The organism is Caballeronia zhejiangensis (assembly GCF_000698575.1).
Classification (GTDB): Bacteria; Pseudomonadota; Gammaproteobacteria; order Burkholderiales; family Burkholderiaceae; genus Caballeronia; species Caballeronia zhejiangensis.
The window spans coordinates 229537-287207 of sequence record NZ_JFHD01000001.1; the positions used below are offsets into that span (position 1 = coordinate 229537).

50 protein-coding genes (2 of these 50 only partly in view) are annotated in these 57671 nt (G+C 60.0%); 23 read left to right on the forward strand and 27 right to left on the reverse strand.

All coding sequences use genetic code 11. From position 1 onward, the window contains the following. The 3 genes from glyA to BG60_RS01040 form a co-directional block, all read right to left on the reverse strand. On the reverse strand, positions 1-941 hold the 5' portion of the coding sequence (gene glyA / locus BG60_RS01030; RefSeq protein ID WP_008346246.1) for a serine hydroxymethyltransferase. Its footprint begins 307 nt before the window's first position; 941 of the gene's 1248 nt are visible here — the first part of the coding sequence; the start codon lies at positions 939-941; its stop codon lies beyond the left edge, outside the window. A gap of 144 nt (positions 942-1085) precedes the next feature. Next, positions 1086-1784, reverse strand: coding sequence for a GNAT family N-acetyltransferase (locus tag BG60_RS01035; RefSeq protein WP_008346248.1), 699 nt, complete (start codon positions 1782-1784; stop codon positions 1086-1088). A 113-nt stretch (positions 1785-1897) separates the two neighbouring features. Further along, positions 1898-2785 (reverse strand): SDR family oxidoreductase, encoded by an 888-nt coding sequence (locus BG60_RS01040; protein WP_008346249.1) that lies wholly within the window; start codon positions 2783-2785, stop codon positions 1898-1900. Between the two features lie 102 nt (positions 2786-2887). Between BG60_RS01040 and BG60_RS01045 the strand changes: the two genes are divergently transcribed. Further along, complete coding sequence (locus tag BG60_RS01045; protein ID WP_008346252.1) at positions 2888-3709, forward strand: helix-turn-helix transcriptional regulator; 822 nt, start codon at positions 2888-2890, stop codon at positions 3707-3709. A 4-nt stretch (positions 3710-3713) separates the two neighbouring features. Here the strand turns inward: BG60_RS01045 and BG60_RS01050 are convergent, their stop codons facing one another. Beyond that, positions 3714-4415 (reverse strand): SDR family NAD(P)-dependent oxidoreductase, encoded by a 702-nt coding sequence (locus BG60_RS01050; RefSeq protein WP_008346254.1) that lies wholly within the window; start codon positions 4413-4415, stop codon positions 3714-3716. Positions 4416-5456: 1041 nt separating this feature from the next. Here BG60_RS01050 and BG60_RS01055 point away from each other — a divergent pair. Next, a complete protein-coding gene (locus BG60_RS01055) occupies positions 5457-7229 on the forward strand; it encodes a ShlB/FhaC/HecB family hemolysin secretion/activation protein (RefSeq protein ID WP_008346256.1) in 1773 nt (590 codons plus the stop codon). 67 nt (positions 7230-7296) lie between these two features. Then, a complete protein-coding gene (locus BG60_RS01060) occupies positions 7297-8289 on the forward strand; it encodes a hypothetical protein (RefSeq protein WP_008346259.1) in 993 nt (330 codons plus the stop codon). A gap of 61 nt (positions 8290-8350) precedes the next feature. On the opposite strand, the gene BG60_RS01065 is transcribed toward BG60_RS01060, so the two are convergent. The 7 genes from BG60_RS01065 to BG60_RS01095 all read right to left on the reverse strand — a co-directional run bounded on the left by BG60_RS01065 (position 8351) and on the right by BG60_RS01095 (position 13054). Further along, positions 8351-8608 (reverse strand): hypothetical protein, encoded by a 258-nt coding sequence (locus tag BG60_RS01065; protein WP_008346261.1) that lies wholly within the window; start codon positions 8606-8608, stop codon positions 8351-8353. 38 nt (positions 8609-8646) lie between these two features. Beyond that, complete coding sequence (locus tag BG60_RS01070) at positions 8647-8904, reverse strand: hypothetical protein (RefSeq protein WP_008346263.1); 258 nt, start codon at positions 8902-8904, stop codon at positions 8647-8649. A gap of 43 nt (positions 8905-8947) precedes the next feature. Then, positions 8948-9205 carry a hypothetical protein gene (locus BG60_RS01075; RefSeq protein WP_008346270.1) on the reverse strand — a complete coding sequence of 86 codons (258 nt, stop codon included), beginning with the start codon at positions 9203-9205 and terminating at the stop codon, positions 8948-8950. A gap of 447 nt (positions 9206-9652) precedes the next feature. Further along, entirely contained in the window at positions 9653-9910 is a 258-nt protein-coding gene (locus BG60_RS01080) for a hypothetical protein (protein ID WP_008346266.1), read from the reverse strand. A 448-nt stretch (positions 9911-10358) separates the two neighbouring features. Continuing rightward, positions 10359-10616, reverse strand: a complete 258-nt coding sequence (locus BG60_RS01085) for a hypothetical protein (protein WP_008346268.1) — start codon at positions 10614-10616, stop codon at positions 10359-10361. A gap of 43 nt (positions 10617-10659) precedes the next feature. Continuing rightward, a complete protein-coding gene (locus tag BG60_RS01090; protein ID WP_008346270.1) occupies positions 10660-10917 on the reverse strand; it encodes a hypothetical protein in 258 nt (85 codons plus the stop codon). A 313-nt stretch (positions 10918-11230) separates the two neighbouring features. After that, positions 11231-13054: an alpha/beta fold hydrolase gene (locus tag BG60_RS01095; RefSeq protein ID WP_008346272.1), complete on the reverse strand. Its 1824-nt coding sequence runs from the start codon at positions 13052-13054 to the stop codon at positions 11231-11233. A 469-nt stretch (positions 13055-13523) separates the two neighbouring features. Between BG60_RS01095 and BG60_RS01100 the strand changes: the two genes are divergently transcribed. The 4 genes from BG60_RS01100 (at position 13524) to BG60_RS01115 (ending at position 17757) form a co-directional block, all read left to right on the forward strand. Beyond that, complete coding sequence (locus tag BG60_RS01100; RefSeq protein ID WP_033536051.1) at positions 13524-14597, forward strand: M4 family metallopeptidase; 1074 nt, start codon at positions 13524-13526, stop codon at positions 14595-14597. A 97-nt stretch (positions 14598-14694) separates the two neighbouring features. Next, positions 14695-14997: a protealysin inhibitor emfourin gene (locus BG60_RS01105; RefSeq protein ID WP_033536023.1), complete on the forward strand. Its 303-nt coding sequence runs from the start codon at positions 14695-14697 to the stop codon at positions 14995-14997. A 554-nt stretch (positions 14998-15551) separates the two neighbouring features. Further along, positions 15552-15992 carry a cupin domain-containing protein gene (locus BG60_RS01110; RefSeq protein ID WP_033536022.1) on the forward strand — a complete coding sequence of 147 codons (441 nt, stop codon included), beginning with the start codon at positions 15552-15554 and terminating at the stop codon, positions 15990-15992. Positions 15993-16665: 673 nt separating this feature from the next. Further along, complete coding sequence (locus BG60_RS01115) at positions 16666-17757, forward strand: GlxA family transcriptional regulator (RefSeq protein WP_235366191.1); 1092 nt, start codon at positions 16666-16668, stop codon at positions 17755-17757. A gap of 11 nt (positions 17758-17768) precedes the next feature. On the opposite strand, the gene BG60_RS01120 is transcribed toward BG60_RS01115, so the two are convergent. Genes BG60_RS01120 through BG60_RS01130 form a run of 3 tightly spaced genes read right to left on the reverse strand, consistent with a single transcriptional unit; the run spans position 17769 to position 21186 of the window. Continuing rightward, a complete protein-coding gene (locus BG60_RS01120) occupies positions 17769-19025 on the reverse strand; it encodes a glycosyltransferase WbuB (protein WP_008346280.1) in 1257 nt (418 codons plus the stop codon). Between the two features lie 55 nt (positions 19026-19080). Beyond that, positions 19081-19707 (reverse strand): DapH/DapD/GlmU-related protein, encoded by a 627-nt coding sequence (locus BG60_RS01125; protein WP_008346282.1) that lies wholly within the window; start codon positions 19705-19707, stop codon positions 19081-19083. A 60-nt stretch (positions 19708-19767) separates the two neighbouring features. Beyond that, positions 19768-21186 carry a glycosyltransferase family 4 protein gene (locus BG60_RS01130; RefSeq protein WP_235366190.1) on the reverse strand — a complete coding sequence of 473 codons (1419 nt, stop codon included), beginning with the start codon at positions 21184-21186 and terminating at the stop codon, positions 19768-19770. 316 nt (positions 21187-21502) lie between these two features. Here BG60_RS01130 and BG60_RS01135 point away from each other — a divergent pair, with 316 nt between their 5' ends. The 3 genes from BG60_RS01135 (at position 21503) to gmd (ending at position 24541) form a co-directional block, all read left to right on the forward strand. Next, positions 21503-22660: a glycosyltransferase gene (locus tag BG60_RS01135; RefSeq protein WP_008346286.1), complete on the forward strand. Its 1158-nt coding sequence runs from the start codon at positions 21503-21505 to the stop codon at positions 22658-22660. Between the two features lie 203 nt (positions 22661-22863). Then, positions 22864-23343, forward strand: coding sequence for a cupin domain-containing protein (locus tag BG60_RS39460; protein WP_008346288.1), 480 nt, complete (start codon positions 22864-22866; stop codon positions 23341-23343). 79 nt (positions 23344-23422) lie between these two features. Then, on the forward strand, positions 23423-24541 hold the full coding sequence (gene gmd, locus BG60_RS01145; RefSeq protein ID WP_008346291.1) for a GDP-mannose 4,6-dehydratase: 1119 nt from the start codon (positions 23423-23425) through the stop codon (positions 24539-24541). A 70-nt stretch (positions 24542-24611) separates the two neighbouring features. Here gmd and BG60_RS01150 read toward each other — a convergent pair whose 3' ends face one another. Continuing rightward, entirely contained in the window at positions 24612-25631 is a 1020-nt protein-coding gene (locus tag BG60_RS01150) for a phytanoyl-CoA dioxygenase family protein (RefSeq protein ID WP_008346293.1), read from the reverse strand. Positions 25632-26022: 391 nt separating this feature from the next. On the opposite strand from BG60_RS01150, the gene BG60_RS01155 reads away from it, so the two are divergent. The 4 genes from BG60_RS01155 (at position 26023) to BG60_RS01170 (ending at position 32971) form a co-directional block, all read left to right on the forward strand. Beyond that, the gene (locus BG60_RS01155) at positions 26023-27450 is read left to right on the forward strand and encodes a lipopolysaccharide biosynthesis protein (protein ID WP_008346295.1); all 1428 of its coding nucleotides are present in this window, start codon (positions 26023-26025) and stop codon (positions 27448-27450) included. 187 nt (positions 27451-27637) lie between these two features. Then, entirely contained in the window at positions 27638-29944 is a 2307-nt protein-coding gene (locus BG60_RS01160; protein ID WP_008346296.1) for a GNVR domain-containing protein, read from the forward strand. After that, positions 29941-31530 (forward strand): endo-1,3-alpha-glucanase family glycosylhydrolase, encoded by a 1590-nt coding sequence (locus BG60_RS36220; RefSeq protein ID WP_051996383.1) that lies wholly within the window; start codon positions 29941-29943, stop codon positions 31528-31530. The genes BG60_RS01160 and BG60_RS36220 overlap by 4 nt, the downstream gene beginning before the upstream one ends. 28 nt (positions 31531-31558) lie before the next feature. Further along, complete coding sequence (locus tag BG60_RS01170) at positions 31559-32971, forward strand: hypothetical protein (RefSeq protein WP_008346299.1); 1413 nt, start codon at positions 31559-31561, stop codon at positions 32969-32971. Between the two features lie 31 nt (positions 32972-33002). Here the strand turns inward: BG60_RS01170 and BG60_RS01175 are convergent, their stop codons facing one another. After that, a complete protein-coding gene (locus BG60_RS01175) occupies positions 33003-33968 on the reverse strand; it encodes an O-fucosyltransferase family protein (protein WP_008346301.1) in 966 nt (321 codons plus the stop codon). A gap of 39 nt (positions 33969-34007) precedes the next feature. After that, entirely contained in the window at positions 34008-34958 is a 951-nt protein-coding gene (locus tag BG60_RS01180) for a GDP-L-fucose synthase family protein (protein WP_033536020.1), read from the reverse strand. A gap of 362 nt (positions 34959-35320) precedes the next feature. Here BG60_RS01180 and BG60_RS01185 point away from each other — a divergent pair, with 362 nt between their 5' ends. The 3 genes from BG60_RS01185 to BG60_RS01195 all read left to right on the forward strand — a co-directional run bounded on the left by BG60_RS01185 (position 35321) and on the right by BG60_RS01195 (position 39459). Then, on the forward strand, positions 35321-36439 hold the full coding sequence (locus BG60_RS01185; protein ID WP_008346305.1) for a DegT/DnrJ/EryC1/StrS family aminotransferase: 1119 nt from the start codon (positions 35321-35323) through the stop codon (positions 36437-36439). A 105-nt stretch (positions 36440-36544) separates the two neighbouring features. Then, complete coding sequence (locus tag BG60_RS01190) at positions 36545-38047, forward strand: mannose-1-phosphate guanylyltransferase/mannose-6-phosphate isomerase (RefSeq protein ID WP_420912047.1); 1503 nt, start codon at positions 36545-36547, stop codon at positions 38045-38047. A 35-nt stretch (positions 38048-38082) separates the two neighbouring features. Then, the gene (locus BG60_RS01195; RefSeq protein ID WP_008346309.1) at positions 38083-39459 is read left to right on the forward strand and encodes an undecaprenyl-phosphate glucose phosphotransferase; all 1377 of its coding nucleotides are present in this window, start codon (positions 38083-38085) and stop codon (positions 39457-39459) included. 37 nt (positions 39460-39496) lie between these two features. Here BG60_RS01195 and BG60_RS01200 read toward each other — a convergent pair whose 3' ends face one another. Further along, complete coding sequence (locus BG60_RS01200; protein WP_008346312.1) at positions 39497-40264, reverse strand: class I SAM-dependent DNA methyltransferase; 768 nt, start codon at positions 40262-40264, stop codon at positions 39497-39499. 588 nt (positions 40265-40852) lie between these two features. Between BG60_RS01200 and BG60_RS01205 the strand changes: the two genes are divergently transcribed. After that, on the forward strand, positions 40853-41842 hold the full coding sequence (locus BG60_RS01205; protein ID WP_008346313.1) for a GlxA family transcriptional regulator: 990 nt from the start codon (positions 40853-40855) through the stop codon (positions 41840-41842). A gap of 109 nt (positions 41843-41951) precedes the next feature. Here the strand turns inward: BG60_RS01205 and BG60_RS01210 are convergent, their stop codons facing one another. The 7 genes from BG60_RS01210 to BG60_RS01240 are packed head-to-tail and all read right to left on the reverse strand — an operon-like array spanning position 41952 to position 49662. Beyond that, complete coding sequence (locus tag BG60_RS01210) at positions 41952-43337, reverse strand: isoxanthopterin deaminase (RefSeq protein WP_008346314.1); 1386 nt, start codon at positions 43335-43337, stop codon at positions 41952-41954. A gap of 24 nt (positions 43338-43361) precedes the next feature. Continuing rightward, a complete protein-coding gene (locus tag BG60_RS01215; protein ID WP_008346315.1) occupies positions 43362-44699 on the reverse strand; it encodes a nucleobase:cation symporter-2 family protein in 1338 nt (445 codons plus the stop codon). 40 nt (positions 44700-44739) lie between these two features. Beyond that, positions 44740-45768 carry a CobW family GTP-binding protein gene (locus BG60_RS01220; RefSeq protein ID WP_008346316.1) on the reverse strand — a complete coding sequence of 343 codons (1029 nt, stop codon included), beginning with the start codon at positions 45766-45768 and terminating at the stop codon, positions 44740-44742. A 17-nt stretch (positions 45769-45785) separates the two neighbouring features. Then, the gene (locus tag BG60_RS01225) at positions 45786-46361 is read right to left on the reverse strand and encodes a UbiX family flavin prenyltransferase (RefSeq protein ID WP_008346317.1); all 576 of its coding nucleotides are present in this window, start codon (positions 46359-46361) and stop codon (positions 45786-45788) included. Further along, on the reverse strand, positions 46358-47743 hold the full coding sequence (locus tag BG60_RS01230) for a UbiD family decarboxylase (protein ID WP_034470125.1): 1386 nt from the start codon (positions 47741-47743) through the stop codon (positions 46358-46360). Before BG60_RS01230 ends, BG60_RS01225 begins: the two co-directional genes overlap by 4 nt. 54 nt (positions 47744-47797) lie before the next feature. Then, a complete protein-coding gene (locus BG60_RS01235; RefSeq protein ID WP_008346319.1) occupies positions 47798-48730 on the reverse strand; it encodes an amidohydrolase family protein in 933 nt (310 codons plus the stop codon). After that, positions 48730-49662, reverse strand: coding sequence for an amidohydrolase family protein (locus BG60_RS01240; RefSeq protein WP_008346320.1), 933 nt, complete (start codon positions 49660-49662; stop codon positions 48730-48732). The genes BG60_RS01235 and BG60_RS01240 overlap by 1 nt, the downstream gene beginning before the upstream one ends. A gap of 241 nt (positions 49663-49903) precedes the next feature. On the opposite strand from BG60_RS01240, the gene BG60_RS01245 reads away from it, so the two are divergent. Further along, positions 49904-50797, forward strand: a complete 894-nt coding sequence (locus BG60_RS01245) for a LysR substrate-binding domain-containing protein (protein ID WP_034470127.1) — start codon at positions 49904-49906, stop codon at positions 50795-50797. Here BG60_RS01245 and BG60_RS01250 read toward each other — a convergent pair. After that, positions 50775-51680 carry a LysR substrate-binding domain-containing protein gene (locus BG60_RS01250; protein WP_034470129.1) on the reverse strand — a complete coding sequence of 302 codons (906 nt, stop codon included), beginning with the start codon at positions 51678-51680 and terminating at the stop codon, positions 50775-50777. The two genes, BG60_RS01245 and BG60_RS01250, sit on opposite strands and share 23 nt — an antisense overlap. Positions 51681-51786: 106 nt before the next feature. Between BG60_RS01250 and BG60_RS01255 the strand changes: the two genes are divergently transcribed. Together BG60_RS01255 and BG60_RS01260 are read left to right on the forward strand one after the other, a co-directional pair. Next, positions 51787-52242 carry a (2Fe-2S)-binding protein gene (locus BG60_RS01255; RefSeq protein WP_008346323.1) on the forward strand — a complete coding sequence of 152 codons (456 nt, stop codon included), beginning with the start codon at positions 51787-51789 and terminating at the stop codon, positions 52240-52242. Then, entirely contained in the window at positions 52243-54450 is a 2208-nt protein-coding gene (locus tag BG60_RS01260; protein ID WP_008346324.1) for a xanthine dehydrogenase family protein molybdopterin-binding subunit, read from the forward strand. A 12-nt stretch (positions 54451-54462) separates the two neighbouring features. Here BG60_RS01260 and BG60_RS01265 read toward each other — a convergent pair whose 3' ends face one another. Continuing rightward, entirely contained in the window at positions 54463-56379 is a 1917-nt protein-coding gene (locus BG60_RS01265) for an AAA family ATPase (protein ID WP_033536019.1), read from the reverse strand. 514 nt (positions 56380-56893) lie between these two features. Here BG60_RS01265 and BG60_RS36710 point away from each other — a divergent pair. Both BG60_RS36710 and BG60_RS01275 read left to right on the forward strand, forming a co-directional pair. Next, on the forward strand, positions 56894-57055 hold the full coding sequence (locus BG60_RS36710; protein WP_008346326.1) for a DUF1328 family protein: 162 nt from the start codon (positions 56894-56896) through the stop codon (positions 57053-57055). Between the two features lie 131 nt (positions 57056-57186). Next, positions 57187-57671, forward strand: the 5' portion of a protein-coding gene (locus tag BG60_RS01275; protein WP_008346327.1) for a GlxA family transcriptional regulator. Its footprint extends 481 nt past the window's final position; 485 of the gene's 966 nt are visible here — the first part of the coding sequence; the start codon lies at positions 57187-57189; its stop codon lies beyond the right edge, outside the window.

The following is a 57671-nucleotide window of genomic DNA, read 5'->3' on the forward strand; positions in this document are numbered from 1 at the left end:
CTTTCCGTGCGGCCCGAGACGATACGCAGACCGCGCTTCACGAGCGTTTCGGCCAGCACGCGCGCGTTGTCGACCACGCGCTGCTGATATTCCTTGAACTCCGGCGACAGCGCTTCCTTGAACGCGACGGCCTTCGCGGCGATCACATGCATCAGCGGACCGCCTTGAATGCCCGGGAAAATGGCCGAGTTGATCTGCTTCTCGAACTCGGCCTTCATCAGAATGACGCCGCCGCGCGGGCCGCGCAGGCTCTTGTGCGTGGTCGTCGTGACGAAATCGGCGTGCGGCACCGGATTGGGATACACGCCCGCCGCGATCAGGCCGGCATAGTGCGCCATGTCGACCATCAGATACGCGCCGACGCTCTTCGCGATCTTCGAAAGACGCTCGAAATCGATCTTCAGCGCAAACGCCGACGCGCCCGCGACGATCAGCTTCGGCTTGTGTTCGTTCGCGAGTTGCTCGGCCGCTTCGTAGTCGATGTCTTCGGCTTCGTTGAGACCGTAGCTCACGACGTTGAACCATTTGCCCGACATGTTGACCGGCGAGCCGTGCGTAAGGTGGCCGCCGTGCGCGAGGCTCAGGCCCATGATGGTGTCGCCGGGCTTGAGCATCGCGAAGAACACGCCCTGATTGGCCTGCGAGCCGGAATTCGGCTGCACGTTCGCGGCTTCGGCGCCGAAAAGCTCCTTCACGCGATCGATCGCGAGCTGCTCCACCACGTCGACATATTCGCAACCGCCGTAATAGCGCTTGCCCGGATAGCCTTCCGCGTACTTGTTGGTGAGCTGCGAGCCTTGCGCGGCCATCACGGCCGGGCTCGTGTAGTTCTCCGACGCGATCAGCTCAATGTGATCTTCCTGGCGTCGGTTTTCATTCGTGATGGCCGCCCAGAGTTCCGGATCGACGTTTTCAACGGTGCTGGCTGCGCGATTGAACATGATGGTACCCATGTAAGAGAGAAGCGGGTTGCTGCGGGAACGCGTGACTGTCCCGTATTCCATCGAAAGCCGGCTCGCGCGGATAGAAGAATTACGACATTGCGCTGGAATGCGGGCACCTGCGCATTCGCCGCAAGTGAATGCTTATTTCATCGGGCGGCTGATTCGCATCAACGTGAACGCGTGACGCAGCTCGAAGCCGAGCCGTTCATACAGCGCGATGGCGCTTTCGTTGTGACTGAAGACATGCAGAAACGGCGTGTCGCCGCGCTCGCCGATTTCCTTGCGCAGGATGTTCATGAGCCGTCCGGCCAGGCCGCGTCCGCGGCAACGTTCATCGACGCACACCGCGCTGATCTCCACATGACCGTCGATGGCCATGCGCTCGCCCGCCATCGCGATGAGTTCGCCTTGCTCGCGAATCCCGATGTAGCGGCCCATTTCGCGCGTGCGCCTGCCGAACGGACCGGGTTTCGTGCGTTGCACGAGCGCGAGCATGGCGTCGATATCGGCAGCGCCGAGCGCGATCACGTCGCGGTCGTCGATGCTTTGCGTGAAACGCGACGTCGCGATCATCTGATGGATGGCGCCGACGCGCTCCGCGTGCAATGCGCCGATGTCCGCGAGCGCATCCGCCGACAGCATCGCGACGTGTTCGCCGGGTTGCAGCAGCGCGTGCAGCGCGCGCCAGGCATCGGGTGTATCGGAGGCGATGGCCCCGAACGGCGCGACATCCGGATGGAAACGCCGCGCGAGTGTGTCGCCGAGGCCGAGATGCGCCTGCTTCGTGGTCAGCGCGGTCCAGATCGGGCGGTCGAGTGCGGCGTGGGTCGGGCGGATCATATCGGCTCCGGTTGCGAAAGGTGATCGAATGCCGATCACTTTAGGCGAGTCGGAGCGTTCCGGCTATTGTCGGAAATGACAGTTTCGGGGGCATTTGCGCCAAACGAAACGCGTCAGGGGTAGCGGGCTTCGTCCAAATCGGCGATGAGCGTCGGGCCTGTCGGTTTCCATCCGAGGCGCGCCTGCGTCAGCGCGCTCGACGCGGGCATGTCCAGGCCGACGAACATCGCCATCCAGCCGAAATGCGCGGCTGCATCGTCCGGAGAAATCGACGTGACCGGCAGCTTCAGCCCGCGTCCGAGCGCTTCGGCAATCGCGCGGCTCGCGATGCCTTCCTCGCCGACCGCGTGATAACGCGCGCCGCTTTCCGCCTTCTCGACGGCGAGCCGGTAGAGCCGCGCGGCATCGGAGACATGGCCCGCCGGCCAGCGATTGCCGCCATCGCCCACATAAGCGACGACGCCCTTGTCGCGCGCAATGCCGATGAGCGGCGTGATGAGACCCTGCTTCAACGGATCGTGAACCTGCGGCAGTCTCACCACCGACACGTTGATGCCGGAATCGAGCAGCGTGTTCCCCGCCAGCTCGGACGCGATGCGCGGATTCGGATGGCGCGTGTTGAAGACGTCCTCGCGCGCCGGTTCGCCGTGCTCGCCGCTGCCCATGCCGGTGCCCGACGTGATGACGAGCGGACGATTCGTGCCCGCGAGCGCCGATCCGAGCGCGGCGATCGCGCGCTTGTCCTTTTCGCAGTTCTCGACGAAGCGCGAGAAGTCGTGATCGAAGGCCGTGTGGATGACCGCATCCGCCAGCGCCGCGCCGCGCGCGAGGCTTTCCGGATCTTCCAGCGTGCCGCGATGCACTTCGGCGCCGGCATCTTCGAGCGCCCGCGCGCCCGCATCCGAGCGCGTCATGCCGATCACCCGATGACCCGCGTTGATCAATTCGTGCACCAAGGCCGAGCCGATGAAGCCGGTCGCGCCCGTCAGAAAAATTCGCATGGTGAAGCTCCCTGGTCGAATGGCGCTCACTATCCAACGTTTTTTTATCCCGTTAAAGTAGTGACGTCATCCTATTAAAACGACTAACAGGGTTTCATATCCGTGGATACGGCCAGATCGCTCGGCGATTTTCTGCGCAGCCGGCGCACGCGTCTCGATCCGGCGAGCTTCGGTTTCGCCGGACGCCGCCGCACGCCCGGCCTGCGCCGCGAAGAGGTCGCCCAGCGCGCGAACATCAGTCCGACCTGGTACACGTGGCTGGAGCAGGGACGCGGCGGCGCGCCGTCGGCCGATGTGCTGGAGCGCATCTGCGGCGCGCTGTTGCTCACCGATGCCGAGCGCGAGCATCTCTTCATGCTCGGGCTGGGACGGCCGCCGGAAGTCCGTTACCGGTCCGCCGATGGCGTCAGTCCGCGGCTTCAGCGTCTGCTCGATTCGCTGCAGACGAGCCCGGCTATCGTCAAGACGCCGACGTGGGATGTCGTCGCGTGGAATCGCGCCGCGGCCGTCGTGCTGACCGATTACGGCACGCTGCCGCCCGGAGGGCGCAATATCCTGCGATTCCTGTTCCGCAATCCCGATGTCCGCGCGCGGCAGCACGACTGGGACAGCGTCGCGCGCTTCGTCGTCGGCGCGTTCCGGGCGGATGTGGCGCGCGCGGGGCTGGTGTCGGAAGTCGGCGAGCTCGTCGAAGAGCTTCGGCACGCGAGTCCCGAATTCGACGCGCTCTGGCGCGACAACGACGTCCACAGCCACGAAGAAGGCGGCGGCATCAAGCGTCTGATGCATCCGGCGCTCGGATCGGTCGAGCTGGAATATTCGGCGTTTTCCGTCGATGGCCGGCCGGATCTCGGCATGATCGTCTACACGCCCGTCGACCGCGCGATGGCCGAGCGGATCGGCCAGCTCGCCGCGAGCGCGTGACGCTTCAGAACTTCTCCACCCACGGCCGCAGCTCGATTTCCCACGTCCACGCGCTGCGATGCTGGCGCAGCACATCGAGATAGGTTTGCGCGATGGCGTCGGGATCGAGCGTGCTGTCCGGCGCGTCGGGCGGATCGGCGCGATGTTCGGCGCGCACGCCGCCGTCGATCACGAAATGCGCGACGTGAATGCCCTTCGGCGCCAGTTCGCGCGCGGCGCTTTGTGCGAGGCCGCGCAACGCGAACTTGCCCATCGCGAAGGGCGCGGACAGCGCGAAACCCTTGACGCCCGCCGTCGCGCCCGTCAGCAGGATCGCGCCTTTGCCGGCGGGAATCATGCGGCGCGCGGCCTGCTGGACGGCGTGAAACGCGCCGAGCGCCGAGACGGCGACAGCCTGCGCGACTTCTTCGGCATCGAGTTCCGCGATGGGTCCGCGCACGCGCCCGCTCGCGTTGTAGATGACGATTTCCGGCGCGCCGATGCGGGCTTCGGTCTGGGCGAAGAGCGTTTCGATCTGACCGGCATCGGATGCATCGACGGGTAGCGCGATGGCGCCGGTTTCATCGACGAGCGCCGCGAGCTTTTCGACATTGCGCGCCGCGATGACAACCGGAATGTTTTCGGCGCGCAGACGCCGCGTAAGAGAGCCGCTGATGCCTGGCCCGGCACCGACGATGAGGGCGCTGCGGTAGGGAAGTGTGCTCATGGTTTCACGCTCGGACGAGAGGTGGAACCGATGATAACTGGGGTGGGAAATCGGCGCGCGGACCGGCTGCTGCGGGGCTGTTTTTGATGAAAGTCGATGGGTTTCTCAGCGCGACGTGATCGTCCCTACATCCGGCGCGCTGACGAACGGTGGCACGCTCGCGGCGCAGCGGAATACGAGCGTCAATGCGGGCAGCGCAAGACCGATGCAGGTCATTGGCGCATCAGCAAAAAAGGGATTCTGACTCGGCAACGCGGCGCGTGTCGGACGTTGGTGATCTGAACATCGTCAGCGTGCAGGATGTGACCACGAGCAGCGCGCATCGGAGCAGCGCGGGCGGCGGGTTCACGATTCGTCAAGCGGAGGCAGCGCGAGCTTCGGCGCGCAGAACGCGTGTTGTATGCGCTTGATCGTGATCACGTAGATCCGTGATCACGGCCCTCGATGTCGCTGTACGTCAGCGTGCCAGTGTACTCAAGCTGTTCTGCGGTGCGTCCGCGGCACTTGCAATCACCGCGCCTTTCAGATCGATGTTGCCCTTCACATTGACGTTAAAGCCGCCTTCGCCGGCCAGAATCTCGGCCCGCTGATTGACCTACGCATAGTCGCCGTCGGCGTGACGCGCGAGGCCGAACCGCAGCCGACAGCACGACGGAATGACTCTCAACGTCTGACCCGTATTGAAATGGTCCAACGATAGTCACAATCTTTTTCTGATTGAATGGAAAGATCAGGAAAGGATTATTTACGGCCACGACGGAGACGGCGATAGTAAGAAGTTTCCGTCGGTCGTCCGAGAAGGCGAAGAAAAAGTAAAAGGACGGATCGTAGTTAATCAGAGCACGGCTCATTCACCGGGCCGGGTTCAGGCGCTCATGAGCGTCGTTCATGGTGATGACGACGCTCTCTCCACGTCCGACACACGCATCAGCAGCGGCGTTCTGCTCGGCCTTGGTCGGGTAAGTCGCTCGGGTTTGGCGTATGGATGTTGTCGCCGCCCGCGACGGTTTTTTTGTTCCATTCAGACCTAGAAGTTAGTTGATGATTTACCGAAAAAGGCTTGCGGCTCTGTCGTTCACAGCCCTGATGTCGCTCGCAGCAAATGCGCAGCAAATTCCATTCACAGACGAAGCCGCCGCCGCGCGCGCGAATGCGATACAGGATCAGCAAATCCAGCAACAACGCGAGGCACAGCAACGCGAATCGGCGATTCGAGCGCCGGCCGTGCGCTCGGAAATCCCTGACGAAAAGCGATATCCGTTGCTTCCTTCAGAGACGCCGTGCTTTCGCATCGACGCCTTCGAGCTCGATGTGCCGCAAACGCTGCCCGAGCCGATTCGGAAGCAGGGCGCATCATCGCTGCCGCTCGATCCGTTCGCGTTCGCCCGCGAGTGGCTCGACCACTACAAAGGTCAATGCATCGGCAAGGACGGCGTGAACGTACTGACCAAGGCGCTTCAGCAGGCAATCCTGAGCCGCGGACTGATCACGACGCGTGTGCTGCTGCCCGAACAGGACCTGTCGACCGGCACGCTCAAGTTCGCTCTGATCCCCGGCGTGATCCGCGAATTGCGCTTTGCCGATCCCAACACGTCGGGCACATGGAAGACCGCTTTTCCGGCGCGTCCCGGCGACGTGCTGAACCTGCGCGATCTCGAGCAAGGCCTCGAGCAGATGAAGCGCGTCGCGAGCCAGGACGTCGACATGAAGGTCGATCCGACCAGCTCGCCCGGTGAGAGCGATGTCGTCATCACCGTCAAGCGCGCCAAGCCTTGGACGTTCGTCGCCTCTGTCGACAACTCCGGCAGCCGTGCAACCGGCAAGTGGCAAGGCAACGTCAGCCTGGGCATCGACAATCTTCTTGGACTGAACGACATCCTGAGCGTAGGCGCGAATCAGGACCTGTACTTCGACGACAAGACTTTGGGCTCGCACGGCTTCAACGGTTCCTACTCGATCCCATGGGGCTATTGGACCGCGACGCTGTATGGCAACACGAACACTTACTATCAGCAGATCGCCGGTGTGAATCAATCGTTCGTGTCGAGCGGCAATTCGCAGAGCGCGGGGCTCAAACTGCAGCGCGTGCTGCGCCGCAGCCAGAGCGACGTGCTCAGCAGCTATATGCAACTCTCGAAGCGCTTCGGTGCGAGCTTCATCGAAGACACGGAGATCGGGCTACAGCGACGCAACAATACTTTCCTCGAACTGGGACTGACCGATCGACATTACTTCGGCGGTGCACAGTTCGACGCGACATTGGCGTATCGCCAAGGCATCGGTGGTCTGGGCGCGAGACCCGATCCGGAACCGGATCCTTACTCCATATCCACGCGCGCACCGACCTACCGCTTCAAGATGGCCGTGCTCGATATGAACCTGTCGATGCCGTTTGCCGTTGCGAAGCAAAGCTTCCGCTACGTGACGACCGTACACGGGCAATACACCAACGATCAGCTTTACTACATCGACGACCTGACGATCGGCAGCCGCTACACCGTGCGCGGCTTCGACGGCGAACAAATGTTGGCCGCAGAAAAAGGCTTCTACTGGCGCAACGAATTGCAGATGCCGATCGGACAGACGCGCCAGTCGCTCTACGTCGGCGTGGATTACGGTCGCGTGTTCGGCCCGAATACCGAGTTTCTCGCGGGCACGCAGCTCGTCGGCGCGGTGATCGGCGTTCGCGGCGGCATTCCGTCGAAGTACGCTGGGTTCAGCTATGACTTCTTCGCGGGCACGCCGATTTACAAGCCGTCTTCACTCGAGACATCGCGCGTGACGGTCGGATTTCAGATGACCGCGCAATTCTGACGCGCGATCGACCTCGGGCTGCATTGCATGGTCAAGACACTGCGGCCCAAATAACAAAGGAGAAAACATGGCCAACGAGAAGAGTCTGACGCTCGCGTCGATTCATTCGACAGCGAAGGCGCTCACTGCCGGACTGCTGCTCGCGCTCGCCGCATGTGGAGGCGGAAGCGGCAGCGGACTCTCGGCTGTCGAGAACAACGGCAACGGGGCGACGGGAGGGACATCGTCGAATTCGGCGGATACGGCATCGACTTCATCGGACGCGCCCACATCATCCAGTACGGCCGCGAGCTTCTTTAACAGCATCTTCTTGAAGGACAGCGGCAGCGGCTTCTATCAGTTCGATGCGAACTATCCCGGCAGCGGAGGCTACACGCCCGTCGCTTCGGGCAGAACCCGGTTCTACGTCGACAGTGATAGCGACGACAACTTCATCGCAGAGACCACAACGATAGCGGGCGCATATACGCAAGACTATGAGACGCAGCTGTATATCACGGCGGAAGGTGCGTTCACGTCGCGATCGAGCCCCTACATCCATTTCGGTTCGAACTCGAAGATCTTCCAGAAGCTATCGCAAGGTTATGAGCTCGGCATGCGAGGCATGTCGACGGCCTTGGAGCGAATCACGATCAAATTGGACGACGTATCGGGTCTGCCGATCTCGGATGCCATTCGCAAGGACGAGGGTCCGGCCATCAACGGACTGCCGTTTCTGCTTGCCGCCGACAAATCGCCGATGCCGAAGGGATCCATCATCTATCAGTTGCCGTACACGGTCGTGACCACGCACTTGTGGGCGAACCTGACAAAGGGGAAGGATCCGTTTGCGTCTCTGGAGGAGATCCAGGCCAGGACCGGAGGGGCCATCCAATCGTTGGGCGGCTATCGCTATCTGCAGCCCGCGCCGAACAGCATGATTCATATCGAGTACGACGGGGCTCTGTACCACGGTGAACTGGTGAAGGCCGGTGACATCCACGATGTCGTTCCGGCTGCGTATAACAGCATTGCCGCGGATTTCATCGCGCAGCGCGAGGCAGTTGCGCTCGCAAAGTAGTGAAGAAAGGAGAAGGAAGCACAATTGTTCCTTCTCCCGTCGACGGTGCTGCTTCAGTTCTTCACGCTTTCACGCCGTGCAGCAGGCTGCCGATGGCGTCGAGCGACTTCGTCACGTTGGTCAGATCGACCTTGGTGTACTGCGATGCATCGACCTGCGTCACCGGCGCCACGTTGATCTGCGGGCTCGCGAACGCGAAGCCCGTGATCGAGTTGGCGTTGATGCCGTTGTTCTGGAAGATGCTCGCGCCGCCGACGATGGCGCCCATTTCAGCGCGACCAAGTTCCTTGCTGACGGCGAGGTTTTCGATTCTCAACATGATGTCTCTCCTGATGACGTGAATGGCTGTGTGAGGGCTTACAGCTTCACGCCGCCGAGCACGCTGCCAACCGCATCGATCGACTTCGTGACGTTGGTCAGATCGACGTTCGTGTGCGTCGAGGCATCGACTTGCGTGACGGGCGCGACGTTGGTCTGCGGGCTGGCGAACGAGAAGCCGCCGTTGACATTGGCGTTGACGCCGTTGTTCTGGAAGATGCTGGAGCCGCCGACGATAGCGCCCATTTCTTCACGGTCGAGTTCTTTGCTGACTGCGAGGGATTCGATCTTCAACATGATGGTTCTCCGCATGCGTGGATGATTGCGATGAGATGGGGAATCAGAGTGCGACGCCGCCAAGCAGGCTGCCGACCGAAGCGAGCGACTTGGTGATGTTCTTCACGTCGACGTCGGTGTGTTGCGAGGCATCGACTTGCGTGACGGGCGCGACGTTCGTTTGCGGGCTGGCGAAGGAGAAGCCGCCGTTGACGTTGGCGTTGATGCCGTTGTTCTGGAAGATGCTGGAACCGCCGACGATGGCGCCCATTTCAGCACGGCCGAGTTCTTTGCTGACAGCGAGGTTGTCGATCTTCAACATGATGTAGCTCCTGACTTGGTTGGTTGGATGAGCACCAATCGTTGCGCTCGCAGCTACATATGCGAGGGCTGTGCCAGCGGCTACTAGAGGATCTGTTCGGTTAATGCAAGTCATTGATCGACATACAAAATCGAGGTGCTCAAAGCAGATCTCTACGCGCAGTCCAGGTCGCTAATGGTCGCCGCCTGTCGGCCGTCCAAAAACAGATATTCGAAACATGTCTGGAGCCGGCGAACACGCATGGTAATCAGACACGCGACGCGTTTCACGCCGCAAGAAGAGAGACGAAACTACGGAATACGAAGTATCGATGAAAAAGACGAACGGCGCTCGCATCGAGCGTTGGGTCGAAACTCGGGGAAGGAAGAACCGGCAGGAAGGGAGTACAGCGAAGAGAAGCAAGGAGAAGGAAGCAGCGTTGTCCCTTCTCCCCTTGTAGACGATGCCTTACAGCTTTCCGCCCACGATCAGGCTGCCGACGGAATCAAGCGTCTTCGTCACGTTCGTCAGGTCGACGTTGGTGTGCGTCGAAGCATCGACTTGCGTGACGGGCGCGACGTTGGTCTGCGGGCTGGCGAACGAGAAGCCGCCGTTGTAGTTGGCGTTGATGCCGTTGTTCTGGAAGATGCTCGCGCCGCCGACGATGGCGCCCATTTCAGCACGACCGAGTTCTTTGCTAACGGCGAGGTTTTCGATCTTCAGCATGATGTGTCTCCTGGGACGGGTTGGGTTGGACGAGCACCAATCGTTGCGCTCGCATCTCCATATGCGAGAGCTGTGCCAGAAGCGTCCGGATGTTGTCCGGTTAGGCCGATCCATTGAATAGCAAGGCTCACCGGGCATCTACAGCATCATTCACGAACGAGCGGCGCATCGATTCGTCGGCTGCGCGATGACAGATCGCCGAACATGTCGGCGCACGACCGACGGTCCGCGTACACGAATGCGACGGGCTCAGTGAAACAGCCCATATCACATGCACGCGCCGTACAACGCTGGTGACAAAGCCACTTGCAGGCGATTGCCTTGGCGGAAAAAAGCCAAAAGAGGAGCGGCCTGGTCAATCCGCGCAGTGCGCGCGTGCGGCCTTCGGAACAATGACGAGAGGGAGAAGGAAACGTCGTCGGTTCCTTCTCCCTTCGAGGGATGATGCTTACAGCTTCGCGCCGAGAATTTCGCTGCCGACCGTGGTGAGCGACTTCGTGATGTTCTTCACGTCGACGTCGATATGTTGCGACGCATCGACTTGCGTGACGGGCGCGACGTTGGTCTGCGGGCTGGCGAACGAGAAGCCGCCGTTGACATTGGCGTTGACGCCGTTGTTCTGGAAGATGCTGGAGCCGCCGACGATGGCGCCCATTTCTTCACGGTCGAGTTCTTTGCTGACTGCGAGGGATTCGATCTTCAACATGATGGTTCTCCGGATGCGTGGATGATTGCGATGAGATGGGGAATCAGAGTGCGACGCCGCCAAGCAGGCTGCCGACCGAAGCGAGCGACTTGGTGATGTTCTTCACGTCGACGTCGGTGTGTTGCGAGGCATCGACTTGCGTGACGGGCGCGACGTTCGTTTGCGGGCTGGCGAAGGAGAAGCCGCCGTTGACGTTGGCGTTGATGCCGTTGTTCTGGAAGATGCTGGAACCGCCGACGATGGCGCCCATTTCAGCACGGCCGAGTTCTTTGCTGACAGCGAGGTTGTCGATCTTCAACATGATGTAGCTCCTGACTTGGTTGGTTGGATGAGCACCAATCGTTGCGCTCGCAGCTACATATGCGAGGGCTGTGCCAGCGGCTACTAGAGGATCTGTTCGGTTAACTCGCCGGCCTGATAGGAAAGGGATTGCGGGGTGGAAGCGCGATTCGCGCGCCGAAACCATCCGCAATAGGCGAGGCCGAAGTGTGGGCCGCAGAGAAACAGAGGGCGGGGACTTGTCGGATTCCGACGAACAGCGTGGTCAACGATACGGGACGCGCGTGCGCGGACGAGCCACGTCCCGTATCAGAGTCGATGAGATGAAGATCAGCTTAGAGCTGCGGAGAAACACCGAGCGGCGCAATGGGTTCCATGACCGGCGCGCTTTCCGGCTTCAGATCCTTGATGAAGGTGTCGGACATCGCGATCACGGTGGCGAGCGCGCGCGTGTCGTAGAGCGCGTGATCGACGTCGCCGCACACGGCGGCCCGGACGCGCGTCGTTCGAGACAGCTTCTTGCCGTGCCTGCCGAAATGCGCGTTCAGTTGATCGAGACCTTCGTCGCCTGCGCCGTACACGAGCAGCGTGCGCACGCCTTTGCGTTCGAGCGCATGGACGATGCTGTGCGGATCCGTGAGCGAACCGTGATCCGCCTGAACGACCTTCTTGCGCGTCACGCCGGGCATCTGCGATTGCAGCCGCGCCGCCGCATTCGATGCGAAAGCTTTCAGGATCGGCTTGAGTCCGCGCTTGCCGCTCAGCACGAGCCACCATTTTTGCGGCTTCAGGATCGCGGGTCCGAGACGCGCCATCGTGTTGCGCCGCTGCGCTCTGAGCTCTTGCAGCGTCAGATGCTCAGGTACATGGAAGCGCTGCAGATTCACGGCGATGACAGCGCCGATAGCCGGCTCGATCAGCGACGCGCGCAACGCGCTATACGCACCCGAGCAGATGCCGAACACAACGACGTTATCGTAGCCCTTGCGTTTGAGCCATGCAGCTGCGGTCGCGACATCCTCGATCGTGGTTTGCGCATGAATCGACGCAACCGTGTCGTGCGTGCCATCCGGCGAACGTGCGGGACTGTCGCCGATGCCACGCGCATCGAAGCGCAACGATGCGATGCCGCGTTGTGCCATCTCCCTCGCCATGCGGACGGACAGCCGGCTGTCGCCTTGATGCACGCTGCCCGCCGTATTCGTGATGACGATCACAGGGCCGCCCGGCAGTCCGTCGCGCGGCTCGCACAAGATGCCGAAGAGTCCTGCAGCGCCGAAGATCACCGGGCGCTCGATCGCTTCCGGCGTTTCGATGATCGCATCGTCGCTCATGCTCGGGCGCGCTGCCTTTCTCGCGCGGGCCGGCTTGAGATCGCGGGCCATGCCTTCGGCCACGCCCTCCTCGATCCATTGCGCGGCGCGCTTGAGCGTCTTCTCGGGCAAGACCGACGATGCAGTCTCCTGCATGAATTCGAAGTAGTCGTCGAAGGCTTCCGTCTGCACGTCGACGCCTCGATCGAGCAATACGTTGCATAGCGACCGGCTCGCGCCCGGCCGCAAGTCGGCCACGAACACGCGCTTGGGCAGAGCGGACTGATGACTCATCGCCTTGCCGAGATCGAGCCCGCTCAGGCGGCTGCGAAACGCTTCGCTATAAACCTGACCGAGCACGTGATATGGCGAATCGACCTGCACCGCTCTCACGACGACGGGAAGATTTTCGACCCACGTCTGTCGCAGCGCGGTGAGTTCGCGCAGATAGTGGCGTCCGTTGACCACGGGCGCGAGGAGCGCGAGCGAATCCACCAGCGGATGATGCGATGCCAGCGCAGCCAGTGTGCCGCCCAGACGCAAGCCGCACAGCGTGACTTTCGTTACGCCCGTTTCCTGTCGCAAACGTTCGATAGCCGCGCCGATATCCACGATGAAGTGATCGACCCGATCGCTCTCATGATCGATGCCGACTGAATCGCCGGTCGCCAGATAGTCGAAGCGCAAGACCGGAATACCGCGTCGGGAAAGCTCTTCGGCCAGATAGCGCATGGCCTTGTGGCCCCACGCTTCCTCATGCCCGAATGGGTTGCATAGCACGACGCCGTGGCTTCCATGGCCGACGTGAAGCCACCCGAAGCGGCCTCCGAAGACGATCGGCGTCATGCGTCGGCCCCACTTCCAAAATTACCGACGCATAGGCGCTCGCTTCGGTAAGAAGCGATATTGGCAACGCACTGAATCCCTGGGCCGCTCGATGTTTTATTTAGGTCGCGCATTTGTTGAGGTTCTCATTGCACGTTTTGCAAGATTTAACCTCCTTTCGTTTCTGGCCTTCGGTGCGCTGGACAACAAAGTGATGTTTTGCCGCATGCATGGGGTATACCGCCATGCATGCACGAGACCGGACATCTAGACGTCGATGCAATGTTCGCTATCGCACATTCGCGTCTCTTGGCACGGAAAGAAGTTAAGTAGATCTACATGAATGGAAGGCCGGAATGAAGCGGTTCGCGAGGATCGACATAACGCTTGGCAATGGTAGAAGGGCATCTATTGACTATTCGGAGGCATCGTCTAGATTTTCGTCGTGGCCGCGCTCAATCCATCGATTCGATTCGCCAAGGAGACGATCATGTGCACTCGCCTGAAACCCGGACGCCCTCACTCCATCTATTGCATTCTGCCGCCGCACATGCTGGAGCACATCGCGAAGCATGGCGACGCGAAGCAGCGCGAGATCGCCATCGACACGCTGTCGAAGGATCACACGATGCGGTCCTTCCGTGCCGTGGAGGCCACGCTCGCAGTCCGGCGCGCAGCGCCGATGCCCACTGCCGCCGCGCCTTCCGCGCATCGCACGATCTACACGGCCGACGAAACTGAAACGTTGCCCGGCACGGTCATTCGTACCGAAGGCGCGAAGCCCGTAAAAGACGATGCCGCCAACGAAGCCTATGACGGTCTCGGTGCGACCTTCGAATTCTATCTGGAGGTGTTTCATCGCAATTCGATCGACGATGCGGGCATGCCGCTCATCGGCACCGTCCATTTCGGCAAGGACTATGACAACGCGTTCTGGAACTCGCAGCAGATGGTTTTCGGCGATGGCGACGGCGAGCTCTTCAACCGCTTCACCATTGCACTGGATGTCATCGGTCACGAATTGACGCATGGCGTGACCGAACATACCGCCGGCCTGAATTACATGACGCAGGCGGGCGCGCTGAACGAGTCGATATCGGATGTGTTCGGCTCGCTCATCAAGCAATACGCGCACAAGCAGACGGCGGACAAGGCGGACTGGCTTATCGGCGAGGGATTGCTCGCGAAGGGCGTCAATGGCGTCGCGCTTCGCTCGATGAAGAATCCCGGCACGGCCTACGACGATCCGAGGCTCGGAAAGGATCCGCAGCCCGCCGACATGAGCGAGTACGTTCGCACGACGCAGGACAACGGCGGCGTGCATATCAACTCAGGCATTCCAAACAAGGCGTTCTGCATGACCGCTCTTGAAATCGGCGGATATGCTTGGGAGAAGGCGGGGCGAATCTGGTATGAGACGCTGACCGACTCGCACCTCAAGCCGACCGCGACCTTCAAGACATTCGCGAAGCTGACGCTAACTACGGCGAGCAGGCTATATGGCGCGAGCAGCGCGGAGGCATCGGCGGTCAAGAAGGGATGGCACGAAGTCGGTGTATTGTGATCGTGCGCGCGCTCGCATCTTCGCCGCGCTCCTGTTGTCGGGCGCGGCGCTGGTGTGCACGGGCTGCGCTTCACATCAATCGTCGTGGGAGCCTTCAATGCACGCGGAGCTGACGACCGATGGCGGGTTAGCTGCCTTTCCCGGACTTGCACGGCCGATCGTTCTCGACGAGAAGGATCTTTCGCCCGACGATGGCGTTGCATTCGCGCATCTCGTCGTGGCGGCGCGCGCCGAGGCGAGCGCATCGAGGCCACGCGCAACGAAACCTGTTCCGGACGGCCGCACCTATCGGATCCATGTCGATGGCGACGATACGCTTCATCTTCAGGCCGCCGATCCTTCCATACCCCCTGCCTTTGCCGCCTTGATGGAGTTCATCAAGCGGCATGGACATCGCTAACTTCCGGCTGTGCATGCGTCGACACTTCGGCTGAATTGGATAATTCCCAGCTAACTCTGCATTCTTAAGATGTGCTTGCAGTTTGCTGATTCCATACATTCAAACGGAGTGTCTATGAAGCCCGCCAAAGTTCTGCTTCGATCATCATCGAGATGCCCTCCGTCGATCGATCGGCGGCGATCAGAAGCATCTACACGTCAATCAAAGGCAGAACGGCAATCGCTCGATAACTTCGGCGACTGCCGTTCTCGCGTTCGATCACCTCACCCGCGCGAGCTATCAAACCAGCCTTAGACCGAGGCTAGGATTCAAGAATTATGTATGTGCGTTGGCTCATACAAAACACCGGTTTCTCGTTTGCGCAATTCCGGCGTGCTGTATAAGATTGCCAAACATTACAGACTGTAATGTTGATGATGAACGTTTTCCTTGCCTCTTTGTCTGTAAATGCGCAAGGCGCCGAAACCTTGACGGAGCCAGATTGCTGAATGAGCGAGCGCAGACTCTCTCCCGCTCTTTCGATGACCGATCAAGCCGCACCATAAGGAGACTTCATGCCAACTCCCGTTTTCGAGTCCGTACGTCTAGACGATGTGTTGCTCGAACCAGATCCGATCGACCCCGCATGGATACTCGAAGGCAATCCTGTCGCCCGCAGTGGCAGATGGTCGCAAAGTCTCGACACGACGACCTCCTCGTGGGTCTGGGATTGCACCGCTGGCCGCTTCAACTGGTACTTCGAGCAAGACGAGACCATCTATGTGATCGAAGGCGAAGTCATCATTACCGCCGAAGGTCAGGAACCGCGCACGCTGCGCGCGGGACACGCCGCATTGTTTTACGCGGGCACGCGATCTCAGTGGTACGTTCCTAAGTATGTGCGCAAGCATGCCATCCTTCGTCCGCACATCACGAAGCCTGTGTTGTTCGCGCTCAAGGTGAGCCGCAGATTGCAGGGCAAGCCGAGCGGCTATCTGCCTCGCACGTCGCTCTGACAATCTCCTTCGAAGAACATCACGGAACTATCGAAGTGATGAGTCACGCGATGGATAACCTCGTCCATTGGTCAAGGCATTGCGAACGGATCAGGCAGGAGAGCGCACGGTTCCCGAGTTCCTGCGAGGCGCGTGGCACGCCGGAGTAGTCCGTAATACGCCAGCGCTTTAGTTCATTGCCGATGCCATCTGCCGCCGATTCGCAGAAAAGAATCAAACGCGCCAATGCCGGCATGCATGACCGCGCGTGATGCGAATTGGCTCTTTGCTCATGGAGAACTTTTCGCGAAACGTCGCATTCGCCTTTGGCGAATCAATCGACGCACGCTCGTCATAACATATGATTTGAACGCAACGCGAGATAGCTTTTGATTCTGCTGCATACGTAAAGATACTTCCAGCGAGAGGCGGGCGCGAATTCGCGCCCGTTTTTGTATTGCTCGGCACTGCGCGAATACGCTTCTTCACCTAACTTCGCGAAACGCTACGAAAGCAAACGATTGCGAGTGCGATCACGCCGGCGTTTGCAAATGTACCGTCCACGACTATGCCGTCTGTCCATACGAACGTGCGTATCCGTTCAACGCCGCGAGCGATTAAGAAGTTTTTTCATATGGATGTCTATTTTTATCGTTGCCTCGACGCAATTTTTTCTTACCTGTAACCTGCGTCTGTGAGAACGCCTGGTGACTCCCAAAAGTTAAACGACGCCCACAGTCGACACGCTCGTTCGGAAGGAATAACACTAACGCAACGAATTGGAGGCTCCGCGATGTCAACCTCAACTGACGTCCTCGAAGCTACGTCCGTCGCTGGCGACTGCGCGTATGCGATGCATGATTCGACGGTAATCAAGCACATCGGCATTGTTTTATACGATGGTTTCTCTTTGCTGGCCGCAGGCACCCTCGCCGAAGCGCTGCATGTGGCGAACGAGTTGCAATCCGAAGCAGCGAATCATTCTTTGAAATATCGCGTGAATCTGGTATCGGCTCGAGGGGGTACGGTCTCGTGTTCTGCTTCCATGTCCGTGTGGACGGACCAACTCGCCGGAGGAAAATTCGATAGTCTCGATAACCTTTTCGTCGCAGGAGGCAGCGGCGTGGCACGCGCGTCCTCGGACGACAATCTTATGGAACTCCTGAGACGCGCGAGCGGGAAGAGCGTCACCATTACCGCGATGGGAAACGCGCACATGCTCTTGTCGGCCGCGGGCGTTACGCCGCGGGACTGGCCTTCGATGAAGCAGGATATTCCGCCCAGTTCGGCGACCAAAACCCTATCAGAGCATGAACGCGATCAGGCATTGATGACATCGCTTGCATTCGTCAAGAAGGACTTGGGCGCCGATCTGGCTATGCGTGTCGCGGACCGTCTCGAATCGGGCGGAGGCTTGTCGCTCGAGGCGGCGTTCGAAGAGATGTATGACACGACGCTGGCCGAGAAGGCGCGCGCGGCGGCGCGTTGGCTCGTGCTGAACTGCGCAAAGGCGATATCCGTCGTCGATGCAGCGCGCATGTCTTCGATGAGCGAGCGCAACTTCCTGCGTCTGTTCAAGCGCGAGATCGGCGTCACGCCTTCGAAATATCTGCTTCGCGCGCGGCTCGATCTCACTTGCAAGCTGCTCGAAAATAGCGATCTTCCGGTCGACAAGATCGCCCGTCGAACGGGCCTCAGCAACGGAGAGAGACTGTCGAAGCTATTCCGCAAGGAATTCTCGATGTCCCCAACCGAATTTCGCGCACGAAGCCGGAATAAGCGCTGAGAGCGAAGCGCTCAGGTTGTCGGCGCCTGATCGCCGACACCTCGTTTGGCCTTGACCGAACTACGCAGACGCGCCTCGAATTGCAGAAGGATCGATTCCTTGGCGAGATTCGATGCCGCGTATTGTCGGCCGAGCGCACCAAGACGCTCACGAAGCGAGCGGTCATTGGCGAGACGAAGTATGGCTTTAGTCAATGCAGTTGGAGACTCGGGTTCGACCGCGAGGCCGACGGAATTCACGACGTCCCATAGCTCGGTGCCTTCATTCGCCGTGGCGATAACCGGCCGATTGCTCGACAGCATGGCGCCGAGCTTCGATGGCATGACGAGATCGGCGGCATCGGCGCGTTGCGGCAGAACATGCATGTCCGCGAGCGCGAGCAGTTCGTGGAAGCGCTCTTTAGGCTGCAAATCGAGGAATTTGACATTGGGTAAGTCGCGGGCCTTATCGAGCAGGAACGATCTTGCGGGCCCGGCACCGCAGATCACGAACATGATGTCCTCGCGCCACGCGAGAAGCTTTGCCGCATCCGCGATAACTTCCAGACCTTGCTTGAGCCCCAGATTGCCGGAATAAAGTACGACCTGCACGCCGCGACCGAGAGCGAGTTGCCCGCGATACGAGTTGTCCGCGCTGTCCGATTGTGCATGCTGCATGTCGACCCAATTCGGAAATGTAAAAGCGTTCTCGCATAGGACGCCTTTTTGCACCGCCAGTCGCGTCATCGCGGCTGAAGGTGTGGAGACCACGTCGGCGCGCGACATCAGCCATTTTTCAGCGGACGATGCGAGCTTCTTCGCCGCACGGCCCTTCAGGATTCCAAGCCGGAAAGCGGCATCGACCTCGTAGTCCTGTACGTGAAGCCAGAACGATGCACTCGCGATGCGCGCTGCCAACAGCGCCATGGGCGACGCGAACAAGGGCGGCTCGACGAGCCATACGGCTTGCGGACGCCACGCGATTTGCACTGCCGCGGCGGGAATGGAGAAGAGTGCGAAGCTCATCAGATGCAATATGCGCTTCAAGCCCGAAGGGCGTTTCGGGCACCAGAAGGGCACGCGTATCACCGAAACATTGTTGAGCTGTTCCGTCACGTATGTGTGCGAGTTATAGCCGGCGCGAACGCGCCATTCCGGATAATACGGAGAAGCGGTGATTACGCGTACCGTATGTCCGCGCAATGCGAGCCATTCCGCCAGCTCGGCAGAATACTTTCCAACCCCGGTTACTTCCGGGGCGTAGTTGAGCGAGATCATCAGCACTTTCATCGAGCCACCCAATGTGGTTGAAACTGAAAAATCGGCGCGCCGAACGCGCTGACTTTCAATCGAAGCGCTTGCGAATGAAGCGGCATGGGTTGCCGCCATAAACGCCTTCGGGCTCGAGCGAACGATGTACGACGGAAAGCGGTGTAACGACCGCCGAACGGCCGATGGTCACGCCCATTTGCACGACACAATTCGCCGTGATCCACACGCCGTCTTCAATGACGATCGGTGCAACGCTCAGATTCATCGTCGTGCTCATTGCGTGCGAGCCGGCTGTGAGGAACGTGCCTTGTGAAATGCACACATGCGATCCGACGCGGATGGGCGCCTGGTTATAGATCCACACATCGGCGCCGAACCATGAGTGATCGCCCACTTCGAGATTCCACGGTGCTTTCACGCGAAGCTGTTGCAGGAAGCGGCAACCGACGCCTATCTTCGCGCCGAAGAGACGGAGTAACGCAACTCGCACATTCGAAAACGGGTTGAGCTTGTTATTGATGACGCAGGCTTCGACAACAAACCATAGTGCTTCGATGAGCGTCGATCGCGCCTTCTCATAGTTGCCCTTTCCTGCTCGGCTCAGATCGATGATGCGATTGGCAGCGTGCTCGTCCTTGACGTCGTGGACAAGGGTTTCCGCGTTCGACACCGCATTGTCGGTGAGGAGTTCTGACGCCATTTGGAAGCTCTCCCAGCAGTCGTTGCACGTTTCAGGTATTGGCGGTGCGGACAGATCGACTTAACTGTCGCCAATCCGGGACATCTTCGGAGAGGGCTGCCAGCACATACGGCGCACTCGAAACGTCTCCAGTGCATGACGAAGCACCGACAGCCTGCGGTCGTCCGTCAAGGATTCGATGCGCTGCTTGCCTCGCTGGATCAGCCGCATTCTCAGGTCGGGGTCGATGATGAGCTCACGAAGTGCATCGGCCATGCTGTCCGGGTTCACAAGATCGATGAGAAGCCCCGCGTCGTCAATCTGGTCTCGCAGGTTCTTCAGGTCGGAATACAGCACGGGCACGCGAAGCTGAAACGCCTCGTAGGGCGGCAGGTTCGTGGGACCGAAATACGTGGGCATCACCAATGCGACCGCCTGACGATAGAGGCAGGTCACTTCGATATCGGACACGAAGCCTGCAAAGCGGATTCGGTCCGCCAGCCTGAGCTCATCGGCCACTGAGCGTACATGAGCCAGGTTGCCGAAGTCGCGCCCAGAGAATATGGCGCCGACCCTGATCCCGAAGCGATCCTCCAGGCTGCGCAATCCCCGCAATAGATAGACATGGTTCTTATGCGGCCAGAACTGGGCGGGATAGTAGACGTAGTCGCAATCCAGGCCATACTTTGCCTTGATGTCGATAAAGCGATCCGGATGATCAAGCTCATGCTCGGACAACTGCGTTCCAATCGCGGGAGAAAAGGGAATCACATGAACTCTTTCCTCATCGACGGCATATCGTCGGATCACGTTATCGCGTCCCGCTTCTGAATCGACTACGACACCGGTCGCTTTCTTCAGCGCAAGTTGATAGATCTGCTCGCGGCGCTCGAACTCGCCGCCACAGCGAACTTCAGGAAAGTCCACTTCATCGCGGTGCGCCAGATCCCAGACCGTAAAGAGATAGCTGAAACGTGCAGTCACGAGAGCCAGATAGGACGGACCCGTGAAGTAGACGAGGTCCGCGCCCATTTCCCGTAAAGACCGGTCGAGCCAATTGAAGTACACGTGCTTTCTGAATAGTTGAGGCGGATTGAGCAGGCGCCACATGACATGGAAACGCGCAAGCAGCTTTTGCCAGCGGTGAACGCGAAGATAGCGAGCATCGATTCCAACCCGATGCAGTTCTTCGATCGCGGACCTGCGCGTCGTGATGAAGGTCACGTTACAGAGTTCGGGCGGCAGGCGCTTGGCCAGAAGCGCAGCGTTCGTCGCTTGCTGAAATCCTCCGCCTACTGAATTGTCCAGTTCGATAAAGACCACCATCCGGATCGGCCGGACATGAAAGCCGATGCCGGTGACATCCGCGCCGCTCGCATGTTCACGAGTTTCAACGCGGCGATGGGCGAATCGGGGAACTGCCAGATCACTTTGATAGGTAGTGCTCGAAGCGGCTCTCTTGAACAACATATCTTGAGTTCCCCGCAGAAGAAAGGACATGTTGCGTTCACAGCGACACGATCAATATCGGATCGTCTATCGTGGGCTGGTCTAACGATAGGCTGCCGTATATCCGCGCGACCCGTTATGACGGATGACGGCAAGACGTTGGCTGACCGATGAGTGAGACCGCGCCCGCCATCGCCGCGGACTCAGCACGCGGATGCCCGGCCAAAAGCTTGATGATTTCCGCCAATGGACCTTGCCGGGCATCCGCGGCGCTACGATGCCTTTCCGGGGCGTTGCACGAGGCTGTCGAAAGGTGTCGACGAACATTGCCGCTCCCGCATGCGTCTTGGCTCACTGGAGAACGTCTTTGAAAACGCTCCACATCATTCCGTCTATCGAGGCAAGGAGTGGCGGTCCGGCGGAGGCAATCAAGAAGCTCGCTGCAGAACTGCGGCTGTTTGGACACACGGTCGATATCGTCTGTCTCGATCCTTCGGCCCATGCCGACACGTCAGATGACGCTGTGTTCGATCGAGTGGTCCGCCTTGGACACCATGCAGGGAAATACTCGTTCAACTTCCGCCTCGTTCGCTGGCTGATCGAGCATGGCAGGCAATACGATGCGATTGTCGTGGATGGCATTTGGCAGTTTCATAGCGCGGCGGCCGTGTTTTCGCTGCGTCCGCGGAAGATTCCATACTTCGTCATGCCGCACGGAATGCTGGATCCATGGTTCAACATAGGCCATCCACTGAAGTTCGCGAAGAAGCTTGTCTATTGGTTATTCGTTGAACGACACGTCCTGAGCAACGCGAAAGGCGTTCTTTTCACTACGGATAGCGAGCGAACCCTGGCGCGCAAAGCATTCCCGCTATATCGCGCCAAGGAAAACACCATGACGATCGGCACCGTGCCGCCACCTTTGATCGAAAAGGCAGAGGTTATAAAGTGGCGCGCGTCGGGGCATTCGAATGACAAGAAGTTGATGTTGTTTCTAGGGCGGCTCCATGAAAAGAAAGGCTGCGACCTGTTGATTCGCGCCTTTCATGATCTGCGAGACGCCGCGAACGACTATCAACTAGTTATTGCGGGGCCTGACAACAACGGCGTCGCGGCGAAGCTGCGTCGTGAAGCCGAGCAACTCGGGCTTGCCAGGAAAATCACCTGGATCGATATGGTGACGGGCGCGGACAAGTGGTCCTTGTTGCGGGCGGCGGACGTCATGGTCTTACCTTCGCATCAGGAGAACTTCGGCGTCGTGGTGGCCGAGGCGCTCGCATGCGGCGTGCCGGTGCTACTGACCGACAAGGTCGGAATCTGGCAGGAAGTCGTGGCGGACCGAGCGGGCCTCGTCGATGTGGATACGCTGCCCGGCATCACTCGGTTGCTCATGCAATGGACGAGCTTGCCGGAGCATGAAAAGGATGCGATGAGATCAGCTGCGAGGCAGTGCTTCGACGACCGCTTTCATGTATCTCGCGCGGCCAGGAAATATATTTCGCTGATGAGTGACGGCCGCGCCTAATGATCGAGGCAAGATACGTGCGTTCGTGCGCGCGACCTTCGCATGCGCTACTTATATGACGAGAAAGGGTGGAGCCGCGACGCGAATCGGTCAACACCTTGCCAGATTCCGTCACTTGACGAGAGACGAATCACAAGGGGCGCTAAGCTTCAGTTACGGACGATGCGCGTTCTGGCCTCTGCTACGCGTTTCAAAGCGCGTCCATGTCGGACATTCTCCAGTCGGGACACATCATGAGGGTATTTTCGGCCGAGCAGGACATTGGGCTTGAAGAAAGCGTCGATATCATCGCTCACGACGGCGTCACACTTGCTCTTATCATCCGTGCTTCCTTCTCGAGAGAAGGCGTGAATTTTTTCACGCCGCGCGAATACTCGCAGCAACTCGCGCATATGGAGCATGCCGCCGGAACGAAGATATGCGCGCATGTGCATAACATCATGGCGCGTGAAGTAAAGCTGACGCAAGAAGTTCTGCTGATCAAAAGAGGACGCGTTCGCGTCGATCTTTATGGTGCGAACCTGCACTATGTGACGAGCCGGACACTTGGGCCCGGAGACGTCATATTGCTGTCCGCGGGCGGTCACGGCTTCGAAATGCTCGAGGACGCGGCCTTCATCGAGGTGAAACAAGGGCCTTACATGGGCGATCACGACAAGGTTCGATTCGAACCGCGGTCGTGAGTTACGGCGTTGAAGAAAGCGGCATCAAGACCCTGAGATTGTTGTTCGCATGTGACTTGGCATAAGAGGAGAAGAAACGATGCCGAATAAGGTCGCGCTTGTTACCGGAATAACCGGTCAGGATGGTTCCTATCTCGCTCAATTCCTGCTCGATAAAGGATATGAGGTGCATGGCGTCAAACGCCGTTCATCGCTCTTCAACACCGACCGTATCGACCATCTTTACGAAGATGATCACGTAGCGCAGCGAAGGTTTCATTTGCATCACGGCGATCTCACCGATTCTTCGAGCATCCTGCGTATCATCCAGCGCGTTCAACCGGACGAGATCTACAATCTCGCCGCGCAAAGTCACGTAGCGGTCTCGTTCGAGGAACCCGAATACACGGCCAACGCGGACGGTCTGGGCGCTCTGCGAATACTGGAAGCGATGCGCATATTGGGTCTCGAGAAACGCGCTCGCTTTTATCAGGCATCGACATCCGAGTTATATGGGCTGGTCCGGGAAATACCCCAGCGGGAAACCACGCCTTTTTATCCGCGAAGCCCGTATGCCGTTGCGAAGCTGTACGCGTACTGGATCACGGTGAACTATCGCGAGGCTTATGGCATCTATGCGTGCAACGGCATTCTGTTCAACCACGAATCGCCGGTTCGTGGAGAGACGTTCGTCACGCGTAAGATCACGCGCGCGATTGCTCGCATCGCAATCGGATCGCAGGACTGCCTGTATCTCGGCAATCTGGGCGCAATGCGCGACTGGGGACACGCACGCGATTATGTTCAGATGCAGTGGCTCATGCTGCAACAGCCCGAGCCGGAGGACTTCGTGATCGCGTCCGGCGTGCAATACAGTGTGAGGGAATTCGTGCAACTTGCTGCCGCGGAGCTCGGTATCGTTCTGCGCTTCGAGGGCAGCGGTGTCGACGAGGTCGCGATCGTGGAGCGGATCACCAGCAAGGAATGCCGTGTCGCGCCAGGGACCGTGATTGTGCGTGTCGATCCTCGCTACTTCAGGCCGACGGAAGTAGAGACCCTGCTGGGCGATCCGTCGAATGCTCACGCGAAACTCGGTTGGGCGCCAACGGTGACTTTTCCAGCGCTCGTCAAGGAAATGGTGCAGTCCGATTATCAGATAGCGAAGCGCGATGCTCTGATCACCCTAGCCGGATACCGTGCGCTGGAACATCACGAATAAGCGCGCACGTGCGAGTGTCGACCGGGCCCGCTGGCTTCGCAGCCAGCGGACCTTTGATCGCAGAGTCGGTTCATTTTCCGGCTAACCTGCAGATCAGCGGTTGCAGACCCCGAGGCAGCTTCGCGAATCCGGCGCGTGTCAAGCGGAAGAAAAGATATTCGCCCAGCACGGACATCATCGTTCGATTGAGCGGCGCTGTGTTCATCGAGGTCTTTGGAAAGACGTCATACTCCGAGGGCTGTCCGAATCCGAGGAACATCGACGTTCGTTCGTTGACTTCCGAAATAAATTCCGTGTTCACGATGATGGGCTCGGACTTCTGTATTTCACTGTCAACCTGGAAGAACACGCTTTTCCTGACGAAGTTCCTGTCGGTTACGGGTCTCGCTCGATGAATGCCGTAGGTGTTGTAAATGACGAGCGATCCGCGCGGCATCTTGAAGCTCTTGACGTCCGACGCGAGGTTATCAGCGATGAACTCATCCGTGTAGTCGCTATACGCCTTTTCTCCGGACCAGAGATGCGAGCCCTCGATGTACTGGAACTCGCCGTCGTCGACATCGGAGACATAGAAGATAAAGATGATTCCGGGAATATGAGCGAAGGCTTTGTCGGTCTTGTTGTCGGTATGCCACTGCATGTGGTGCCCGCCGTACGTTTCGTAGTATCTCAGCGCCTTGAGTCTGAACTTGTCGCCCAGATATCCTTCGCAGACCCTGAAAACAAATGATGAGGTCGCGAAGTCGTAGAAGGTCTTCGACACGGCGAGCAGGTTCGTCAGATAGTATTGCTTCTCCCAGAATACACCGGCGACCTTGTTGACGTTCAGGCCCAGCTTCGTTGCAGTCGAATCCTGTTCTATGCGTTCGATGGCCGCTGGTGCAAGGGCGGAAGGAAACGCAAAGTATCCTTTTTGATTCAGCTCTGCGACTACCTGTTCGGGATTGACAGAAAGGAATTCGCGAGTGAAGAGCGCCTTCTCCGTCTGGCTCCACGATAAGCCAGCTCGAACGGAAATGTCAGGCGACGAGTGCTCGATCGCCTCTTCATTGAGACCTGGTTCTGCGGCGTCGAAAGGCAAGCTTGCCATTTGATTCTCCGGTCGTAAGTCGCGTGTCAAGCCGACACGGCACGCGGTGGATCGTCAACAGGCCATACTAGTCGCGCACAGCTCATTGACCGATGCAAGGCGGATGTCGGCAAGGAATTGGCCGAGACAGGGCGAGGTGTGAGCGCTCTCCCGACACATCGACCCGATTCGGCCAACCTCATGGCATATTCCGTCAACTCCGTCATCGGCCAGACGTGCGCTCCTATGCTTCGTGCACGTGCGAAGGTGGTTCACGGGTCGACATGTGCCGCGAGCAGCCAATTTCCGCAGGATCGCGTCGGGCGTGAAACCACCGGGGAGAGGCATGGACGTGACGAAGATCGAATGCGTGCTTGCGATGCTCGACAGAGCCTGAGCGATGCCACCACCTTTGGCCGCCTCGCGCCGTGCCCTCTTCGCGATGTCCTCGCGTCTGTTCGAAATGTTGCCATTCGGCGTCGGCAGATCGGAAGGACGCGACAGGGATCGGTATCGGCGAGCTGCGCTTACGATCGCGTGCAACGTCTGCAGTTCCGGCCTGGCGTTCATTGTCCTGATTGCATCCGTCTCGTGGACGCTGCCGTATCTGGGCCAACAACGTTTCGGCGTATGGATGACGTTCTCGAGTCTCGCCGCAACGCTCGCCATGCTCGACTTCGGCATAGGCAATGCGCTTCTCAATCTCGTTGCAGGGGCGCGAGCGAATGAAGATGCTCGGCGCATTCGTGAGCTGATCACACATGGGGTATGGCTGCTCGGCACTGTCGGCGCGATTTGCGGAATCTGTTTGTACGCTGCGCTCCACATATTCGACTTGCGCCTCGTCTTCGGCCATAGCGCTGACGCCGCTGATGAAACGCTGGTGGCTGCGACGCTCTTTCTCGTTCTAACCTGCCTGAACATTCCTCTCGGTGGAGTGAAGCGTGTATGTCATGGCCTTCAAAGAGGCTGGGAACAGCATATCGTCAGCTCGATCGGTTATCTGATATCGCTGCCGCTCTTGTATTGGTGTTGTCTGCGTCAAGCATCAATTCCGTGGCTCTTGTTCGTCACCTATGGCATTCAGATCTGCATGTCGTCGTGTCTCGTTGTGCGATTGAATCGACAAGGATTGCTCGGCTTGATTTCGGGTGGGGCGCACTCGACGATGTGGACTGATTCGAAGAAGATCCTCAGCATGGGATCGTTGTTTTTCGGACTGCAGGTCGGCGTCATGTGCGCAAGCGGCTTCGACGCGCTCATCGTCGCAAAGTTATTGGGCGTGACGGAAGTCGCGAAGCTCGCCGTCGCACAGCGTCTGTTCCAGTTCCTTACTGTCGGGATCTCGATGCTGACGGTGCCGCTGTGGGGCCTCTATGCCGATGCGAAGGCGAGGGGCGACACGAATTTCCTGTCGATGACGTTAAAGCTGTCGATGCTCGGCACCGGTGCGATCGCCATCGTGACCAGCGGATCGATATTCGCCGCCTCCTCGTGGCTTCTGAGCAAGTGGGTCGGCAACCACCTTAGTATTCCCGTCGCGCTGCTCTGCGCGGTTGCGGTCATGTCGGTAGTCGATGCGTTCGGCAATGCTTTCGGCATCTTTCTAAACGGCGTCGGCGAGCTGAAATCACAACTGGTCGCGGTGTGTGTGAGTTGTGCGCTCGCCTTGTCGCTCAAATTCTGGCTCGTGTCCACATTCCATGAAGTCGCCTGGGTGGTGTGGTCGACGGTGATCGCAAGCCTGGTGTCTGACTACTGCGTGTACCTGTTCCTGTTCAGAAAGCGCATATTCGCGCATCTGAGCGTGTTCGACGACAAAGGTGCGACTTCCGCATAAGCGAACGACCGGCAGGAAAGCGCAGTAACGTCTTCAACCACGATGCCGTTCGCGCCAATGTCTTGCCACATTCGGTCAAGCAAGCCGGCGCAGCGGCGGGCTGGCTACATTCAAGGCTGTCGGAGCGGGTGGAGTATTGGATCGGCTATACGAGCATTCTTTTCTGACGATTGCCGGAGCGCTACAGATGACTAAGGACTTCGCAGACGACGTTGCCTTGCCACGTGGCGATAGCGCGGAAACGGTCACGGAATCGTATATACGGTTTCTGAAGCGCAACTATAAGGTTATCGTCGGGACGACCGTAATCGTTGGCAGCGTCGCGTGCGAGTACGCGATCCTCGCAACGCCGATCTATCAAACAAGCATATTGCTGCAGGTTCAGGAGCCTCCCGAATCGTCGGGCAGAAGCTCGCTCGAAGATGTGTCGTCACTGTTCGCGGTGAAGCCTCGCGCTGCAGCCGAAGTCCAGAAGATCACGTCGCGCAGTGTGCTGGAATCAGCTATCGCACCGATGCATTTGGACATCTCGCTCACTCCGCGTCGCGATATCTGGACTCGCGCGCAGTCGAAGTTAGGCGCGGCGTGGCGCAGAATCACCGGCGAGGCCGAGGTAGGCGGCGTTCAACCGGGTTCGGCTTCGATTGCAGAAGTGCCCGAAAGCCTGCGCAAGAAGGCACTGGAAGTAGTGTCGGAAGGCAACGGACACTATCGTCTTTTAACCCCCGACGGGGAGACTTTTAAGGGCAACGTATCGACATTGGAAAACTTCGAGACGAAGCGCGGCGCGATCGCGTTGAAGATCGATGCGCTTCCTGGAGGTGCCGGTCAGGTTTTCGATCTTCGGCGGCTATCGCGATCGGCAGTGGTCGAAAAGCTTCAGGAAAGACTGAGCGTCACGGAGCGAGGGAAAGAATCGAATATCGTCAGCGCATCCCTGGAAGGCACCGATCCGGTTTTCATTCGAAACATACTTCATGCAATCGGCACGACCTATGTCGCGAGTGAAGAGGCGAGAAGAAGCGCCGACGCACAGAAATCGATGGAGGCGTTGAGCACGGAACTGCCGATACTGAAGGGTCAGATAGAGAAATCGGAGGACCGGTTCAGCCGGTTCAAGAACGAGACGGGCTCAGTCAATCTTAGCGAGCAAGCGAACGTCGTCATCAGACAGCTGGCCGACGTGCAGGCCAAGATGACGGATCTCCAAGTGCAACGGCAGGAACTTCTGCGAAGGTTCACGAAAGACGACAGCACGGTGCTTGCGGTAGATCGGCAAATCACTACACTGAGCGCGCGTGCCACGCAGCTGGAAGCCGAAGCGCGAATGTTGCCGGAACTCGAGCAACAGGCGCTTCGGCTTTCACGCGATATCAGCGTCAACAATCAACTCTACGCAGGCTTGCTGGCGAACATGCAGCAGTTACGCTTCATCAAGGCCGGCCGGGTGAATGAAGTACGACTGATCGACGACGCCACGCTTCCTGAAGATCCGATAAAGCCACGGCGATTGCTCATTGTTGTGCTCGGAATTGTTGGCGGCGCTTTTCTGGGAATTCTGCTCGCGCTCGCGAGAAAAGCATGGTCGGGCAAAATCGACGGTCCCGATGATATCGAGCGGCGCACGGGTTTGCCTGTGTTTGTGAGTGGCGCGTTCGGAAACATAGCAGGGGCCGCATCGTATCGCCAAGGCATCGACGTTGCTCGCGCAGGCGCGAGTACCACATCCAGAGCGCCGTCGATCGAGAGCCTGCGTCGATTTTCTGCCATCTTCGAGCATAAGATGCTCGAGTCCGGTTCTCGCATTGCGGTTTTTAGCGGGGTCAATGCGTGGACGGGAACATCATTCGTAGCGGAGCAAGTCGCGGCTCAACTTGCTCAGAGCGGCGCGCGCGTGCTCTTGATCGATGCCGACGCGCGCGCGGGACGCTTATCCAAGAGGCGAAACGCCGGATCTGCGCCCGGGCTATCGGATGTTATCTCCGGACGCAGCAAGTTCGACGAGGTCGTTCGAATCGGCTCCGCAGGTGACTTCGACTTATTGCCGAGCGGAGTGCGAACGGACGGAGTACCTTCCAGCCTTTCGAGGGATACACTACGAAAATCGCTGACGTCGGTTGGCGAGCGTTACCAGTTCGTCATCCTTGACGCTGCGCCGGTGCTCAGCGCGGCCGAGACGCTCGTCATGGCGCGGCAGGCGGGTTGTGTGTTCATTGTCGCGCGAGCGAATTTATCGAGAATCGCCGATCTGACAGCTTGCGTCGACGCGTTCGAATCGATCGGCGTTCGGGTAACCGGGGCCGTGCTTAATACCTTGGGCCGCAGAAAACATAACGCGCTGACAGCCGCCCCCGTCGTCGGCGCCGAGTCGTCTTCGACGGCCGGCAACTCGCGCGCTTCGCCGAGCGCCTTCGGCGGCGCTTCACTGACCACGCAACGCGACGCGATTCGCGACGGCATCGCGCCTCGTCCATCGGGACTTCACGAGACATGAACGATCTGCAAATGTGTAGCGTCGGCCGGGCCGCCGCAGCCCGCGGGTGTCATGACGGATCCCGTCGCGCTGTAGCGGTCTTTGCGCTGGCCTCGGTGGTCTCCGTGGCGTCGACTTCGACGCGCGCCGCCGATCTTACCAGCGCCCAATGGACCGCCTTGCAGAAAAACGCACAGTCGATCGTCGATACGGAATCACCGGCATCGGCATTGCCTTTCACGATAAGCACTGCGCTCATAGGAACCGGGCGTCGACCTATTGTATTTGCTCATTACTTCACTCCATTTCCTCTCTCTATCGATAACCTTCCGGCACGTTCCGATTACTATTGCACGGAGTATCTGAATCGCTCCGGTGAAGGAAGCAAATACGCGAGCGTTGGCGGCTATCTGCGCGACCGGCCCTTACCTTTGGCCCGTTACACCACTAACGTCTATAAGCAGCGCGCCCTGGCCGTGGAGATACTGCGCGCGAGGAAGATTGACATAGACGGCTTCGGCGTAGACCTTCTGCAAATCAACAGCGGCTCGCTATGGGACGACGTGATGCGGGTCTATTCCGTTGCACAGCATGTCGCGCCCGACTTCAAGATTCTGGCCGAACCGGATATGGCGGCGCTCGATGGTGTCAGTGTGTCGGATATGGTCGCGGCCATACGTGTCATTGCAGGACAGAAGAACGCGTATCGAATGGCCGACGGAAGCCTTGCAATTGCGCCGTTCTACGCGGAGAACGTCAGCCAGAATTTCTGGTCGGATGTGATTCGCGGAGCTGCGGCTGCAGGCGTGAACGTCACGTTGATTCCCATTCTCCTCGATCCCGCCAAATCCGCCGACTTTCGCACAATCACGAATTCCTTTTCGTTCTGGGGCGTTCGAACGGTGCCGGAATCGACCGATAAAGGCGGTTGGGAAGATCAGGCGCTTACAAATCTCGAATCGTTCGGTGCAGATATCATGACGCCCGTCGCGCCTCAGGATTCACGGCCAAAAGACTCGGTGTTCTGGGAAGCGCAGAATTCCGCACTCTTTCGGGCGCAGTGGTCTCAGGTGACGTCGCGAGATCCAGCCTACGTGCAGCTCGTCACCTGGAACGACTACTCGGAATCGACTCACGTCTCGCCCTCTGTCGGTACGCAGTATGCCTTCTATGATCTCGCGGCTTACTACATCGAATGGGCCAAGACCGGAAATCCGCCGCCGATCGTTCGGGATAGCATTCTCTACTTTCATCGCAGGCAGATCTTTACGCCGGGCCGGTCTTCGACGCCGGAGACCGCGATGGTCGAAGAAGGCGTGGGCTCAGTCGTCAACGACATCGAAATGGTCGCCTTCCTGACCGCGCCCGCTGTCTTGCGGATAACCTCCGGCGGAACGGACCACACGTCGAATGGCGTGGCGGGCTTGAACGTATTCCGTGTTCCGGCGGTCTCCGGCGTACCGAGCTTCGCCATTATCCGCAATGGAGCCACAGTCGCACAGGTAACGTCGACCACATCGATCGTGTCGGTAGGCGCGGCGCAGGACCCGTTATACATCGGCGGAGGATCGGCGCGCTCGCCCGTAAGTCTGGTATGCAGCCAGTAGCGCACTCAACAAACGACATGGCGGCCACATGAAAAGCCCGGCGAACGTGGTTTCATATCTTGCATTGGGTATCTTCTTGTTCGCGGCCGAGTTCTATACCCTGGGGATGAGTCCCGGGCATAGCCCGCTGATGCTCGTGTCTCACGTTCTCTTGCTTGGCGTGGTCCTCTTTCACCTCGGCATGCACTTGTTCGACAGCAAGCCGTCGTTTGCGGACGCATCTGTCGTGGTGTTCGAGATAACTTTCCTGATACTCGCACCGGCTCTTCAGTTGGCGCATGACGCGCAAGTGCTCGTGAATACGATGCCCTTCGACGACACTTCGGCGCTGCATGCGAATCTCATATTTATCGTTTTCATTGTCACTTACCTTGGCGCGCGACATCTTCTTCCGCGCACGATTCAAGCGTCGACGGCCCGCGCTTCGGAACCATTGACGATCCGTTATGCGGCGCTTATTCCGGCCCTGGCGATCTGCGTCGTGGCTGCGATGAGCGCATTCAATTTTGCCAGCCAACTGCAGGCCGGCGATCTGGATGGAATCGACGTCACCCCTTTGGACATGATTCGCGCGAAGGTGCTTTTCTTTCTAATCGTGCCCGTGTTCATTCTTATCGTGTTGCATCGTCCTCGTCGAATCGGACTGGTGTGGATTGCGCTCGCGCTTTTCGCGTTCGTCTTGCTACTCATTTGCCAGAATCCGCTGACGGAAAAGCGAAACGCACTCGGTCCCATCTATCTGACGCTGCTCGCATTGGCGTTTCAGCGCCACCTCAAGAGTCCATCCCGAGTGTTCTGGGCAATCTTTGTTTTGAGCGGACTGTTCTTTCCCTTTTCCGAGCTGTTCACGAACAGCAGAATCGATAAGTGGCCGCTTTCTTGGGCCACGATAGAGAGCTTCTTCGAGGAGCACTTCGCATCCACGACCTATGACGCGTGGGCCAATACGGAAGCCATTGTGGAAATGGTGAGTCGGGAAGGAATCAATGCGGGCAGGCAGCTCGCGGGCTCGCTGTTGTTTTTCGTTCCACACACTGTCTGGCCCGACAAGCCTCTGGCGACCGCGATTCTGGTGGGCGAATATCTGCAGCGAAATTACAGCATGTGGTTTCTAAACCTTTCCGCGCCGTTGCCTGCCGAAGGCTATTTCGATTTTTCGTGGGCGGGCGTCGTAGCTTATGGTTTCTTGCTGGGTCATTTCTCGCGCCGCGCCGACGCGTTGGTCGAATCGCCGATACCGCTTCGGCGAGCGCTGGGATGCTATCTGTCGTTCTACGTTGTGTTCGTACTGCGCGGGTCATTGATGGTCGCGGTCGCTTACGTGGTGCCCGTTCTCGTCACGTTTCAACTCGTGTCCGTGCTCCTCACATCGCGAGAGAACAGACGCGCCGAGCCGCGCACGGCGAGGCCGCTCTATAGCGGTATGGCACGTCGAAAGTAACCTCTCGCCGGTTTAGAGAACGGTGAGTGCTTCAGGCGGGGACGCCGCTCATGTTCTGCTCTTGCCCAATCCAGATCTGACTGTCGGGAAACCAGAACTCTCTGGATTTTGGCGGCGCAGCCAATGTCACTGGCAAGTCAGGATTGAATATTTTTGACCAGGCCGACAGATAGGACGGCATCTTCACAAGATGGCCGCAGTTCGAAAGCAGCAGACTCGATACCAGCGCTTCTCGTCCGATCTCCAGCCCGGGATGACCGCTGAAGTGCACTGGCTTATCGCCGTTGGATAACAGTTTCGCGGGCGCGACATTGATCGGACGCTCGAACGGCCACGCACTGAAGAATTCGATGAAAGCCGGCTCGTCGCTGGAAACAAATATGTTGGTCAATTGCGGGTTGAGCATGAGCGTCTTATCGACAAGCCGGCAGAAATCGACCCACGGAAGCGTCACCGCTTCAAATTTCTTGTCAGTGCCTCTGAAGTGCACGCCCAACGTGGAGGCGCTGATCCCGAGTCTTGCGCAGGTCGATTCGACTTCTTCGCGGATGTGCGCCGCGGGCCGGTAATACGAGCGGAACAGATCGCTCGCGCTTCGCAGACGAAGCGCTGCGTCATACCGTTGCCGGAAACCCAGTTGAACCGGATCGCGCACGGTGGATGTCCGAACGTTATGCGACGTGGCGTGCCCGTTCTCCGGCCGGACGCTTTCGAAGAGCGCCGAAAACCAGTCGATCGTTCCTTTCACATCGCCGTACAGGCCGCCTCGCGCCGAAATTCGCGGAGTCAGGCGGTTCTCTTCACAGTGCATAAGGATGAAGAGAACCATTTGCATGATCGCGAAGAAGCCGCAGTTTTCCCTGATCTCGATCGAAAACACACCGTGATTCTGCCGCTGCCGTGCAAACAACATCGCGCGGCTGGGCGCGGCAAGCGAGTACTTGAATGTTTCACTACGACGGAGTTTCCTCAATTGATCCACCACCATGCGAAACATGTTCGATTCCTGTTGATTATGTTCGCGTGAATACCAGCGTCACGCGTCGACGTACCCGGTGCGCTGTGCGTTCTTCGTGAAGTCGGCATAAGTGGCCGCGATGCCTTCTCTGAGCGAGATCGTGGGCGTCCAGCCCAAAGCGGATAGCCTGGATACATCCAGCAATTTCCTCGGCGTGCCATCCGGTTTCGAGCTATCGAATTCCAGTGAGCCCTGAAAGCCTACGACGTCGCAGACGAGGCGGGCGAGGTCCGCGATTGCTATGTCGCGTCCACATCCGATATTGAACATGCCCTCGGCGTTATGGCTGTCGAGCAACGCGAATACCGCCGACGCCAGATCGTCGACGTGCAGGAATTCCCGTTTCGGCGAGCCCGATCCCCAGACCGAGATCGATTGGAGTCCGTTCAGCTTCGCTTCGTGTGCCTTTCGGATCAGCGCGGCCAGAACGTGCCCGTTCTGCAGATCATAGTTATCGTTCGGACCGTACAAGTTCGTAGGCATCACCGAGATATACCGCATCCCATGCTGGCGGTTATATGCCTCACACAGCTTGAGCCCCGCAATCTTGGCGATTGCATATGCCTCGTTGGTCTGCTCGAAGGCGCTCGTCAGCAGATATTCTTCCTTGATGGGTTGAGGGCAATACTTCGGGTAGATGCACGACGAACCGAAGAAGACCAGCTCGGGCGTGCGCTTCTTGAAGGCCGCGTGGATCACATTCGTTTCGATGACGAGATTCTCATAGAGAAACGAGGCCGGTTGAGTGGAGTTGGCGTGTATGCCGCCGACCTTCGCAGCGGCGAGCAGCACGACATCGATGCGCTCGTGCGCAAAGAAATCGGCCACAGCGCGCTGATCGAGCAAGTCGAGTTCCTGTCTGGAACGGGTAACCAAATGGTGATCGCCGCGACTGGCGAGATGCCGGAGAAGGGCCGAGCCGACCATGCCCTTATGCCCGGCAATAAATATCCGAGAGCCTTTATTCATGTTGGTGCTCAATCGTCCATTGATGTGCGTTGATCGGAACGTGAGGCCCGATGTGCGATTGCCAGATTAGCGAGGCATTCGGTCAATCATCAGCTTGTGGCGGACGTTGGCAAGGTATTGTCGCGACCGGGCTTTCTCGTCATCGATGACGCGGCCGCCATCTATGCGCCACGGACGGCTCATTACCCGCGAGACCCGCCTCAGCCAACGTCATGGCAGATTCGGCCACCCCGCCTGGCGCGGCTTTCCCCAATCCTATGCTGCGTGAACGCATGCAGGCCGTTACGGGATCGATTCGTCCTTGAACGGACCGGCTCAGACGAGCCATCGAGCATCGATCTTGACACCAGGAGAGGGACCTGATGATTCCAGTAAACGAACCCCTGCTCGAGGGAAACGAGAGGACATACCTGAACGAATGCATCGAAAGCGGCTGGATCTCGTCGGACGGCGTATTCGTCGAGCGCTTCGAACGCGCAATGGCTGCATATGTAGGCCGCAAGCATGCGATCGCCGTCGCAAACGGAAGCGCGGCGCTCGACGTCGCCGCCGCTGCACTGAGTTTCGAGCCGGACGATGAAGTCATCATCCCGACGCACACGATCATCTCCTGTGCATCGGCGATCGTTCGAACCGGCGCGCGACTGCGGCTCGTCGATTCGAATGCGGATACATGGAACATGGACGTAGCGAAAATCGAAGCGGCCATCACGAGCCGCACGCGCGCGATCATGGCCGTACATACCTTCGGCTTGCCGGTCGACATGAAGCCGGTGCTGGACCTCGCGAAGAAGTACGGCCTGGCTGTGATCGAAGACGCGGCGCAGGCTATCGGGCTCACCTATGAAGGAAAGCAATGCGGCAGCTTCGGCGATATCTCCTGCTTCAGCTTCTACGCGAACAAGCACATCACGACGGGCGAAGGCGGCATGATTCTCTGCGACGACGATGCACTGGCGGCGCGCGCGAGGAGTTTGCGAAATCTTTGCTTCAAGCCCGAGAGGCGGTTCGTGCATGAGGAGCTAGGCTGGAATTATCGTATGAGCAGTCTTCAGGCTGCGGTCGGGCTTGCGCAGTTCGAGAAGCTCGATGAACGCATAGCGAGAAAGCGCACACTGGGGCGGCGTTACGAAGCGCTTTTGCATGATGTAAGGGGCCTGGAACTTGCTCCTGTTGCGTGTTCCTATGCCGAGAACATCTATTGGGTGTTCGGCGTGGTGCTGGATGATCGCCTGCCCATCGGCGCGGACGAAGCACGCGCAATACTCGCCGATGCGGGCGTTAGCGCGCGGCCATTCTTCTGGCCCATGCACGAGCAGCCTGTATTTCGCAAGCAAGGGTTATTCGAGGGCGAAAGTTATCCGGTCGCCGAGCGCATGAGCCGGCGCGGTTTCTATTTGCCGAGCGGACTTGCACTAACCGAAGCGCAGCAGGATCAAGCGGTGGCCGCGGTCCGGAACATGATGGCCGAGTATGTCTAGAAGCTCCGCAAGCCATGCTCGCGGACATTGCCTGCTTCATATGACCGTCATCAGTCACATCGATGATGGGTCGTAACACCACGGAGTGCAGCCATGGAGAATGCAATGCGTTCGACCGACTCGATATCGATGGCCAACGCGCTAGCGCCGCATATGCAGTCTTGCCGTCGCATTGTGCCGGTCATACTCGCGGGAGGATCGGGCACGCGCCTCTGGCCGATGTCGCGCGAGCAGTTTCCGAAGCAACTGATTGGCGTGGTCGGACGTGACTCGCTGCTTCAGGCTACCGTGTTACGAATGGACGGATTCTCCGGCGACTTCGACGTCGATATGCATCCGATCATCGTGTGTGGCGAAGAGCATCGTTTCACGACCGAGGAACAAGTGCGGTTATGCGGCGTCGATGCGCGGATCATTCTCGAGCCCGCGCGTCGTGATACTGCGCCCGCGCTGACGCTCGCGGCGCTTGCGGCCGTCGAAGGCAACGAAGACGCGATTCTCGTCGCGATGCCTTCCGATCATTCGATCGCCGATCTTTGCGCGCTGCATGAAGCGATATCGATCGCCGCGGACTACGCCGATAGCGGAATGATCGTGACGTTAGGGGTTCCGCCGACGCGTCCCGATACCGGCTTCGGCTATATTCGTCTCGGCGAAGCGCTGGAGAAGGGTGCTCATCTTATCGACCGCTTCGTAGAAAAGCCTGCCGCCGAACTCGCCGCGCAATACCTCGCTGCACAAACATACTGGTGGAACAGCGGCATCTTCGTCGTTCGCGCGAGCGTGTGGCTCGATGCCCTGGCGCGTCTCAATGCCGATATGCATGCGACATGCACGGCGGCACTGAAAGACGGCAAAGCCGATGGCCATTTCTTTCGTCCGTGTCCGAATCAGTTCGGCCGTGTGCCTTCCGATTCGATCGATTACGCGGTGATGGAGCATATCGGCGACGCTGGCTCGCCTTGCAACGGCGTAGTCGTGCCGCTGTCGGCGGGATCTTCAGACCTGGGATCGTGGGACGCAGTATGGGAGGCCATGGAAAAGGACGGCTTGGGCAATGTCGGAAGCGGCCGCGTGGTCTTCGAAGGCGCGAGGTCGAGCTACGCGCGCTCCGATGGCGGACGGCTCGTCGCGTGCGTCGGCACGTCGAACGTCGTTGTCGTCGATACCGACGATGCCGTGCTGGTCGCCGATCGCTCGCACGCGCAGGACATCAAGCGCCTTGTCGCGCGCATCCGCGAACAGCATGCGCCCGAGGCCGAAACGCATCGCAAGGTTCGTCGTCCATGGGGCTTTTACGATTCGATCGAACATGGCGAGCGTTTCCAGGTCAAGCGCATCGTCGTGGCGCCTGGCGCACGACTTTCGCTCCAAATGCACCATCATCGTGCGGAGCATTGGGTCGTCGTGCGCGGCACCGCGCTCGTCACGCGCGGGGACGATCAGTTTCTGTTGTCGGAAAATGAATCGACCTACATTCCGCTCGGCGTCCGGCATAGGCTGGAAAATCCGGGCAAGGTGCAACTCGAGATCATCGAAGTTCAATCGGGTTCGTATCTCGGCGAAGACGATATCGTGCGGCTGGATGACTGCTATGGCCGTATCTGATGTTATCGACAAAGCTCACGAAGGCGGGGCATGACATGCGCGATATTCAAGGATTGCTGGCAAGGCTCTTCGATGTCGCGATGGTCGTCGGAGGGGCCACCGTTGCATCGCGGATCAGGTTCGACAACATCGCCGAACCGGGCTATTACGTGCCGTTCGTGGCCTTTGCTGCGGCGTTTTCGCTCGTATTGTTCCCGGGCTTCGGCGTATACGAGTCGTGGCGCGGGCGCAGCAAGCTCGTGCTGACGAGCCGCGTGTCGCTCTCATGGCTCGTGGTGCAGGCGTGCGTCCTCGTGCTGATGTTCTCGCTGCATCGGCTCGATGATGTCTCGCGCCTCTGGTTCGCGTACTGGACTGCGATGTCGGGCGCGCTGATGATCGTGGGCCGTCTCGTCACGCATGCGGTGCTCGCGCGCATGCGTCACGCCGGGATGAACTTTCATGACGTGGCGGTCGTCGGTTGCGGGCGGCATTGCGAGTCGATCATGAAAAGAATCGAGCGCGCGAGCGATTCGGGTTTTCGTACGGTCGCGTTATTCAACGCATCGCCCGAATTGCCGATAACTTCAACAGTGCCGGTCTTCGAAGATTTTGACACCTTCGTGCGCCACGCTCGCGAGCAGCATGTGCATGAAGTCTGGCTTGCATTGCCGCTATCGCAGGAGAAAGCCATTCTGCGGTTCGTGAATGAGTTTCGCGACGATCTCGTCAACGTGCGATTCATTCCCGACGTGCGCAGCCTGGCCCTCTTCGAAAGCGGCGTGAGCGATTTGCTCGGGGTGGCGGCGATCAATCTCGTCGCTTCGCCGCTTTCGCAAAGAGCGCTATTGCAGAAGGATGTTTTCGACCGGCTGTTCGCGCTCGCGGCGCTCATCGCGGTCGCGCCGCTTCTGATCGTTATCGCAATCGCGGTCAAGCTTAGTTCGCCCGGGCCCGTATTCTTCAGACAGCGGCGCAAGGGCGCGGACGGACGCGAATTCACCATCTACAAGTTCAGGTCGATGCGCCTGCATATCGAACAGTCCGGCATGCTGAAACAGGCTACGCGCAATGATCCGCGCGTGACGCGTGTCGGTGCGTTTCTCCGGCGCACGAGTCTCGACGAGCTGCCGCAATTCTTCAACGTCCTGCTCGGCGACATGTCGGTCGTGGGACCGCGTCCACATGCGCTCGAACATGACGATCTCTACCAGAAAGTCGTGCAAGGTTATATCCATCGATACCGCATCAAACCGGGCATCACCGGATGGGCGCAGGTCAATGGCTTTCGTGGGGAAACGGACCGGATCGAAAAGATGGAGGCGCGCGTGGCCCATGATTTGTACTATTTGGGAAATTGGACTTTCGCACTCGATATGCGGATCATTGCCGCGACGGTATTCAAGGGTCTGCGCGGGGCCAACGCTTACTGAAGCGTAAGCATCGCGCCCGGCGTGCGCGATGCAGGCATCATCTCTTTCTCGCGACGAAGGTCGCCGACAGATCGGCGGCGCTAAGTTCGCCGCCCATCCATCTCACGCTGTCGAGCACTTCGAAGCCGCTGAGATCCAGCATCAACTCGACTTCAGGCTTGAACATATAACGCATGACGTGCGTCTCGAGAACGGTTTCGACGCATTGCGTCTTTCCGTCCGTCATCATGATGGTGTAGTTGACGGTGACGGTATTCTCATGAGGACGCATCAGCGGTTCGGCGATGCGGATTACCGCCGTTTCATCGCTCGTGGCGCGCTTGATGCGAACCTTGGGCGGGTCGGCCAGCACGGCGGGACCGTACCAGCAATCGAACAGAAAGAGTCCTGAGCGCGGCAGATGAGTCGCTGCGGTGTGGCACATCGCCATGAAATCGGCGTTCGTCGTCTGATAGCTTGCGACATGAAACAGCGAGACGACCGCGTCATATAGCTCTTCGGTGCGGACGCTTCGCGCATCGCCCTGCTGAAACTTCAGTCTCTTCGCCACCATGCCCGGCAGTGAAGTCCGTCTCGCATCGGCGCGTGCGAGCATGTCGAAACTCATGTCGATGCCGGAAACCGAAAAGCCGGTGGCCGCAAGCTCCGCCGCGTGGCGTCCTGTCCCGCAACCGAGATCCATAAGATGGCCGCTGACTATTCCATATCGACCGAGCAGGTCGGTGACGAACGCGGCCTCCGCCTTGTAGTTCTTCTCGTGATAGAAAAGATCATAGTATTGCGAGTATCGCGTGCTGAAACTCATGTGAGCCACTCCGAATTAGAGTTGGTGCCCAACGCATGTCCGCGCAATGGCGCATTCGTCCAGGTGACCGAAGCGCCGCTCGATAACAAGTCTCACTTGACGTTCCGGTTCAAGACAGAGCGTAGCCTTCGCACGAATCGCGACTTCATGCGTGACGGAATTCGGCAAGATGTTGGCCGGGCCGCCTGTGCAGGCCGCGAGGCCGGTTTTGACAAGGCGATGACGGAAATAGAAGTTATGTTTCGGAGATCATCGAGTCTTCGATCCCGGAGGATGAAGGTGATCCGAATAGGTCATTCCGCAACACAGTCTTTTGTTTAGGCGCCGCGAAACGACATAGTTCGAACTCCGTATTAAGCGCCTTTCCATAACTTTCATGCACTTATTTTCAAACAGCCGAAGAGATCGAACAGTCGTGTTGTTATCGCGGCCGAACGCGCCGATCTCGGCCAAAACCATGCTTTTCGCCGCCATGGCGGAAAGAACGGATGCAATAGGAAACTACGCTCCCGAAATAGTACGGAATCGACGGCATTGGTACGGCTTGCGATCCGCAGACCTGCAACCGAAACATAGGAAGATAACGCCATGTCGAACGTTACAGCCTTCGGCGATGCAGAGTCGAGCGGTCTCTATCATGCAGCGGAAGAGAGAAGCACAAAGCTCATAGGAATCATGTTGTATGACGGATTTTCTCTTCTGGGCGCTGGAACGCTTGCCGAGGCGCTTCATATCGCCAACGAGTTGCAATCCGCTATCCTGAGCAATGGCGTGACCTATAGCGTTCGTCTCGTCTCCGCCCGCGGTGGCGCGATAGCTTGTTCATCGTCGGTCTGTGTGTGGACCGAGCGCTTAGGTGGCCAGCGCTTTCAGGGCTTCGACGCGCTATACATCGCAGGCGGCGCTGGCGTGACGCGCGCAGCTGCGGATGAAAGTCTCCTCGAGTCATTGAGGATCGCGTGTTCGCAAAGCGGCGCGGTCGGTTCGCTCGGCAATGGCGACGCGCTGCTCGCCGCCGCGGGCGTCGCCCGGCGCGACTGGGCTTCGATGGGACGCGGCGTATGGGCTGGCGGAACATTGAAAAGCACGACGTCGACCGAACGCGGCGATGCGCTCGTCAACTCGCTGGCGCTGGTGAAGCGCGATCTCGGCTATGACATCGCAACGGCTTTGGCAGACCGGCTGGCCTCGTCCAACGATCAGCATCTGCCAATCATGCTGAGTACCATCGGCACGACGACGCTCGCCGAGAAAGCGCAGGAATCCGCGCGCTGGCTGGAGCGCAATTGCGGCCGTCCCATCTCTGTCGGCGACGCGGCTCGCACCGTTGCGATGAGCGAGCGCAACTTTCTGCGGCTGTTCAAGCGTGAGATCGGTCTGACGCCTTCGCAATATCTTTTGCGTGCGCGTCTCGATTTGAGTTGCGAATTGCTTATTAAGAGCGACTTGCCGATCGACAAGATTGCGCGCAGGACCGGTTTGACCAATGGCGAAAGATTTTCGAAGGTATTCAGAAAGCAATTTCTGATGTCGCCAACGGAATACCGGTCTCGAAAGAAGAGCGGTGACGCAGTGTGATCGCACGTTTCGCGCTTCACAGGCGCAGCCGGAATAACTTCCTCCAACTCGATAGCGCAGGCATATCCACGTCGGGCGGAAAGCGCATCCTAACCATGGCAATGTCCCCCTAATCTGCCAACAGCACTTTCACGCCCTCGGCGGCTTCGTGTCGCAGGGCGTCGAGATCGAGGCCCGGGATCACGCCGTCATCGACGACCACGCGGCCGTTCACGATGTTGTAGCGAACGCGCGCCGGCTCGCCCGATGCCACGGGCGCCACGGCGAGATCGTGATAGCCATAGAAGCGCGGATCGTCGATGTCATAGAGAACGAGGTCCGCCGCCTTGCCGACTTCGAGCGTGCCTACTGCATCGAGACCGAGCACGCTTGCGCCGCCCGCGCTGCCCCAGTGAATCGTCTCCTCGATCGTCGTCGCCGATGCGCCCTGCGCCGCGCGATGCACGAGCCACGCGAAATGCGCCTCGTTGATCATGCTGCCCGATTCGTTCGACGCGACGCCATCGACCCCGAGCGACATCGGCACGCCTGCCGCGGACATTTGCGGTGCGGGGGCGATGCCGCTGCCAAGCCGCGCGTTGCTCACCGGGCAATGCGAGCAGCCGCTGCCGGTCTCCGCGAGCATCGCGATCTCGCTCGCTTCGAGATGCACGAGATGCGCGAACCACACATCGGGTCCGAGCCATTCGTGATCGGCGACGAATTCGACCGGCAACTTGTCGAAGCGCTCGCGGCAGAAATCGACATAACGTTGCGTCTCCGAAAGATGCGTGTGCATGCGCAAGCCCATGCCGCGTGCCGCGCGTGCGATCTCAGGCAGAAGATCGGGCGGCAGAGAGAAGGTCGGCGTCGTCGGCGCAACGACGACGCGGCGCATCGATGTCGCGCGGGCATCGTGATAGCGCGCCTTCAGGCGTTCGATATCGGCAAGCATCTGATCGAGCGTCTCGGGCTTTAACGCGACCTTCGAGAAGCCCGGATGATCGCCTGCCGCCTGCAACGCGCCGCCACGGCACAACACGAAGCGCAGGCCGAACGACGCCGCTTCGTCGAAGAGCAGATCGCCTGTTTCCGTGGTGCCTTCCGCGTGATAGAGATAGTGATGATCCGCGCACGTCGTCACGCCCGACAAAAGCAGTTCGGCCATGCCGAGGCGTGCAGCGACACGCGCGAGGTCCGGCGTGAAGCGAGCGAGCCGCGGATACGGCACCGCGGCGAGCCATTCCTGCAGATCGGCGTTGATGCCTGAAGGCACCGCTTTCAGCAGGTTCTGGAACAGGTGATGATGCGTGTTCACCCAGCCTGGATAGGCGACGCACGAGCGCGCATCGATGACGCGTTCGTCGTCGCGCGCGTCGAGATTCGGCGCGATGGCGCGGATGACGCCATCGCGGATGCGAATATCGACGTTGCCGAGCCGTGCGGCGTCGCCACACAATCCGCTCATCACCGCGACGGGATGTTTGATTAGTAATGCTTCGTTTGAGATGTTCATGAACGCTTGTCCTTTCAACACGTTTTACTCGCGCACCATGCTGGGCGCAGGTACGACGTCTTCCTCATGTGCGCCGTTGAGCACGGCGTTCAGCACGACCGACACGAGACACGCGAGCACGACGCCGCTGTGCACGAAGGGCTGCGTCCAGTCGGGCATCTGCTTGAACACTTGCGGCGCCATCACCGGGATGAGCGCGGTCGCGATCGTGAAGCCGACGATCAGCACGTTGTAGCGGTTGCGCTCGAAGTCCACTTTGGAGAGCGTCTGCACCCCCGCCGCGACCACGACGCCGAACATCGCGATGCCCGCGCCGCCGAGCGCAGCGGCAGGCGTCGATGCGACGACCGCGCCGATCTTGGGCACCAGCGCGACGACGCACATCAGCACGCCGCTCACCGCCACGACCCATCGGCTGCGCACGCCTGTCAGGATCACGAGTCCCACGTTCTCCATGAATGCGATGAACGGGAACGCAGCGAACATTCCGGCTATCGCGCTCGCGAGACCATTCGCGCGCATGCCGCGCACCGCGTCTTCCTCGCTGATGTTCTTGTCGACGATATCGCCGATCGCGACGAAGAGACCCATCGATTCGATCATCTGCACGACCATTACGACGATCATCGTCAGAACGGGCACCACGGAGAACACGGGCATGCCGAAGTGAAACGGCAACGGCATCGTGAACCACGGCGCGTTGGCGACGTTGGCGAAGTCGCCCATGCCGAGCGAGCAGGCAAGCACGCTGCCCGCGACAAGTCCGATCAGCACCGACAGATTGCGCAGGAACGCATCGGCAAAGCGGTTGACGGCGAGAATCACGAGCGCGACGAACAACGCGACGCAAAGGAACGGCAACGCGCCGAAGTGCCGCGCGTTCTCACCGCCGCCCGCCCATTGATACGCGACCGGAAAGAGCTGCAGTCCGATCACGGTGACGATGCAGCCGGTCACGACAGGCGGAAAGAAACGCCGCAAACGTCCGACGAGCGGCGCGGCGAACATCGTGAACACGCCCGCGCCGATCACCGCGCCGCACACGCCCGCGAAGCCGACGCCGGGGCTCAGGCCGATCGCGATGACCGGTCCCACGCTGCTGAACGCGACGCCTTGCAGAATAGGCAGACGCACGCCGAACTTCCATACGCCGACGGTTTGCAGCACCGTCGAGATGCCCGAGCAAAAAAGCGCCGTGCTGATGAGCACGGTGGTGTCAGCGGGCGACATCTTCAATGCGGATGCGACGATCAACGGCACGGCAATCGCGCCGATGTAAGCGACGAGCATATGTTGCAGGCCGAGCGTGATCATCTGCCGCTTGGGCAGGATGCGATCGACGGGATGTTGGTCGGTGTTCATCAACGTGTCTCCTGATTATCGTTATCGGCGGCTGCGTTCGTCAGGCCGCGACAGGCACCGCAAGGCAGGCATGAAAGCGCTCGGTCAGCGCGGCGCGGTCGAGTTCGCGTCCGATGAACACGATTCGGCTCGAACGCGGCTCATAGCCCCACGCCTGCGCCGCGCGCAATTCGATGATGTCGTGCACGCCTTGCAGCACGTAGCGATACGGCTGTCCTTTCACGGCGAAGATGCCCTTCATGCGAAAGAGGTTCGTCGCATCCGATGCGCGCAGTTCGGCGAGCCACGCTTGCAGCGCGTCGAGTTCGATATCGGCATCGACTTCGATGCCTACCGAGCTCACGCTTTCGTCGTGGTGATGATCGTCGTGGTGGTCATCGTGATCGTCGTCCGCTTCGACGAGCTGCTGCGCGAACTCGTTCGCGCCCACGCCGAGAATCGTGTGCAGATCGATCTGCGCAAAACTCGATTCGACGATTTCAGCCGTTGCGTTGAGCCCGCGCAGCCGCTCTTTCAATGAAGCGATGTCCTGCGCCGTCACGAGGTCCACCTTGTTGACGACGATACGATCCGCGCACACGATCTGATCGACCGCCTGGTTGTCGCGGCCGTCGAGCACGAGATCGTCCAGATGCGCGGCGATATGCTTTGCATCGACCATCGTCACGACGGCATCGAGGGTCACGCGTTGCGCAATCGGATCGTCGATGAAGAAGGTCTGCGCGACAGGATACGGATCGGCGAGCCCGCTCGTCTCGACGATGATGTGATCGAGCCGCTCGGGCCGCTCCACCAGCATCCTCACGATGCGCACGAGGTCTTCGCGCACTGCGCCGACGCAGCATACGCATCCGTTCGTCATCTCGTAGATCTCTTCGGTCGATTCGAGCACGAGCCCGCCGTCTATGCCGACTTCGCCGAACTCGTTCTCGATCACCGCGATCTTGTGTCCATGCTTTTCGCGGAGGATGTAGTTGAGCAGCGTGGTTTTGCCCGCGCCGAGAAAGCCGGTCAGCACCGTGACCGGAATCTTCTGGAACGCGTTATGAGTCGTATGGATGTGAGTCATTGCTTGTCTCCTTTGAGTCAGTCAGCTTTATGTTCTTTCCAGCGTCGAACCACGTTGCAATCGAGGCCGAAGAGATCCAGCACGCGGCCGAGCGTGTGATCGATCATCTCGTCGAGCGAAGCAGGGCGCGCGTAGAACGCGGGCACCGGCGGCGCGACGATGCCGCCCATTTCGGTGACGGCGATCATGTTGCGCAGATGGGCCAGCGTGTACGGCGTTTCGCGTGCCAGCAGCACGAGCGGGCGTCGCTCCTTGAGCGTGACGTCGGCGGCGCGCGAGATGAGGCTCGATGAAAGTCCGCCGGCGATTTCGGCGAGCGTCTTCATCGAGCACGGCGCGACGATCATGCCGAGCGTGCTGAACGAACCGCTCGAAATGGCGGCGGCCATGTCATCGCATCGATAGGTGAAGCTCGCGAGCGGGTTGACATCGGCGAGCTTGTGTTCGGTCTCTTGCTGCATCGTCAGAAGCGCGCTGCGCGAGATCGTCACATGCGTTTCGATGTCGAGTTCGCGCAGCAATTCCAGAAGGCGCACGCCGTACGTGAAGCCCGATGCGCCGCTGATACCGACCGCGATGCGCCGCGTGCTCATCGTGCGGCTCCTTTCAAAATGGCGGCTGCACGTTGCATCGCATCTTCGTCGATGCGCGCACGTATGCCGTCGAATTGCGAGCCGCGCGTCGCGTCGATGCCCATGCGCGATGTGGTGCCTTCGACGGACGACGAAGGATCGAGCGGGCTGCCCGGCAATCCGCCGACGATGAACACATCGTCATGCGGTTGCGCATGTGCCGCGATCGCCCAGAGCACTTGCGAGTCGTCGGTTATGTCGATATCGCCATCGACGGCGACGACATGCTTGAGATACGGATCCCAGCCCAGCAACGCGAGCATGATCTGACGCGCTTCGCCATCGCGCGTCTGATTCAGCGCCACATAGCAATGAAAATGCGTGCCGGAGTTCGGGTAATGCAGCGCAGTGACCGCTGGAAAGCGCGCCTTCAGCTTCTCGCTCATTTCCGCTTCGCGCGGCAGACGAGCGAGCGTGAGATGCTCGGCATACGGACCACCGACGACATCGACGAGCCATGCATCGCGGCGGCGCATCATCGTATCGACGCGCATAACGTTGTTGGTCGAACGGTCCGACGAATAGCCGGTGAACTCGCCGAACGGACCTTCATCGGCGCGCGCATCGGGATCGATCGTGCCTTCGAGCACGAACTCCGCGGCCGCCGGCACGCCAATGCCATAACGCGGCGTGCGTACCAGTTCGAGCGGTGCGCCGAACAGTCCGCCGGCGATGGCGCGCTCGTCTGTGCCGAACGGCACGCGCGATGCCGCCGCGAGCATGAACATCGGATGCGCGCCGATGACCATCGCAACCTTGAGCGTGTCGCCGCGCGCCTTCGCCGTCTGCAACATGCGCCACAGATGACCGCGCGAATGCAGGCTCGTTGCGAGCGCGTTCCTCGCATGAAGCATCGAACGGTGATAGCTCATGTTCGCGATGCCGGTCACCGGATCTTCGGCGACGATTACCGCGTTCGTGATGTACGCGCCGCGATCGGTGGCGAAGTGGCGAATCATCGGCACATGCGCGAGATCGACCGCGTCGGCTTCGACGACTTCATCGAGCACGGGACCGCGCGCGACATACAGCGGCGCGATCGGTGCATTCGCGCGTTGCTGATAGGCGTCGAAGAGGCCGCGCGCATCGACATCGAACAGACGGGCGATACGCTCGCGCGATGCGAAGAAGTTGGTCGCCAAAGGCGTTGCGATACCTTCGACGTGCTCGCATACGAGCATCGGATGCTGCCCGCGCGCGGCAAGCGCGGCGACGATCGCGGTGACGTCCTGATCGGCGGACAACTGTTGCGTGAGCGTCAGCACATCGTGGGGATATTGCTCGCGATAGGCGTGCGCAAAGCAATGAAAGTCCTGCGTGGCGCGAAAGAGGTTATCGGCCATCGTGAGCTCCGTCGAGAGAAAGAAGGGCGCGTGAGCAACCGCGCCCGCATGACATCAGGCCGTCTGCGCGACTTCGTCGTTCTTTACATACGTGGCCTTCAATCGTTTCTCCGCTTCGGCAAGGTCCTTCGGCGGTTTGGTCGGCTCGATGCCCACCAGTCGCGCGATGTTATTGCCCATGTAGTCTTCGAGACCGTCCTCATCGAGGTCCATGCCTTGCGGCGCGGGACCGCACAGCATCTCCAGTTCGCGCAGCCACATGCCCGGCTCGTTCGGCGGCGAATCGGTGCCGAACACGATCTTGTTGCGCGGCAACTCGCGCGCGAACTCGACGATGCGCGACTGATAGCACCAGCCCGATTCGCAATACACGTTGGGCGTATCCATCGCCATCCAGAAGGCTTCGAACGAGTAATTGCCGCCCGTCTGGATCCCGAAGTGACCGATGATGAAATTCACCATCGGGAATTCGCGGATGATCGGATAGAACTGCGTGGGAATCGTGTACGGTCCATCGCCTGTGTGAATCAGCACGACGACGCCCAACTCGGCGCATTTCTTCATCGCAGGGCGCAGCCAGTCGAGCGCGCGATCCGGCCGATAGCCATGCATGTTCGCGTGCAGCTTGAGCATCTTGAAGCCGTATTCCCTGACGTGAAATTCGAGTTCCGCCGCGCCGTTTTCCGGACCCCAGCGCGGGTTATACGTGAAGTTGCCGATGAAACGATCGGGATACTTCTGCGTCAGCTCCGCGATATACGACATGTAATCGCGAATGCCTTCGCGCCCGCGCCGGTTGCCGTCGCGATAGCCGGTGTTTCCCGGCGGCGGCTGGATGAAACCCATGTCGATGCGGCGCGGCTTGCCGTTGATGATGTACGGGCCGTCCATCATCTTGAGAAGGCGTTCGCCGGTGAACGGCTCGCCCGTGTGCCGCCAGGCTTCGTCGACGAGATTGGTCGGATGCAGATGGGTATCGATGATCATCAGCGCGCTCCTGCGTAGTCAGCTTCTTTGTATTGGTCGAGATGGGCTTGCGCTTCTTCGACGCTTTTAGGCGGCGCGCTCGGTTCGATGCCGAGCATGCGCGCGAGGTTGTTGCCGAGATAATCCTCGAGCGTGTCTTCGTCGAGATTGAGGCCTTGCGGCGGTTCGTGACACAGCACTTCGAGCAGGCGCAGCCACATGCCCGGTTCGTTGGGCGGCGTGTCGGAGCCATAGAGAATCTTGTGCGTCGGCAATACCTTCGCGAATTCGACGATGCGCGATTGCAGGCACCAGCTCGATTCGCAATAGACGTTCGGCGTATCGAGCGCCATCTGATAAGGCTCGAAGCAATACACGCCGCCGGTCTGCACGCCGAAGTGCGCCATGATGAACGGCACCGACGGAAACTCGCGGATTAGCGGATACCATTCGCTCGGAATGCTGTACGGTCCGTCGCCGGTATGCAGCTTCACGATGAGCCCGAGGTCCGCGCATTTGCGCAACGCGGGACGCAGCCAGTCGAGCGCGCGGTCCGGCCGATACGCGTGCATGTTGGCCTGCAACTGCACCATCCTGAAGCCGTGTTCCTTCGCGTAGAACTCGATTGCGTCGGCGCCGTTCTCGGGGCCGCAGCGCGGGTTATAGACGAAGCAGCCGAGCAGGCGGTCGGGATACTTCTGCGTCATCTCGACGGTGTACGCCATGTAGTCGTCGATCGACTCGCGGCCGCTTCTCACGCCATCGGTCCACGTATAGATGGTGTTGCCTTGCGGCGGTTGGATGAATGCCTTGTCGATGCGACGCGGCTTGCCGTTGATGATGTACGGGCCGTCCATCACCTCGATCAGACGCTCGCCCGAAAAGGGTTCGCCGTCATGGCGCCAGGCGAGGTCGACGAGATTGGTCGGATAACAGCTTGTGTCGATGATCATGGGTCTCGATCTCCTTGAGGGGAACTGGCGTGTCCAGTCGCCGGATCGCGGGCAGGCGCGTCGATGGAACAAGAGCTCTTGCGAGCTTGCCCATGCGGCCTTTTGCAAGACGCGTTGATGCGCCTTCCCCTCGCCGGCATCGAGTGTCACACTGACGTGCACTGCTGCTTGCGATGCAGTCTCACAAGTTATGCGCGCTCTGTACAATATTTTTAGACCACGATCTTGATACGTTAGCGATATGGACATGCGGCTTTTGCGGTACTTCGCGGTGCTCGCCGATGAACTCCATTTCGGCCGCGCAGCCGCGCGCCTGCACATTTCGCAGCCGCCCCTGAGTCAGCAGATCCGCATCCTTGAAGAGGAAATGGGCACTGCGCTTTTCTTGCGCTCGCAACATCGCGTCGAACTCACCGAGGCAGGGAAAACACTGAAAGAACAGGCGCCGCTGATCTTCGCGCAGTTCGAGCGCGCGATCGATCTCACGCGTTGCGCGGGACGTGGCGAAGTGGGAAGTCTCGAGATCGGCGTCATCAGCTCGGCGATGGTCGAGCCGATTCCACGCGCGCTCGGCGAGTTCGCGCGCAAGCATCCGCAAGTCAGATGGACGCTTCACGAGATGACGCCCGCCGCGCAGATTCAGGCGCTGAAAGAGCGGCGGCTCGACGTGTGCTTCTTTCGCGTGTCGCACGAAGATCCGGAGATCGTCAGCGAAGTCGTGTTGCGCGAGTCTGCCGTGGTCGCATTGCCGCTCGCGCATCCGCTCGCTTCACGCGCGGATATCGCGCTGCGTGAGCTTGACGCCGAGCGCTTTCTGTCGTTTGGTCTGCTGCAATCGCAACTCGCGCGGTTTCTGCGCGACTGTTGCGTCGAAGCGGGATTCACGCCGCGCATCGAGCAGGAAGTCGTCGAACTGCATACGCTGCTATGTCTGTTGCGCGAAGGGCTCGGCATTGCGCTGCTGCCGGCATCGGCGCAACAGCTGTCGGGCGGCGGCGTGGCATTCGTGCCGCTCGCAGCGCCCGCGCCCGAAGTCTCGCTTCATGCGCGTTATCGCGCGGACACGCCGTCGCCGGTGCTGGCGCGGTTTCTCGATACCGTGCGCGAAGTCGTCAGTCCGGATCGCGCGCGTTGACCGTTTGCGCGACGAGCTCGCGTATCGCATCGACGAGCGGCGCAACGCGTGCCGACTTCTCGCGCGGCCACACGGCGTAGAGGTTGTAGTGCGTCGGAATCTCGACGCGTGTGAGTTCGACGAGCTTGCCGTCGCGTTGCGCGTCGGCGGCGAGCAGGCCGCGCGCAAGTCCCACGCCGACGCCCGCGCTCGCGGCGGCGATCAGCCCCGCAGCGTTGTCAAAGACGGCGACTGCGTGCGGCTCCGCTTCCGGCAGGCCCGCCGCGGCGAGCCACGGAATCCACGAGCGCTTGGTGTAGCCGAGCAAGGGCAGCGCGAGCACTTGTTCCGGCGCGAGCGGCACGCTGAGTCCGCGCGCGCTCAACAATGCGGGCGAGCCCATGACCGTGAGACGGTCGCCGCAGATGAGCGCGTTCTCGAAGCCGTCCCATTCGCCATAGCCGTAACGCAGCGCGAGATCGACGCGTTCGAACGCGCTGCGGTCATGACGTGGCGCGGAAAGCATCGTCAGCGACGTGCCCGTCAATGCGCCGAGCAACGCGGGCAGGCGCGCGACGAGCCAGCTTTGCGCAAGCTCCGGATCGACGTCGAGCGTAATTGACTGCTTCACCGCGCGCTCCTTCACCGACGACAACGCGCGATCGATCTGCTCGAAGCCATCGCCTAGCTGATTCGCGAAGAGCGCGCCGGCATCGGTGAGCACGACGCGCGCGCCTTCGCGCACGAACAGCGGCTGGCCGACGAACTCTTCGAGCGTGCGGATCTGCTGGCTGATCGCGCTATGCGTGAGCGACAACTGACGCGCCGCGCTCGAAAAGCTGCCGGCGCGCGCCGCCTGCAAGAAGGCCTGCATCGACTGGATCGAAGGGTAGCGCTTCAACATGGGTGTTAGCCAGGCTTACGGGTGATCAAAGAAATCGTCGCTGGCGTTCTTGCATGACGGCTTCCGATAATGGCCGCAAGCTCGAACGACATTCAGGAGACAGCGCATGATCGAAATCGTCGTCAATGACGCGCGGCACTCGCTCGACAATGTACCGGAAGACATGCCGCTGTTGTGGGTGCTGCGCGATCGCATCGGTTTGACGGGCACGAAATTCGGCTGTGGCGGGGGCTTTTGCGGCGCATGCACGGTGCATCTCGATGGCGAGGCCGTGCGTTCGTGCCTGCTGCCGATAGCGGCCGTGGCGGGCAGGCGCATCACGACCATCGAAGGTCTTTCCAGGGACGGCACGCATCCGTTGCAGCGCGCGTGGATTGCGGAAGACGTGCCGCAATGCGGCTATTGTCAGTCGGGACAGTTGATGCAGACAGCGGCGTTTCTGAAGGGCAAACCGTCCGTGAGCGATGACGCCATCGCCGCTGCGATGTCCGGCAACATCTGCCGCTGCGGAACGTATGCGCGCATCCGCAAGGCCATCAAGCGCGCGGCGGCGGAGGTCTGAATGCGTATCGAACATCACGCAGCGCGCCGTCGTTTCATCAAGCAGAGTTCGGCGCTGCTGGCAGCGGGACTATCCGTTGGATTTCGATTGCCCGATGCGTTGGCGAAGAACGGCGATGCTCATCCGCGTGACGGCGAATTCGAGCCGAACGCATGGGTGCGCGTGCTGCCCGACGACACGATCAAGCTCGTCGTCCACAAGCACGATTCGGGCACGGGCACGCGCACCGCGCTCGCCGCGCTCGTCGCCGAAGAGCTGGATGTCGATCCGTTTCGCATCGACGTCATCACGCCTGAGAATCCTTTCTATGCCGATTACATTCATCCCTTGTGGAAGGTGTTTTCCACGGGCGGAAGCACGAGCGTCTCGCTGGAATACGATCGCTTGCGGCGCGCGGGCGCGACTGCGCGTGCCATGCTGATCGAAGCCGCCGCGAAACAATGGAAGGTATCGCCGTCAACGTGCTCGACCGATAACGGCTTCGTGATCGACAACGCGAGCGGCGCGCGTGCCAGCTATGGATCGCTTGCCGTCATCGCCGCGAGCTTGCCCGCGCCAAAAGACGTGCCGTTGAAAGACGCATCGCAATTCAGGTACATCGGCAAGCTGAGCAAGAAGCGCGACGCGGCGCAGAAGGTATGCGGCGCGTTCGCGTATGGCATCGACGTGCGTTTGCCCGGCATGCTCGTCGCGGTCGTGACGCGTGCGCCCGTCATCGACGCGCGCGTGCGCAGCGTCGATGCGAAAGAGGCGCTCGCCGTGCCCGGCGTGCGGCAAGTGCTGCCGATACCCGGACGTCCCGATGTGCTCGGCGGCAATCAGGCGGGCGTCGCCATTCTCGCCGACGACTACTGGTCCGCGCACAAGGGACAAGCCGCATTGCGCGTCGAATGGGAAGATAGTCCGTTCGAAAACTTCGATAGCCGCGATATGCCCGCGCGCCAGGCTGCATGGCTCGACGATCCCGCTGCGCGCGTCGTGCCGACCATCACGAACGGCGACGCCGATGCCATCATCAAGCATGGCGCGCGCGTGATTCAGGCGTCTTATTCGATGCCGTACAAGGCCGCGAATCCGCTCGAACCCATCAACGTGACGGCGTGGTCGAAGGACGGCGGCATTGCGTATTGGGGCGGCTTGCAAGTGCCGTCGACGGCGCAGGAGGCGGCGCAAGTCATCGGCGGCATTCCGGCCGATCGTGTCGTGCTGCATGAACTGGTTTCGGGCGGCAGCTTCGGTGCGCGCGAATCGAAGTACTGGCTCTTCGAAGTCACATGGCTCGCGTTGCAAACCGGCAAGCCCGTCAAGCTGATGAATAGCCGCGAGGACGAAATGCGCGCGCTCTTCTATCACTCGGCGAGTCATCATCGCGCAAAGGCCACGCTCGATGCACGCGGCAATCTTTCGGCGCTGCAACTGCGCGCGGTGATGCCGGCATCGCCGGAACAATGGGAGCCGGGCTATTTCGATCGTCCCGATCGCATGGACTACAGCACCACGGAAGCAATCAGCAAGTTCGAGTTCGCGTATGGCGCGCCGAATGTGGATATCGGCTGGGTGCGTCATGAAACGGGCGTGCCAACGGGCTGGTATCGCGCGGTGAGTTATATCCCGAACGTGTTCGCGGTCGAATCGTTCATGGATGAAGCCGCGCATAAGGGACATCGCGATGCGGTGGACTTTCGCATCGCGCATATGAAGGACGCGCGCCATGTCGCGGTATTGCGCGAGGCCGCGATGCGGGCCGGCTGGGGCAAGCCGTTGCCGCGCGGCACCGCGCTCGGCGTTGCGACGAATCGCGCGTACGGCAGTTATGTCGCGGTGATCGCGCGCGTCTCGCGCAAGGATGACGGTATCGTGATCGAGAAGCTCACGTGCGTGGCCGACTGCGGGCTCGCGGTGTCGCCCGGCGGTGTGGAAGAGCAGCTATACGGCGGCTTGATGTGGGGACTCGGACACGCACTCGCCGACCGCATCGACATTCGGCACGGCCAGGTTCAGCAGACCAATTTCGATGCGTATCGCGTGATGCGTATGAGCGACATGCCCGACATCGACATACGCATCATGCAGGGCGATCCGGCGAAGCCTGGCGGCGTAGGCGAGTTGTCGAGCCCGTCGGTTGCGCCGGCCGTTGCCAATGCCGTGTTCACGCTGACCGGCAAGCGCCTGCGCGAGACGCCGTTCGATTTGCGACGGCTCGCGTGAAGAAGTAACCGCTCAGGCGGCCAGCACTTCGTTGGCCGCCTCGACATTCGCGACAGCCGCCGCATGCTCGCGGATCAGGCGATAAACCGTCTCGCCCGGCACGGTTTCCGATTCGAGCAATTCATCGGCGATCGCGCGCAACACCGGCTCGTTGGCTTGCAGCAGGGCGAAGCATTCGTCGCTCAGATCGTGCAGCAACGCGTTCGCATGACCGATCGAATTCTTGAGCTGCAAGCCCGCATACTGCTGCGGCAACGCCGCGAGGCTGAACAGATTGCCTTCCTCGTTGAAGCCGAACTTCGACACCATATCGAGGCTGATGCGCGACGCCTCCTGAAGATCCGATGCCGCGCCGCTCGATGCTTCCTTGAACATGAGCAGTTCCGCGTTGCGCCCGCCGAGCAGCACCTGAATCTCGTTGCGCAATTCGGTTTCGCGATACAGATGCTTGTCCTGCATCTTCGTGATGAGCGCGACGCCCAGAGCGCCGCCGCGCGGCAGGATCGTCACTTCTTCGAGCACGCCGGTGCCGAGCAGCGCCGCAACGAGGCCGTGACCCGCTTCATGCACCGCGATGCGCGTGCGTTCGTCATCCGATAGCGCGCGTTCCGCGCCGTTCACATCGCCGATGCGCGCGATCTTGATCGCTTCGAGGAAATGCGCCGCCGATACTTCACGTTCGCCCGCCTTGCGCGCGACGAGTCCTGCCTGATTGACGATCATCGACAGCGTGGCGGGCGAGAGGCCCGTCGTCAGACGTGCGAGCTGATCGAAGTCGATGTCGTCGCGCTTCGTCTTCAAGCTGTCCGCGTAGAAACGCAGGATGTCCGCGCGATCTTCGACGCCCGGCAAACGCACTTGCACCGTGCGATCGAAACGGCCGGGACGACGCAGCGCTTCATCGAGATTGTCGGGATGATTCGTCGCCGCGACGATGATGACGCCTTCGTTCGATGCGAAGCCGTCCATCTCCGCGAGCAGTTGATTGATGATGCGATTGCTTTCCGCTTCGACCGGGCCGCCGCCGGTATCGGTGCGCTTGCCGAGGCCATCGGCTTCGTCGATGAAGATGACGGTCGGCGCATTCTTGCGCGCGAGCTCGAACAGATGCTTCACCTTCTGAATGCCGACGCCGTAGTACTTCGCGCTGAAATAACTGCCCGTGATCGCGATGAAGTTCGCGCCGCATTCGCCCGCGAGCGCCTGCGCGAGCCGCGTCTTGCCGACGCCCGGTCCGCCCGTCATCAGGATGCCGCACGGCGCGCGCACGCCCATGCCGGTGAATTGCGCGGGCTCGGTGAGCCACGCGCGCACGTCGTTGAGCGCGGCTTTCGCTTCGCCCGCGCCGATGACGTCATCGAAACGCAGCGTCGGCGATTCGCCGAGCAATTGCGCGCCGCCGCGCATTTCGCGGCGCATGAACCAGAGAAGGCCGCCGATCATCAGGAGCGGCAGCAAGAGACTCAGCGCGTCGCGCGAACGGTCGAACATCTCGCTCCAGCGCGCAATGCCCGTGCGCACGTTGGCGTCGGGCAGCCATACGAGTTGATACGGCGAGGCCGCGTCGGGCTTCATATCGCCGAGCAGCAATGCGTTGGAGAACGCGCCGTTATGATCGGCCACGTAATACTTCTCGCCCTTCGTCGTGGAGACGAGAATCGCGTCGGGACTCACGCCGATCGTCGCGACATTCTTCGCGCGAATATCGGTCAGCATTTCCGATGCGTCTTTCTCGCGATGCGTCCACGGCGATGCGTCATGGCGCATCTGATTGGCGACGCCCGTCAGCGCCGCTGTCTGCGATTGCGCGGCCCGCACTTCATGGCGCCAATGCAGAAAGCCCGCGCCCGTCACGAGCGCGGCCGCGATCACACCATAAGCGATATATCGGCCAACGCGTGACCGCAGCGAATTCCTTGCCGGTTTCATCAATTCTGTCCAATGGGCCCGCACGCGCGGCGCCCTAAAGCAATCGTCGGAGGAATGGCATCCGAACGTGTGTCTCTTATCGTGCTTCGGTGGTGGGATGCCCGCGCGCATGTCTTGATGCTCAAGATGGCGAAGCGATCGACCTTGAACCGCAGATCGTCAACCATGCGAGCATGGCCCTGTTTGCAGGGATTGCTTCGCTGGAATGGTGCCCGTAATGCATGACCATTCGATAACGCGAAGCAGCGCGCGAACGAGCGTTCGACACGCCGTTTCAAATACACGTCCCTTTTTTTTGATTAACGGCAGGTAACGGGTCTTCTTGACGGCAATGTAAAAAACGCGTGATCCGCGCTCGCAGCGTGATGCGGGTTTGATGGCGTATGCAGGACGAGGCCAAGGATAGCACGGCAGAAAACGATGCTCCATCCGGTAAGGAATACTGCTTGCTTACGCTAGAGAACTCCGCGCACATGGGGCGCGCGGCGTACTCGGACGAGAGGGAGATAACATCATGTTGTATTACGCGTTGGTCTTTTTCATCATCGCGATCATCGCTGCCGCGCTCGGATTCGGCGGTATCGCGGCGGGCGCGGCGGGCATCGCGAAGATCCTGTTCTTCATATTCCTCGTGATTTTCCTCGTGACGCTGGTAATGGGCCTCATGCGACGTTGACGGCTCTCAAGCAAAAGGCGTCGTGCCGAGGCTGGTCGGCACGACGCATTTTTTTTGTTCCTCGTTTAACGTAGCCGCCTGGACGAAAGATCGGTATCGTCGCAACTGACAACTTCTGGGTCATTTGCGCCATGCACATCGCGATACTCGCTCTCGATGGTCTCTTCGATACCGGCCTCGCCGTGACGCTCGACACGCTCAGAGCCGCGAACGGGTTGGCCGCGCGCACGATGGGCGGATCCCCGCGCTTCGATGTATCCACTGTTGGCGTGCGCAAGCGCGTGCGTTCGGGTCACGGCTTCGCGATTCCGGTGGAACCCGTCACGCCCGATTTGAAGCCGGACTGGGTCATCGTTCCGGCGCTCGCCGCGACGACGCCGGAACTGCTGCTGCCCGCACTGGAACGCGCCGACGTCAAGGACGCCGTGCGGCAATTGCAGAAGTGGCGCGCGCAAGGCGTATCGATCGGGGCGTCCTGCATCGGGACGTTTCTGCTCGCGGAAGCAGGATTGCTCGATCATCGGCAGGCGACATCGACGTGGTCGCTCGCGCCGCTTTTCAGGCAACGCTATCCGCATGTTCTGCTCGACGAATCGCGGATGCTCGTGCCGACCGA

What these genes read in the sequence shown, in the direction of transcription:
- BG60_RS01250 (WP_034470129.1), bottom strand. Translation starts at nt 51,680, where the DNA reads ATGTTGAAGCGCTACCCTTCGATCCAGTCGATGCAGGCCTTCTTGCAG.
- BG60_RS01160 (WP_008346296.1), top strand. Translation starts at nt 27,638, where the DNA reads ATGACTAAGGACTTCGCAGACGACGTTGCCTTGCCACGTGGCGATAGC.
- BG60_RS36220 (WP_051996383.1), top strand. Translation starts at nt 29,941, where the DNA reads ATGAACGATCTGCAAATGTGTAGCGTCGGCCGGGCCGCCGCAGCCCGC.
- BG60_RS01240 (WP_008346320.1), bottom strand. Translation starts at nt 49,662, where the DNA reads ATGATCATCGACACAAGCTGTTATCCGACCAATCTCGTCGACCTCGCC.
- BG60_RS01175 (WP_008346301.1), bottom strand. Translation starts at nt 33,968, where the DNA reads ATGTTTCGCATGGTGGTGGATCAATTGAGGAAACTCCGTCGTAGTGAA.
- BG60_RS01100 (WP_033536051.1), top strand. Translation starts at nt 13,524, where the DNA reads ATGTGCACTCGCCTGAAACCCGGACGCCCTCACTCCATCTATTGCATT.
- BG60_RS01110 (WP_033536022.1), top strand. Translation starts at nt 15,552, where the DNA reads ATGCCAACTCCCGTTTTCGAGTCCGTACGTCTAGACGATGTGTTGCTC.
- BG60_RS01150 (WP_008346293.1), bottom strand. Translation starts at nt 25,631, where the DNA reads ATGGCAAGCTTGCCTTTCGACGCCGCAGAACCAGGTCTCAATGAAGAG.
- BG60_RS39460 (WP_008346288.1), top strand. Translation starts at nt 22,864, where the DNA reads ATGTCGGACATTCTCCAGTCGGGACACATCATGAGGGTATTTTCGGCC.
- BG60_RS01120 (WP_008346280.1), bottom strand. Translation starts at nt 19,025, where the DNA reads ATGAAAGTGCTGATGATCTCGCTCAACTACGCCCCGGAAGTAACCGGG.
- BG60_RS01055 (WP_008346256.1), top strand. Translation starts at nt 5,457, where the DNA reads ATGATTTACCGAAAAAGGCTTGCGGCTCTGTCGTTCACAGCCCTGATG.
- BG60_RS01040 (WP_008346249.1), bottom strand. Translation starts at nt 2,785, where the DNA reads ATGCGAATTTTTCTGACGGGCGCGACCGGCTTCATCGGCTCGGCCTTG.
- BG60_RS01195 (WP_008346309.1), top strand. Translation starts at nt 38,083, where the DNA reads ATGCGCGATATTCAAGGATTGCTGGCAAGGCTCTTCGATGTCGCGATG.
- BG60_RS01255 (WP_008346323.1), top strand. Translation starts at nt 51,787, where the DNA reads ATGATCGAAATCGTCGTCAATGACGCGCGGCACTCGCTCGACAATGTA.
- BG60_RS36710 (WP_008346326.1), top strand. Translation starts at nt 56,894, where the DNA reads ATGTTGTATTACGCGTTGGTCTTTTTCATCATCGCGATCATCGCTGCC.
- BG60_RS01220 (WP_008346316.1), bottom strand. Translation starts at nt 45,768, where the DNA reads ATGACTCACATCCATACGACTCATAACGCGTTCCAGAAGATTCCGGTC.
- BG60_RS01245 (WP_034470127.1), top strand. Translation starts at nt 49,904, where the DNA reads ATGGACATGCGGCTTTTGCGGTACTTCGCGGTGCTCGCCGATGAACTC.
- BG60_RS01210 (WP_008346314.1), bottom strand. Translation starts at nt 43,337, where the DNA reads ATGAACATCTCAAACGAAGCATTACTAATCAAACATCCCGTCGCGGTG.
- BG60_RS01230 (WP_034470125.1), bottom strand. Translation starts at nt 47,743, where the DNA reads ATGGCCGATAACCTCTTTCGCGCCACGCAGGACTTTCATTGCTTTGCG.
- BG60_RS01190 (WP_420912047.1), top strand. Translation starts at nt 36,545, where the DNA reads ATGCGTTCGACCGACTCGATATCGATGGCCAACGCGCTAGCGCCGCAT.
- BG60_RS01095 (WP_008346272.1), bottom strand. Translation starts at nt 13,054, where the DNA reads ATGACGCCGATCGTCTTCGGAGGCCGCTTCGGGTGGCTTCACGTCGGC.
- BG60_RS01170 (WP_008346299.1), top strand. Translation starts at nt 31,559, where the DNA reads ATGAAAAGCCCGGCGAACGTGGTTTCATATCTTGCATTGGGTATCTTC.
- BG60_RS01060 (WP_008346259.1), top strand. Translation starts at nt 7,297, where the DNA reads ATGGCCAACGAGAAGAGTCTGACGCTCGCGTCGATTCATTCGACAGCG.
- BG60_RS01185 (WP_008346305.1), top strand. Translation starts at nt 35,321, where the DNA reads ATGATTCCAGTAAACGAACCCCTGCTCGAGGGAAACGAGAGGACATAC.
- BG60_RS01090 (WP_008346270.1), bottom strand. Translation starts at nt 10,917, where the DNA reads ATGTTGAAGATCGACAACCTCGCTGTCAGCAAAGAACTCGGCCGTGCT.
- BG60_RS01080 (WP_008346266.1), bottom strand. Translation starts at nt 9,910, where the DNA reads ATGCTGAAGATCGAAAACCTCGCCGTTAGCAAAGAACTCGGTCGTGCT.
- BG60_RS01130 (WP_235366190.1), bottom strand. Translation starts at nt 21,186, where the DNA reads ATGTCCTTTCTTCTGCGGGGAACTCAAGATATGTTGTTCAAGAGAGCC.
- BG60_RS01075 (WP_008346270.1), bottom strand. Translation starts at nt 9,205, where the DNA reads ATGTTGAAGATCGACAACCTCGCTGTCAGCAAAGAACTCGGCCGTGCT.
- BG60_RS01180 (WP_033536020.1), bottom strand. Translation starts at nt 34,958, where the DNA reads ATGAATAAAGGCTCTCGGATATTTATTGCCGGGCATAAGGGCATGGTC.
- BG60_RS01260 (WP_008346324.1), top strand. Translation starts at nt 52,243, where the DNA reads ATGCGTATCGAACATCACGCAGCGCGCCGTCGTTTCATCAAGCAGAGT.
- BG60_RS01085 (WP_008346268.1), bottom strand. Translation starts at nt 10,616, where the DNA reads ATGTTGAAGATCGAATCCCTCGCAGTCAGCAAAGAACTCGACCGTGAA.
- BG60_RS01215 (WP_008346315.1), bottom strand. Translation starts at nt 44,699, where the DNA reads ATGAACACCGACCAACATCCCGTCGATCGCATCCTGCCCAAGCGGCAG.
- BG60_RS01105 (WP_033536023.1), top strand. Translation starts at nt 14,695, where the DNA reads ATGCACGCGGAGCTGACGACCGATGGCGGGTTAGCTGCCTTTCCCGGA.
- BG60_RS01200 (WP_008346312.1), bottom strand. Translation starts at nt 40,264, where the DNA reads ATGAGTTTCAGCACGCGATACTCGCAATACTATGATCTTTTCTATCAC.
- BG60_RS01065 (WP_008346261.1), bottom strand. Translation starts at nt 8,608, where the DNA reads ATGTTGAGAATCGAAAACCTCGCCGTCAGCAAGGAACTTGGTCGCGCT.
- BG60_RS01205 (WP_008346313.1), top strand. Translation starts at nt 40,853, where the DNA reads ATGTCGAACGTTACAGCCTTCGGCGATGCAGAGTCGAGCGGTCTCTAT.
- BG60_RS01035 (WP_008346248.1), bottom strand. Translation starts at nt 1,784, where the DNA reads ATGATCCGCCCGACCCACGCCGCACTCGACCGCCCGATCTGGACCGCG.
- BG60_RS01125 (WP_008346282.1), bottom strand. Translation starts at nt 19,707, where the DNA reads ATGGCGTCAGAACTCCTCACCGACAATGCGGTGTCGAACGCGGAAACC.
- gmd (WP_008346291.1), top strand. Translation starts at nt 23,423, where the DNA reads ATGCCGAATAAGGTCGCGCTTGTTACCGGAATAACCGGTCAGGATGGT.
- BG60_RS01235 (WP_008346319.1), bottom strand. Translation starts at nt 48,730, where the DNA reads ATGATCATCGATACCCATCTGCATCCGACCAATCTCGTCGACGAAGCC.
- BG60_RS01070 (WP_008346263.1), bottom strand. Translation starts at nt 8,904, where the DNA reads ATGTTGAAGATCGAATCCCTCGCAGTCAGCAAAGAACTCGACCGTGAA.
- BG60_RS01050 (WP_008346254.1), bottom strand. Translation starts at nt 4,415, where the DNA reads ATGAGCACACTTCCCTACCGCAGCGCCCTCATCGTCGGTGCCGGGCCA.
- BG60_RS01225 (WP_008346317.1), bottom strand. Translation starts at nt 46,361, where the DNA reads ATGAGCACGCGGCGCATCGCGGTCGGTATCAGCGGCGCATCGGGCTTC.
- BG60_RS01265 (WP_033536019.1), bottom strand. Translation starts at nt 56,379, where the DNA reads ATGAAACCGGCAAGGAATTCGCTGCGGTCACGCGTTGGCCGATATATC.